The sequence below is a fragment of the Endozoicomonas acroporae genome, from assembly GCF_002864045.1.
Classification (GTDB): Bacteria; Pseudomonadota; Gammaproteobacteria; order Pseudomonadales; family Endozoicomonadaceae; genus Endozoicomonas; species Endozoicomonas acroporae.
This window is the reverse complement of sequence record NZ_PJPV01000003.1, coordinates 1-57,671: the sequence shown is the minus strand read 5'-3', so window position 1 is coordinate 57,671 and position 57,671 is coordinate 1. Positions and strand designations below refer to the sequence as shown.

The 57,671-nt window shown below is 48.4% G+C and carries 51 protein-coding genes, 1 tRNA gene and 1 pseudogene (1 of these 53 running past the window's edge); 34 read left to right on the top strand and 19 right to left on the bottom strand.

The window, feature by feature from the left end; translation table 11 throughout:
- Both CX664_RS00435 and trpR read right to left on the bottom strand, forming a co-directional pair.
- Window positions 1-438, bottom strand: partial view of an amino acid permease gene (locus CX664_RS00435; RefSeq protein ID WP_101744813.1) — the 5' portion only. Its footprint begins 825 nt before the window's first position; 438 of the gene's 1,263 nt are visible here — the first part of the coding sequence; its start codon is at window positions 436-438; its stop codon lies off the left edge, out of view.
- Between the two features lie 105 nt (window positions 439-543).
- Window positions 544-816, bottom strand: a complete 273-nt coding sequence (gene trpR / locus CX664_RS00430; RefSeq protein WP_101744812.1) for a trp operon repressor — start codon at window positions 814-816, stop codon at window positions 544-546.
- Between the two features lie 226 nt (window positions 817-1,042).
- Here trpR and CX664_RS00425 point away from each other — a divergent pair, with 226 nt between their 5' ends.
- Both CX664_RS00425 and CX664_RS00420 read left to right on the top strand, forming a co-directional pair.
- Window positions 1,043-2,320 (top strand): hypothetical protein, encoded by a 1,278-nt coding sequence (locus CX664_RS00425; RefSeq protein ID WP_101744811.1) that lies wholly within the window; start codon window positions 1,043-1,045, stop codon window positions 2,318-2,320.
- 70 nt (window positions 2,321-2,390) lie between these two features.
- Window positions 2,391-3,392: a D-alanine--D-alanine ligase family protein gene (locus CX664_RS00420; RefSeq protein WP_101744810.1), complete on the top strand. Its 1,002-nt coding sequence runs from the start codon at window positions 2,391-2,393 to the stop codon at window positions 3,390-3,392.
- Between the two features lie 20 nt (window positions 3,393-3,412).
- On the opposite strand, the gene pth is transcribed toward CX664_RS00420, so the two are convergent.
- The 5 genes from pth to ispE all read right to left on the bottom strand — a co-directional run bounded on the left by pth (window position 3,413) and on the right by ispE (window position 7,018).
- Complete coding sequence (gene pth / locus CX664_RS00415; protein ID WP_101744809.1) at window positions 3,413-4,027, bottom strand: aminoacyl-tRNA hydrolase; 615 nt, start codon at window positions 4,025-4,027, stop codon at window positions 3,413-3,415.
- Window positions 4,028-4,042: 15 nt separating this feature from the next.
- Window positions 4,043-4,657 (bottom strand): 50S ribosomal protein L25/general stress protein Ctc, encoded by a 615-nt coding sequence (locus CX664_RS00410; RefSeq protein WP_101744875.1) that lies wholly within the window; start codon window positions 4,655-4,657, stop codon window positions 4,043-4,045.
- A 146-nt stretch (window positions 4,658-4,803) separates the two neighbouring features.
- Window positions 4,804-5,745, bottom strand: a complete 942-nt coding sequence (locus CX664_RS00405; protein WP_101744808.1) for a ribose-phosphate pyrophosphokinase — start codon at window positions 5,743-5,745, stop codon at window positions 4,804-4,806.
- Window positions 5,746-5,889: 144 nt separating this feature from the next.
- A tRNA-Gln gene (locus CX664_RS00400) sits at window positions 5,890-5,964 on the bottom strand.
- 85 nt (window positions 5,965-6,049) lie between these two features.
- The gene (gene ispE, locus CX664_RS00395; RefSeq protein WP_101744807.1) at window positions 6,050-7,018 is read right to left on the bottom strand and encodes a 4-(cytidine 5'-diphospho)-2-C-methyl-D-erythritol kinase; all 969 of its coding nucleotides are present in this window, start codon (window positions 7,016-7,018) and stop codon (window positions 6,050-6,052) included.
- A 30-nt stretch (window positions 7,019-7,048) separates the two neighbouring features.
- Between ispE and CX664_RS00390 the strand changes: the two genes are divergently transcribed.
- Window positions 7,049-7,513 (top strand): hypothetical protein, encoded by a 465-nt coding sequence (locus tag CX664_RS00390; protein WP_101744806.1) that lies wholly within the window; start codon window positions 7,049-7,051, stop codon window positions 7,511-7,513.
- 58 nt (window positions 7,514-7,571) lie between these two features.
- Here the strand turns inward: CX664_RS00390 and lolB are convergent, their stop codons facing one another.
- Both lolB and CX664_RS00380 read right to left on the bottom strand, forming a co-directional pair.
- The gene (lolB, locus tag CX664_RS00385) at window positions 7,572-8,195 is read right to left on the bottom strand and encodes a lipoprotein insertase outer membrane protein LolB (protein ID WP_180966332.1); all 624 of its coding nucleotides are present in this window, start codon (window positions 8,193-8,195) and stop codon (window positions 7,572-7,574) included.
- A gap of 86 nt (window positions 8,196-8,281) precedes the next feature.
- Entirely contained in the window at window positions 8,282-10,111 is a 1,830-nt protein-coding gene (locus CX664_RS00380) for a tetratricopeptide repeat protein (protein WP_163369438.1), read from the bottom strand.
- Between the two features lie 414 nt (window positions 10,112-10,525).
- On the opposite strand from CX664_RS00380, the gene hemA reads away from it, so the two are divergent.
- From hemA to CX664_RS00315, 13 genes are all read left to right on the top strand, one after another.
- Window positions 10,526-11,830 (top strand): glutamyl-tRNA reductase, encoded by a 1,305-nt coding sequence (gene hemA / locus CX664_RS00375; protein ID WP_101744874.1) that lies wholly within the window; start codon window positions 10,526-10,528, stop codon window positions 11,828-11,830.
- Between the two features lie 45 nt (window positions 11,831-11,875).
- The gene (gene prfA / locus CX664_RS00370) at window positions 11,876-12,961 is read left to right on the top strand and encodes a peptide chain release factor 1 (RefSeq protein WP_101744803.1); all 1,086 of its coding nucleotides are present in this window, start codon (window positions 11,876-11,878) and stop codon (window positions 12,959-12,961) included.
- Window positions 12,962-12,964: 3 nt separating this feature from the next.
- On the top strand, window positions 12,965-13,828 hold the full coding sequence (gene prmC / locus CX664_RS00365) for a peptide chain release factor N(5)-glutamine methyltransferase (protein ID WP_101744802.1): 864 nt from the start codon (window positions 12,965-12,967) through the stop codon (window positions 13,826-13,828).
- Between the two features lie 209 nt (window positions 13,829-14,037).
- The gene (gene nhaA, locus CX664_RS00360; RefSeq protein ID WP_101744801.1) at window positions 14,038-15,213 is read left to right on the top strand and encodes a Na+/H+ antiporter NhaA; all 1,176 of its coding nucleotides are present in this window, start codon (window positions 14,038-14,040) and stop codon (window positions 15,211-15,213) included.
- Window positions 15,214-15,404: 191 nt separating this feature from the next.
- On the top strand, window positions 15,405-16,427 hold the full coding sequence (gene hemH / locus CX664_RS00355; protein WP_101744800.1) for a ferrochelatase: 1,023 nt from the start codon (window positions 15,405-15,407) through the stop codon (window positions 16,425-16,427).
- Window positions 16,428-16,858: 431 nt separating this feature from the next.
- Window positions 16,859-18,412: a 2-isopropylmalate synthase gene (locus CX664_RS00350; RefSeq protein ID WP_101744799.1), complete on the top strand. Its 1,554-nt coding sequence runs from the start codon at window positions 16,859-16,861 to the stop codon at window positions 18,410-18,412.
- A 122-nt stretch (window positions 18,413-18,534) separates the two neighbouring features.
- Entirely contained in the window at window positions 18,535-19,467 is a 933-nt protein-coding gene (locus tag CX664_RS00345; RefSeq protein WP_101744798.1) for a uracil-DNA glycosylase family protein, read from the top strand.
- A gap of 30 nt (window positions 19,468-19,497) precedes the next feature.
- Complete coding sequence (gene rimI, locus CX664_RS00340) at window positions 19,498-19,965, top strand: ribosomal protein S18-alanine N-acetyltransferase (RefSeq protein WP_101744797.1); 468 nt, start codon at window positions 19,498-19,500, stop codon at window positions 19,963-19,965.
- A 264-nt stretch (window positions 19,966-20,229) separates the two neighbouring features.
- On the top strand, window positions 20,230-21,201 hold the full coding sequence (locus CX664_RS00335; protein ID WP_101744796.1) for a GIY-YIG nuclease family protein: 972 nt from the start codon (window positions 20,230-20,232) through the stop codon (window positions 21,199-21,201).
- A 68-nt stretch (window positions 21,202-21,269) separates the two neighbouring features.
- Window positions 21,270-21,467, top strand: a complete 198-nt coding sequence (locus CX664_RS00330; RefSeq protein ID WP_101744795.1) for a hypothetical protein — start codon at window positions 21,270-21,272, stop codon at window positions 21,465-21,467.
- A gap of 66 nt (window positions 21,468-21,533) precedes the next feature.
- Window positions 21,534-22,631 carry a tRNA (uridine(54)-C5)-methyltransferase TrmA gene (gene trmA, locus CX664_RS00325; RefSeq protein WP_101744794.1) on the top strand — a complete coding sequence of 366 codons (1,098 nt, stop codon included), beginning with the start codon at window positions 21,534-21,536 and terminating at the stop codon, window positions 22,629-22,631.
- Window positions 22,632-22,714: 83 nt separating this feature from the next.
- On the top strand, window positions 22,715-23,893 hold the full coding sequence (locus CX664_RS00320) for a hypothetical protein (protein WP_101744793.1): 1,179 nt from the start codon (window positions 22,715-22,717) through the stop codon (window positions 23,891-23,893).
- 89 nt (window positions 23,894-23,982) lie between these two features.
- Entirely contained in the window at window positions 23,983-24,651 is a 669-nt protein-coding gene (locus CX664_RS00315) for a SanA/YdcF family protein (protein WP_101744792.1), read from the top strand.
- Window positions 24,652-24,760: 109 nt separating this feature from the next.
- Here CX664_RS00315 and CX664_RS00310 read toward each other — a convergent pair whose 3' ends face one another.
- From CX664_RS00310 to CX664_RS00300, 4 genes are all read right to left on the bottom strand, one after another.
- On the bottom strand, window positions 24,761-25,468 hold the full coding sequence (locus tag CX664_RS00310) for a CpsD/CapB family tyrosine-protein kinase (RefSeq protein WP_101744791.1): 708 nt from the start codon (window positions 25,466-25,468) through the stop codon (window positions 24,761-24,763).
- On the bottom strand, window positions 25,465-28,152 hold the full coding sequence (locus CX664_RS00305) for an SLBB domain-containing protein (RefSeq protein ID WP_180966331.1): 2,688 nt from the start codon (window positions 28,150-28,152) through the stop codon (window positions 25,465-25,467). The genes CX664_RS00310 and CX664_RS00305 overlap by 4 nt, the downstream gene beginning before the upstream one ends.
- 152 nt (window positions 28,153-28,304) lie before the next feature.
- Window positions 28,305-28,652 carry a hypothetical protein gene (locus tag CX664_RS26085; RefSeq protein ID WP_163369433.1) on the bottom strand — a complete coding sequence of 116 codons (348 nt, stop codon included), beginning with the start codon at window positions 28,650-28,652 and terminating at the stop codon, window positions 28,305-28,307.
- 190 nt (window positions 28,653-28,842) lie between these two features.
- Window positions 28,843-29,175: an STAS domain-containing protein gene (locus CX664_RS00300; protein WP_101744789.1), complete on the bottom strand. Its 333-nt coding sequence runs from the start codon at window positions 29,173-29,175 to the stop codon at window positions 28,843-28,845.
- Window positions 29,176-29,513: 338 nt separating this feature from the next.
- On the opposite strand from CX664_RS00300, the gene CX664_RS00295 reads away from it, so the two are divergent.
- The 11 genes from CX664_RS00295 (at window position 29,514) to CX664_RS00245 (ending at window position 42,656) form a co-directional block, all read left to right on the top strand.
- Complete coding sequence (locus tag CX664_RS00295; RefSeq protein ID WP_101744788.1) at window positions 29,514-31,610, top strand: putative bifunctional diguanylate cyclase/phosphodiesterase; 2,097 nt, start codon at window positions 29,514-29,516, stop codon at window positions 31,608-31,610.
- Window positions 31,603-32,706 carry a glycosyltransferase family 4 protein gene (locus CX664_RS00290; protein ID WP_163369431.1) on the top strand — a complete coding sequence of 368 codons (1,104 nt, stop codon included), beginning with the start codon at window positions 31,603-31,605 and terminating at the stop codon, window positions 32,704-32,706. The genes CX664_RS00295 and CX664_RS00290 overlap by 8 nt, the downstream gene beginning before the upstream one ends.
- 5 nt (window positions 32,707-32,711) lie before the next feature.
- Complete coding sequence (locus tag CX664_RS00285; RefSeq protein ID WP_101744786.1) at window positions 32,712-34,142, top strand: lipopolysaccharide biosynthesis protein; 1,431 nt, start codon at window positions 32,712-32,714, stop codon at window positions 34,140-34,142.
- Window positions 34,143-34,154: 12 nt separating this feature from the next.
- Window positions 34,155-35,651 (top strand): O-antigen ligase family protein, encoded by a 1,497-nt coding sequence (locus tag CX664_RS00280; RefSeq protein ID WP_101744785.1) that lies wholly within the window; start codon window positions 34,155-34,157, stop codon window positions 35,649-35,651.
- On the top strand, window positions 35,614-36,339 hold the full coding sequence (locus CX664_RS00275; protein ID WP_101744784.1) for an acyltransferase: 726 nt from the start codon (window positions 35,614-35,616) through the stop codon (window positions 36,337-36,339). Before CX664_RS00280 ends, CX664_RS00275 begins: the two co-directional genes overlap by 38 nt.
- Window positions 36,332-37,462, top strand: a complete 1,131-nt coding sequence (locus tag CX664_RS00270; RefSeq protein WP_101744783.1) for a glycosyltransferase — start codon at window positions 36,332-36,334, stop codon at window positions 37,460-37,462. Before CX664_RS00275 ends, CX664_RS00270 begins: the two co-directional genes overlap by 8 nt.
- 229 nt (window positions 37,463-37,691) lie before the next feature.
- Complete coding sequence (locus CX664_RS00265; RefSeq protein WP_101744782.1) at window positions 37,692-38,204, top strand: hypothetical protein; 513 nt, start codon at window positions 37,692-37,694, stop codon at window positions 38,202-38,204.
- Window positions 38,194-39,699 carry a GumC family protein gene (locus CX664_RS00260; RefSeq protein ID WP_163369429.1) on the top strand — a complete coding sequence of 502 codons (1,506 nt, stop codon included), beginning with the start codon at window positions 38,194-38,196 and terminating at the stop codon, window positions 39,697-39,699. The genes CX664_RS00265 and CX664_RS00260 overlap by 11 nt, the downstream gene beginning before the upstream one ends.
- Window positions 39,696-40,790, top strand: coding sequence for a glycosyltransferase (locus tag CX664_RS00255; protein WP_101744780.1), 1,095 nt, complete (start codon window positions 39,696-39,698; stop codon window positions 40,788-40,790). Before CX664_RS00260 ends, CX664_RS00255 begins: the two co-directional genes overlap by 4 nt.
- A complete protein-coding gene (locus CX664_RS00250; RefSeq protein ID WP_101744779.1) occupies window positions 40,787-41,983 on the top strand; it encodes a glycosyltransferase family 2 protein in 1,197 nt (398 codons plus the stop codon). The genes CX664_RS00255 and CX664_RS00250 overlap by 4 nt, the downstream gene beginning before the upstream one ends.
- 31 nt (window positions 41,984-42,014) lie before the next feature.
- The gene (locus CX664_RS00245) at window positions 42,015-42,656 is read left to right on the top strand and encodes a sugar transferase (RefSeq protein WP_101744778.1); all 642 of its coding nucleotides are present in this window, start codon (window positions 42,015-42,017) and stop codon (window positions 42,654-42,656) included.
- An 8-nt stretch (window positions 42,657-42,664) separates the two neighbouring features.
- On the opposite strand, the gene yvcK is transcribed toward CX664_RS00245, so the two are convergent.
- Together yvcK and sctC are read right to left on the bottom strand one after the other, a co-directional pair.
- A complete protein-coding gene (gene yvcK / locus CX664_RS00240; RefSeq protein ID WP_101744777.1) occupies window positions 42,665-43,579 on the bottom strand; it encodes a uridine diphosphate-N-acetylglucosamine-binding protein YvcK in 915 nt (304 codons plus the stop codon).
- A gap of 92 nt (window positions 43,580-43,671) precedes the next feature.
- On the bottom strand, window positions 43,672-45,870 hold the full coding sequence (gene sctC / locus CX664_RS00235) for a type III secretion system outer membrane ring subunit SctC (protein WP_101744776.1): 2,199 nt from the start codon (window positions 45,868-45,870) through the stop codon (window positions 43,672-43,674).
- A 235-nt stretch (window positions 45,871-46,105) separates the two neighbouring features.
- On the opposite strand from sctC, the gene CX664_RS00230 reads away from it, so the two are divergent.
- The 3 genes from CX664_RS00230 to sctV are packed head-to-tail and all read left to right on the top strand — an operon-like array spanning window position 46,106 to window position 48,935.
- Entirely contained in the window at window positions 46,106-46,504 is a 399-nt protein-coding gene (locus tag CX664_RS00230; RefSeq protein ID WP_101744775.1) for a hypothetical protein, read from the top strand.
- Window positions 46,505-46,516: 12 nt separating this feature from the next.
- Window positions 46,517-46,810, top strand: coding sequence for a tetratricopeptide repeat protein (locus CX664_RS00225; RefSeq protein WP_101744774.1), 294 nt, complete (start codon window positions 46,517-46,519; stop codon window positions 46,808-46,810).
- Window positions 46,811-46,853: 43 nt separating this feature from the next.
- Window positions 46,854-48,935 carry a type III secretion system export apparatus subunit SctV gene (sctV, locus tag CX664_RS00220; protein ID WP_101744773.1) on the top strand — a complete coding sequence of 694 codons (2,082 nt, stop codon included), beginning with the start codon at window positions 46,854-46,856 and terminating at the stop codon, window positions 48,933-48,935.
- A 398-nt stretch (window positions 48,936-49,333) separates the two neighbouring features.
- Here the strand turns inward: sctV and CX664_RS00215 are convergent, their stop codons facing one another.
- A complete protein-coding gene (locus CX664_RS00215; RefSeq protein WP_163369423.1) occupies window positions 49,334-49,849 on the bottom strand; it encodes a GNAT family N-acetyltransferase in 516 nt (171 codons plus the stop codon).
- Between the two features lie 850 nt (window positions 49,850-50,699).
- On the opposite strand from CX664_RS00215, the gene CX664_RS00210 reads away from it, so the two are divergent.
- The gene (locus CX664_RS00210) at window positions 50,700-52,409 is read left to right on the top strand and encodes a serpin family protein (RefSeq protein WP_101744771.1); all 1,710 of its coding nucleotides are present in this window, start codon (window positions 50,700-50,702) and stop codon (window positions 52,407-52,409) included.
- A 473-nt stretch (window positions 52,410-52,882) separates the two neighbouring features.
- Here CX664_RS00210 and mnmL read toward each other — a convergent pair whose 3' ends face one another.
- Window positions 52,883-53,788 (bottom strand): tRNA modification radical SAM protein MnmL/YtqA, encoded by a 906-nt coding sequence (gene mnmL, locus CX664_RS00205; protein ID WP_101744770.1) that lies wholly within the window; start codon window positions 53,786-53,788, stop codon window positions 52,883-52,885.
- A gap of 93 nt (window positions 53,789-53,881) precedes the next feature.
- Entirely contained in the window at window positions 53,882-54,187 is a 306-nt protein-coding gene (locus CX664_RS00200; RefSeq protein ID WP_101744769.1) for a hypothetical protein, read from the bottom strand.
- 260 nt (window positions 54,188-54,447) lie between these two features.
- Here CX664_RS00200 and CX664_RS00195 point away from each other — a divergent pair, with 260 nt between their 5' ends.
- The 3 genes from CX664_RS00195 (at window position 54,448) to CX664_RS00185 (ending at window position 57,475) form a co-directional block, all read left to right on the top strand.
- The gene (locus tag CX664_RS00195) at window positions 54,448-54,732 is read left to right on the top strand and encodes a hypothetical protein (RefSeq protein WP_101744768.1); all 285 of its coding nucleotides are present in this window, start codon (window positions 54,448-54,450) and stop codon (window positions 54,730-54,732) included.
- Window positions 54,733-55,069: 337 nt separating this feature from the next.
- Complete coding sequence (locus tag CX664_RS00190; protein ID WP_145999730.1) at window positions 55,070-56,989, top strand: DUF1631 family protein; 1,920 nt, start codon at window positions 55,070-55,072, stop codon at window positions 56,987-56,989.
- 162 nt (window positions 56,990-57,151) lie between these two features.
- The gene (locus CX664_RS00185; RefSeq protein ID WP_101744766.1) at window positions 57,152-57,475 is read left to right on the top strand and encodes an Hpt domain-containing protein; all 324 of its coding nucleotides are present in this window, start codon (window positions 57,152-57,154) and stop codon (window positions 57,473-57,475) included.
- 87 nt (window positions 57,476-57,562) lie between these two features.
- Here CX664_RS00185 and CX664_RS28020 read toward each other — a convergent pair.
- Window positions 57,563-57,671: pseudogene (locus CX664_RS28020) on the bottom strand (IS30 family transposase); the annotation flags it as partial.

Genomic DNA, 57,671 nt, shown 5'->3' with positions numbered 1-57,671 from the left:
AAGCACCAGGGCAAAAACAAAGCTGGCCATCGGTGGAGAAAGAGAAACACCATCCACGGCTTCCAGGAAATAAGTAATAATGGAACTGCCGCCCGAGATGTAAGCGTAAGTCAGGATGTAACAGAGAAAGGCAACAGAAGCACCGTTAACAATACGACCAAAAGAACCAATGGTGCCCTCGGCAATAGAGTCAAAACTCGCCCCCAAAGGAAAGCGCAGATTGGCTTCCAACAGGTAGAGTGATGCGCTGTACATGCAATACCAGGTAAAGACCATCAGCAGCATTGAGTAACCAAACCAGAGACCGCTGGTGGCTACTGGCAGTGAAAACATTCCGGCACCAATCGCGGTTCCAGCAACGATCACCATTCCTCCAAGAACCGAACCCTGCTTCCCGGCAGAGCCCGCAGAACTTTCCGTTATAACTGCTTCAGACATTCTTATTCCTACTGCTGTGGGTCTATTTGCTTATCCAGCTCATGGCTGTTTTCGGCTCAAGGCTGTTTTCGGCTCAAGGCTGTTTTCTAATAAGACACTAACTATTTAAATCTGTTCAATCATGGCTATTTCAGTAGCAGACAGCGTTTTCAGATAATTTGAACCGCGGGTTACTTTGGCGATACTCACCCCGATCCGCGCAGCGATCTCCCGTTGAGACTCTTTTCCCGAAATCAGGGCCCGCATAATGGCCAGCCTTGAGCCAATCGCTTCCCGTTCTTCACGAGTCAGTAACACCGCCATAATTTCATGGAGCGCTTCCACATCCTGCTGGCTCTTCAGCAGTTTGATTACCTGAAACCAGGACTCAGTTTTCATGCCTTGTTCAATTTATCTCAGCCGCCTGTACTGATGTAACAGTACAAAAGTACACTCATTGCCGATATTGCGGAAACCACTAAAAATCACAATCAAAATAATCAGAAATTCAGGCCCCGGCCAAACAAATTTATGGTCGTTCGCAAAAAATAGAATTATTCGCACAAAAAAATGTCCAAGCGCTCAACATTAAAACGAATTACCCAAAAGCGCTTGTGACCACCCCATGGAGGCAAGCCGTTTCAACTGTAACAAGGTGTATTACCTGAATAACCAAGGCGACAATCCTGTGAAACAATTGCTCAAAACCGTTATGTTTAAACTGATACTTGCACTGACAGCTTTGCCACTCACAGCCATTGCAGCAGAAAGCACTCAACCAATGGCAACCGGTGAGCCTGCTGATTCATATCTCACTGCCACCGGCTACACCCTTGAAAAGCATTCCAACGCCGCACCAGTCATTACCGCTCACTTTGACCACTGCAAGGGCAACCCCCTTGCCAGGGAAAAAAGAATCGCAAAAGGTATTCTCATTGGCAACGATCGAGTGCTTGCCCCGGCGGATTACTTTATCGACCCATGCTCCCCGCCCATTGTTTTGCCTGACAGCTCTCATCAACTTTCAAATAACTATTATTGCCACGACCAGCGAATCAAAAAAATCTCCCACCTTTCTCTTATTACACCAAGCCACACAGAAACCGAAAACGAAACCGATGAAACCTGGCAACCGACCAGAGCAGCCACACCAAAAATCATCAGAGTGTTAAATGAATTACATTTTGACGGAACTTCAACCGTCGACGCCCTTCTATGCCACAGGGTCGAAAATGGCACTATCAACGTGGTACCAGCGGTGGCCGTTCTTTCTCTAAGCAAACGAGGCGTTGGTGCAATACCAACAGAAATAGCAACGGCTCAGCTATACGATAGAAGTGGCAACACCGGGAGCGAGCTTACTGCAACCTACAGTTCTTTACTCCTCAGAAACCATATGCACTTCCTGAATAGTGAAACAACTGCAAGGCCAGAATCGCAAGAGATCACTCAGCTTATAGCAGCCGCCAGGCAATTACAGTTTGCCGAAGAGAGCAAAGGCAACACCCGTTTTGATGCTCAACCAGCCGCACTGATAACTTCCACTGATGACAGGCATTATCTGACTGCACTGGTTAATGACTGGGAAATAATCGAGGAATTTCCCTCCCTATACGATCTCCCCGATTATGCCCAAAGGCACCCCTATATCAGCAAACTCTGGAAAGGCTCCAGTCCAATGACAGGCACTATTAGCCATACTTTAGGCATGCAAAGCATTCCCAGCCTGACGGGTGCCGCAGGAGGCATTCTGGCTACCGTAGAAATCGCAAGTACAGCCATGCTTTTTTATATTATTGCCAGCTACCTCTCATCATCCCCTCACATCTATACCGTTATGAAAGCCGGGCTGGGCATCATTCTGGCCTCTGGATTTTATCGCTGGGCAACCTCGGAATATTAATTAACAACATGCAGGACAACAAAAACAACTACATTTGATGAACTGTACCCTTAATCTTGTGGATCACTAGATGCCAGACAGAAGTATTACCGTGGGAATCATTTGTGGCGGTCCTTCCCCTGAAGCCAGTGTTTCAAGACTCTCTGCGGGTCGCATCAGCCCGCCTCTGGAGAAAAACTATCAAAAAGTAGTCACTCTTGAACTGGACAAGATGCTGCCTGCCAACCTGGCCCTCCACCAGGTCGATGTGGTTTTTCCCGTCGCCCACGGGCCCATGGGAGAGGATGGCTGCCTGCAGGGGCTTCTTGAGATTATGGGCATCCCTTACGTTGGCTCAACGGTCCTGGGTAGTGCCTGCGCCCTGGACAAAGTCGCTACCAAGCGTATTTTACAGGCTGCGAGCATCCCCATGGCAAAAGACTGTATCGTTTCTCGTGGAGACCCGTTAAACCGGTCCGTCAGCCAATGCATTGAAGCCCTCGGGGAGAAGGTGATTATCAAGCCCTTCGCCCAGGGGTCCGGTATCGGCATCCAGTTTGCCAAGGGCGAGAAAGAGCTGGAAGAACGGCTCAGAAGCGGCTTTGAGAAAGATGAGCAACTATTGGTGGAGACATTTATTCATGGCAGAGAAGTCACCGCCGGGGTACTTGAGCTGGATAGCCCACAGGTGCTGCCAACCACAGAAATCATCACGCCTGATAATGCCTGGTACGACTATACCCATCGCTACACACCGGGCCTGAGTGAACATATTATTCCCGCCCGTATTTCGGATTATCAGAAAAAAAGAGTTCAGGAGATCGCCCTGCAGGCACACCAACTGCTTCGCTGCCGGGATATCAGCCGCTCCGACTTTATGGTTCCCGAAAACGGAGAGCCGATCTTTGCTGAAATCAATAATCTTCCCGGAATGACGCCCACCAGCCTGTTTCCCGATGGAGCAAGGCATGCCGGAATAGAGTTTGAGGAACTGATCTGCCGATTGATCGACAACGCCATGCTGAGAAAGGAGGAACCGTTTAATGGCAATGATTACTGGCCAATTCCCGAATTGAATGTTTCAAGTCAGTAAACAGGTAATAGTGGAAATTCTCAGACAGAAAACGTATGCAACTCCTGCACCGCTTTGGATCGTTTGCCATTCAAGGCTTCAGGTGTGACCCGGATCGATTCAACAATAACCGCATCAATCTTTTGCCGCTCTGCAACCGATGGTTTGGTCAACACATAGTTCACCACATCTTTGCTGTTGCCGGGATGGCCGATGCCAAGACGAAGCCGTAAAAACTCACGACTGTTACCAAGGGAAGAGATAATATCTCTGAGACCGTTATGACCACCATGGCCACCACCCTGCTTCAAGCGGCCAACGCCAGCGGGCAGATCAAGCTCATCGTGAACCACAAGGATCGATTCAGGAGGGATTTTAAAGAAAGTCGCCATGGCACCAACAGCCTGACCACTTCGATTCATAAAGGTTCCAGGATTGAGCAGGCGAACTTCCTGTCCGCCTATCAGCACCCTGGCAGTCATGCCAAAAAACTTCTTTTCTGGCTGCAAGATAGCACCGTGGCTTCTTGCTAACTGCTCAACGTACCAGAAGCCGGCATTATGGCGGGTATCTTCGTACTGTGCTCCGGGATTTCCCAGACCCACAACCAGTCGAATCGACTCATTTGAGGGTAAAAGCTCCGAAGATTTTGCCATAACGCCTCCTTCTGCTTACTCTTCGCCAGCTGCTTCTTCAGCAGATGCTTCTTCGTCAGAACCACCACGAGTAGCCTGAACACTGGCAATATCCAGATCCTGACCGTGAGCGATAACTTCAACGCCCGCTGGAATGGTCAGATCGCTCAGGTGAACGTGGCCGCCCACTTCAACCTTGGCCATGTCAACTTCGATGAACTCTGGCAGGTCACCTGGCAGACACTTGATTTCCAGATCCACACGGTTGTGTACGATCGCACCACCCGCCTTCACACCGACACACTCTTCTTCATTGATGAAGTGCAGAGGAGCGTTGGTAGTGATCTCATGGTCCGCATCAACACGCAGGAAGTCCATGTGCATGGCGAACTCTTTAGCCGGATGACGCTGCAGGTCCTTCAGGATAGCCTGCTGCCTGGTGCCATCGACCGTCAGAGTCAGAACCTGAGAGTAGAAAGCTTCAACTTCCAGAACCTTACGGATGGCTTTACCTTCCAGAGTGATCTGTACCGGCTCAGCTTCACCACCGTAGATGATACCAGGCACCAGGTCAGCACGACGGAGGCGGCGGCTCGCACCTTTCCCGATATCCTTACGCGCTGTTGCGTTTAAAACGATTGCTTCAGACATGATAATCTCCAATAGACCTGCCGCCACCTTGCGACCAGGCAGCGTCAGGCTGTTCAAACAGAATCCCCCAAAGGGATTCAAAGGTGCGATATCATACCGGCATGGCGTAAAAAAGCAAAATATGTTTCCCGCACCAGACTGGGTATTTACTGAAACATCGCACTAATGGATTCGGCATTACTGATACGACGAACAGACTCAGCCAGCAGAGTTGACATATCCAGCTGACGGATCTTATCCAGCGCCTGGGCTGCCGGACTCAGAGGAATGGTGTTGGTCACCACCAGCTCATCCAGCTGGGAGTTGGCAACATTTTCCAGGGCACGGCCAGAGAGGATCGGGTGAGTACAGTAGGCATAAACGGCTTTTGCTCCCTTCTCTTTCAGGGCGGCAGCGGCCTGACACAGGGTACCGGCAGTATCCACCATATCGTCAACAAGAATACAGGTGCGCCCGGACACATCACCGATGATATTCATGACTTCACTCTTGTTGGCCTCTGGGCGGCGCTTATCGATAATAGCCAGGTCAGAGTTCAATCGCTTGGCCACGGCACGGGCACGAACGACACCCCCATGGTCTGGTGAAACCACCATCACATCACTGTAATTACGACGCTCAATATCGTCCAGAAGAATGGGTGAACCGTAGACGTTATCCACAGGGATATCGAAGAAGCCCTGAATCTGGTCCGCATGCAGGTCAACCGTTAACACACGATCCACACCCACACCGGCAATCATATCCGCCACCACTTTGGCACTGATCGGTACACGGCTGGAACGGGGGCGACGATCCTGGCGGGCATAACCAAAATAAGGCAGAACGGCCGTTACACGAACCGCCGAAGAGCGACGCATGGCATCCGCCATTACCAGCAGCTCCATCAGGTTATCATTGGTCGGCGCACAGGTTGACTGGATGATGAATACATCCCGGCCACGGACATTTTCCTGGATTTCTACGGCGCACTCGCCATCACTGAAACGGCCAACGTAAGCCTTGCCAAGTGGGATATGCAGGTGATTGACAACTTTGTGAACCAAATCCGGATTTGAGCTGCCGGCAAACACCATCATTTTCGACACGGGAAATTACCTTGCTTGGGTACTGGGCGTAGGTGGAAAAATCGAGTAACGAGAGAGGGTTCAGGCAGGGCACTGCCTGAAAAATCAGCATCAATAGATGACAGGAGACGACTTTCGGTGTGACGGAGAACACGGACAGAATACTGGCTGGGGTGGAGGGATTCGAACCCCCGCATGTCAGGATCAAAACCTGATGCCTTACCGCTTGGCGACACCCCAGTAAATCTCTTTATCAATCCGCGCACAATCCAGGCCGATTTATCGTAGTTAACACCAAAACAGTCTTGAGCGATAAACAAACAGATTACGCAGTAAGCGTAAAACCTGCCTGCTGCAAAGCCGTATGCAGGGGCGAACGATTAATGCCGCGCGCCACGAAGCTGTGTAGCTTTGATGTATCCTCTGCAATCTCAGGACGAGTGACGCTGTGAGTCAGTTCAGCCTGTGCCGTTAACGCCTGTTCACGACTGGCAAACCGGGCAAATACCGATGCCCCGGAACCACTCATCATGGCCCGCCCGATGCTTGAATCTGCGAGATTATCCAACAGAGAGAGCGTTTTATCAACCTCGGGATACAGTGAACGAACCAGAGGTTCGAAATCGTTTCGCCGCTGATGCCTGTGATGCTGCCCCTGGTAGTTACCCGGAGCCTGATCAAGGGCCGCACCCTCTCGTTCAAGGACGTCGCGCACTGTAATCGGCAATGAATCTCTTGTCAATTCACTGTGGCCATACATCGCAGCGGTATTCACCTGGGCATTGGGAACCAGAACCAGAAACCACGCTTCCTGAAGCTCGACTGGAGTGAGAATTTCACCCACCCCTTCGGCAAAAGCGCTGTGCCCGCGCACAAACACCGGAACATCGGCCCCCAGTTTTAAACCAAGTGCCGCCAGATGATCAATTGTAAGGCTCAGCCCCCACAAGGCATTAAGTCCTAACAGAGTGGTCGCAGCATTGGAACTACCACCACCAAGCCCTCCCCCCATGGGCAGCTGTTTATCAAGATGAATCTTTGCACCAAGACGACAACCGGTCTCCTGTTGCAGAAGACGGGCGGCCTTAACAATCAGATTATCCTCATGCTCCACTCCTTCAAGGTCAGTAACCAGCTCAATACCCGAATCACTGCTGGTGATAGTCAGCTGATCACCAAAATCCAGACATTGAAAAAGTGTTTGCAGATTATGATAGCCATCAGGTCTGCGGCCAGTGATATGCAGAAACAGGTTCAACTTGGCAGGGGCTGGCAACACTAATTCTGTCAGCATCCAGAATACTCCAAAAAAAACACCGTCATAATGGCTCAAAATGCCCAAGAAAGCATTAAGACAAAAGTACTCGAAGAAAAACATCCGACCTTGAACTTAACACCGGAAAACAAGGTCTTATTGACCACTTTTGACCCATCACTTAATTGCAAATCATTCACCCTGACTCAAACGAGGATGGTAATTATGGGCTATGACTTTCAGATGAAAGGGTATGGTGACGATACTTTCGTCAATTGTTCCTATAACGTAACACCAATGTTTTGTGCTGCAAAACCAGGTGCAGGAATACATGTTATCGAAGGCATGACAGGAAGCCGTGCGGTAAAGCCATTATTGGAAATTCGCAACTACATGGTCGAAAACAGGGCTGCAATGGAGGCCCTGAACCCACCAAATGGCTATGGAAGCTACCACGATACCGTTTATAGAGTGTTAGACAGATTAATAACCATTTCTCAATACAACCCGGAAGGCATCTGGGAAATACTCTGACCCGGGAGTGACCTCCCCACTTGCCACCATTAACATAGGCAAAAACTGACTGGCAGTATTAAAGCTGCCAGCTACTCACTATCAGACTCAATCGAACATCACCACGGCTTACAACCAGGCGGACAGGTAATCGCTGACTGCCACTCAATCCGTATTGCTGGTAAGCAACCACCCAGCCCTGCTGTTCAATTTTGTCCGGATAGCCAAGGTTATTCAGCCGGATTCTGGCATCATTGCCAGGAGCTGGCAGCCCTCTGACCCAATACCTTAAATTACTGACTGGAAACTGCCACCCGGTCAGCGAATACAGCAGCATCTCCGGTGACGGACCATAACGGGTTTCATCCGAGGCAGTGACCGACACACCCTGACGCCCCCCTGAGATACGGGCAATGGATGCACCCAGGGGGCCATCCAGAGCCAACCTGTATTGATCACCTTGTTGTTGCCAGTCAAGCGACATCGTACCTGATTGCCCTGGAACCTTCATGTTAAGACGCCCGGTCATATCCCAGGCCTGAATCAACCCCAAACGTTCCTGGTGCCTCTGCCAGCGCTGCTCTCTCTCTTCGCCACTGACCTGCCTGCCCGAATCAACCGTTCGGGAAGCACAGCCGACAAGGATAAAAACACACAGAACCAGTAAAATTCTCAAACCAGAAAAGTACTTATCAACACTCATTCCCATATACACCAAGCTACTTTATGCGCACACACCGCAAAATCTTCTTCAGACCACTGAAGGCGTGGCATTTACTGTTAAAAAAATCACTGCGCAGTACTGACTGTTTCTGCCTGGCTCTTGGGATCACCCCCTGTGAGCCGCCCCATCGTATCCTTTAAAATCTGACTATCAGGGCTTTTCCGCAGCGCTTCTGCCCATAGAGACCGGGCAGCATCCTGCTCACCTTTCACCCAGAGCACCTCACCCAGGTGAGCAGCGATCTCCGCATCAGGAAACTGGCTGTATGCCATTCTCAAATACTTCTCTGCCTGATCCAGATTCCCGAGGCGAAACTGCACCCACCCCATGCTGTCCAGGATAGCCGGATCCTCGCTGTTCAAATCATAAGCCTGTAAAATCAGCGCTTCAGCTTCTTTAACCCGGTCGGTTCGATCAGCCAGGGTATAGCCCAGGGCATTCAATGCCGCAGCATTGTCAGGATCAAACGCCAGAATAGAACGCAAATCCTTCTCTAACCCCTCCAGATCATCCAGCTTTTCATAAACCATCGCTCTTGAATAGAGAAGATTGACCGATTCAGGGTTTGTTTTAAGCGCCCGTTCAAACAATATCAGCGCCTTGCCCAGCTGACGATCATTAACCAGAAGCTCTCCCTCCAACAGGAAAAGCGACTCCATCCGGGCAGGATGACGGCTTCTTGCTTCCCCCACATGGGTCAGCGCCTCCTCCAGTTTGTTCTGCCCAACCAACATCTGAGTCAGTGCCACCTGAGCCGCCATAAACTCCTTTCCGGGACCGACAGAAAGATAATGTTCTTTGGCAGCAGAATACTTTTGCTGCTTCTCACTCAAACGTCCAAGATAGTAATGGGCTGTATTGTTCCGCTCACCAAGGGCCAACAACTGTTCAAAGTACTGCACAGCTTCCTGCTCCAGACCATTTTCTGAGGTGATAAGTGCCAGAGACAAGACAATATCACTCTCTCCGGGAGCCCTCTCAAGCAGAATTTCAAACTGTTTCCTTGCCAGGTCGAGCTTACCGGCATGAACAAGAACTCTGCCATATAACAATCGCAGCCGGTTTTTATCCGGGTGACGCCGAATCGCGTCAGCAAGCATAATTTCGGCTTCAGCATCCCGCTTCAATTTGTGTAAGGCCCGCCCTTTCACCATCATGGCAGGGACAAACCCGCGATCCTGCCGCAGAAGCTCATTAGCCAGAGTCAGTGCTGATTCAAACGCACCGGTCTGCTGACGCAAAATGGCCCTACCCAACTTCAACACAGGATAATCCGGGTAAGCCTGAGACAATTGGTCAAACTGTTGGATAAGTTCAAGCTGGCTATCTTTAGCCTGCCGCCCCTGATCGTTGCCAGCGGCACTGGCAAGCACATCAAAGGCCGGGCTGCCCCCTAAAGAAAGTTGTTGACTCATCCGGGCAAAGGCCCGGTCATACTGACCGGCATACACTAGCTCAAGAGAAGACCCATGCAGTGCATCCGGGTTTTCCGGTTCCAGTTCAACCCAGAGTAATGAAGCATCCAGCGCGGCCTGTCTTGCCCCTACATAAACGGCAACCTGGTAGGCTCTCCTGGCTACGCCAATATCTCTGGTTTTGTGTGCCTGTTTCAAATAATTGCCCAGTGCCAGATCATAACGCTGACGCTGGCCACCAATCTCTGCCACCAGCAAATCATAAAGCGTCTCCGCGGCAAAAGGGGTAACAGGCTCATCAACCCCGACCTGTGATTGACCGTTCGTTGCAGTTACAGCGCTATGATCCACTTGCTGAACATTCTTACTGGCACAACCCGCCAGGAAAACAGCAAAAACAAGCATCAACTTTTTACAGTATTTTCTGAAAACCTCAGCCCCGTTGATGAATAATTCAGCCCCGGCAATCGTTCTAATCATGGATGGTATGCCCTTTCCCCTGATTTCCATTAAAAAACGTGAAGAGAGTTTGCAGTTACACGCTTTCCATTGCAGAATTGATCGGCCGAAACACCCATCAATCCAGCAGCCCCGCTCCTGAGTGTGAACCTGATAACTGCGATTGAAGTATCGGACAAGGTCATAAGCCAGAAAAAACATAAGCAGGATTTGCACAACACTCCAGCAATCAAGAGCTTTCCTGAAAGAAAGCCTTAAGCAGAAAATGTCAGGCCTTGCCCACTTCAACAGGGAATGCGCCTCTGAAAGCATTTTCAAATGAACAATTGAGCGACATAACTCCCTGCCCAGATGGCAATGAACGCCTCATAATCCGGGTACGGATATGTCAGCCAATCTATAGTAGCAGTGAACCTGGACAGCAACAGAGGTCTGATGGGGTATATTACCGCCGGTATCAATCACAGGACAGCACCAATCACATTGAGGGAACAGGTCGCCTTTTCTGCTGAGCAGCTGTCCGATGCGCTGCAAAGCGCCAGAATCCAAACTGGTATCGAAGAAATTGCCATCCTGTCTACCTGCAATCGTACCGAAATCTACTGTGCTATTCACAGCTCCGGAGCCGAAACAGTCAGACAGTGCTACGACAAACTGATTGACTGGCTGAGTGGTTACCATCAGACCAACGGCAAATTACTATCAGAACACAGCTACCTCTTTCATGATGAACAGGCGGTCCGCCACCTGATGCGGGTTGCCTGTGGGCTTGACTCCATGGTGCTTGGCGAACCCCAGATTCTGGGGCAACTAAAATCCGCATACGCCAGCGCACAGGAAGCCGAAACCACCGGCCCTGGCCTGAATCGATTATTTCAGCACAGCTTCACCACGGCCAAACAGATTCGTACAGAAACCGCTATCAACGCGCAGCCGGTATCCGTTGCCTATGCCGCTACCGGACTGGCCAAGCAGATTTTTTCTGACCTCAGCGAAAATACGGCATTACTGATCGGAGCCGGCGAGACCATTGAACTGACCGCACGACACCTGTGCCAGCAGGGCGTTGCCAATATCATCGTGGCCAACCGTACTTTGGAGCGAGCCCGGCGCTTGACCGACATGTTTGGCGGAAAAGCCGTCCTGCTGTCGGACCTGCCGCACATACTCCATGAAAGCGATATTGTTATCAGCTCCACCGCCAGCCCGGTACCGGTGCTCGGCAAAGGAACGGTTGAAAAGGCGCTGAAGCAGAGAAAACACAACCCCATGTTTATGGTGGATATTGCGGTTCCCCGGGACATTGAACCCGAGGTAAGTGATCTGGCTGATGTTTTTCTCTACACAGTAGATGACTTGCAGGATGCAATTGAAGACAATCTGCAACAGCGCAAAAATGCGGCCCAACAGGCTGAACGCATTATTGAGGCCGATACCTTTGAATTCATGACCCGCCTGCGTGCGCTGGATGCCGTCAGCCTGTTACGCAACTATCGCCAGAGCACCGAAGCGATCAGAGACCTGGAGCTTGAGAAAGCACTGCAATGGCTGGCCAGGGGCGTCAGTCCGGAAGAAGTACTGCAGCAATTTGCCCGCTCGCTGACCAACAAACTGATGCACCACCCCAGCGTACAGCTGAAAAATGCTGCCGCAAAAGGGCAGCATGAAAAGCTGGAGTGGGCCGAAAAACTTCTGGGCCTGAGCCCCAGTCGTCAATCCGATTCAACTCAGGATGCCTGATGGCATTCTGAATCTACCCTTATATAGACACCTTTTACAGACATCATGAAAGAGTCCATTCTCATCAAACTGGAAAACCTCGGTGAGCGCTTCGAAGAGCTTTCCGCACTGCTGAGTGACCCCGGGGTTATTGGTAACCAGGATCAGTTCCGCAAGCTCTCTCAGGAATACGCTGAGCTGGAACCGGTGGTTAAAGCCTACAAAGAGTATGACCAGTTACTCAGCGACAAAGCCGAAGCCGAAGCCATGATGGCAGAAGGCGACCCGGACATGACGGAACTGGCCCGCGAGGAACTGGCCAGTTGCGAACAACAGCTGCCAGCAATGGAACAGAATCTTGAAGTGCTACTGTTACCCAAAGACCCAAGGGACGGCCTGAACACCTTTCTGGAAATCCGTGCCGGAACAGGCGGTGATGAAGCGGCCATTTTCGCCGGCGACCTGTTCAGAATGTACTCAAGGTACGCGGAAAAACGCGGCTGGCGAATTGAGGTGATCAGTGCCAGCGACGGCGAACACGGCGGCTATAAAGAGATTATCACCCGCGTTATTGGCAGCGACGTCTACGGTCGAATGAAGTTTGAGTCGGGAGCCCATCGCGTACAGCGGGTTCCTGAGACTGAATCCCAGGGCAGAATCCATACCTCTGCCTGCACCGTTGCCGTGATGCCGGAGCCCGATGAACAACAGGCGATTGAGATCCGCAAGGAAGACCTGCGCATCGATACCTACCGTTCATCGGGTGCCGGTGGTCAGCACGTCAACACTACTGACTCAGCCATTCGTATCACCCACCTGCCAAGCGGCATTGTGGTTGAATGCCAAGATGAGCGCTCACAGCACAAAAACAAGGCCAAAGCCATGACCTGGCTGGCGGCCAAACTCCAAGATGCCCAGGATGCCGCTGCCGCGAAAGAGATCAGTGATACCCGGAAAAGCCTGGTGGGCAGCGGTGACCGCTCTGAGCGTATTCGTACCTATAACTATCCCCAGGGGCGGGTTACTGACCATCGCATCAACCTTACTCTCTATAAATTGCCGGAAATTGTGGAAGGTGAACTGGACCCGGTTATTGACCCCCTGCTGCAGGAGCATCAGGCGGAGCTATTGGCCAGTCTGGCTGGCGAATAAGTCATGAGCAGCGCCCGAATTGACACCGCCCTGGCAAAAGCATCCCGTATGCTTGCTGCCAGCCCTACTCCCCGGCTTGATGCAGAACTGCTGCTGGCACATGTTCTCCACAAGCCACGCAGTTATTTTTTTACCTGGCCTGAAGCGCTTCTGACCAGTGAACAGATGGCTCAGTTTGTAAAGCTCATCGATCAACGAAAAGCAGGGCACCCCATAGCCTATCTGATCGGGCAACGGGAGTTTTGGAACTTGCAGTTAAAAGTTACCGAAGCCACCCTGATCCCAAGGCCAGACACCGAACTACTGGTTGAGCTGGCACTTGGCTTAGATAGCACGCCGGATCAAAACACCGAATCAACAATGAAAGTGGCCGACCTGGGAACCGGTACCGGCGCAATAGCCCTTGCCCTGGCAAAGGAACGGCCGAACTGGGAAGTTACCGCTATCGACAAAAGCCCGGATGCCCTGGCTGTTGCGGCAGAAAATGCGGTGATCAATGATATCCGGAATACGGTATTTATTGAGGGCTCATGGTGTTCACCACTGGCTGAAGGCTCAATGGATATGATCGTCAGCAACCCCCCCTACATTTGCAGCAATGACCCGCACCTGAAAGAGGGAGACGTTCGCTATGAACCCCTGTCAGCGCTGGTCTCAGGAGTGGATGGACTGGACGATATGCGTGTTATTGCCGAACACTCACTGCAAAGCCTGAAGCCCGGGGGATGGCTCCTGTTAGAACACGGCTATGACCAGGGCAGCCCCGTCCAGACAATCCTTTCCCGGGCAGGCTTCACACAAATTCGCACAGAAACCGATCTGGCCGGTCATGACCGCGTAACCCTTGCCCGCAAACCTGCAGCCTGAAATACCAAAAACCCTACAGGCTTACTCCGTACTGCCGCCATAAGTAATAGCCCTTAATACCAAGCGGCATTCAGTACAGATAAACTGAGTGCCATTTTTTGCCCGCTACGCCAATGTGAAGTTTTCAGACAAAAGCAGGCACGAAATTCTTGCGGACAGACTGGTATAATAGATGGGCCACAGGCGATTAGCGGGCTCCTGGAGAAAACATGTTTGCCAGACGATTTCATAGCTTCTTGCAGCAGGATTACGCCATTGGCGTACTGCTTTTTATCGCCTCAGCACTGGCGATGCTCGCTGCCAATACATTTTTTGCAGAGTATTATGACTTACTGCTATCAACCCCCATCCGTTTTACCGCAGGCCCCCTGGACATCCACAAACCACTGCTGCTATGGATTAATGATGGTCTGATGGCGGTTTTCTTCCTTTTGATCGGCCTCGAAGTCAAACAGGAAGTGCTTGCAGGGGAACTCAGTACTCCGGCCCAGGTTATGCTACCAGGCATTGGTGCCATAGGCGGAATGCTGGTACCGGCACTCTTCTATGTTGCTTTTAACTACTCAGACCCTATTGCCATTAAAGGCTGGGCAATCCCCGCCGCCACTGACATTGCCTTTGCCGTAGGCATTCTTGCCTTACTCGGTAAACGTGCACCCGCATCACTGATGACATTCCTTCTGGCCCTGGCCATCATTGACGATCTTGGTGCCATCATTATCATTGCCATTTTCTACACGGAAGAGCTATCCCTGATGTCCATGGGCATTGCCTCTGCCTTACTGGCAATCCTGGCTTTCTTCAACCATAGGGATGTTACCAGGATCGGACCTTACATGGTTGTAGGCGTATTGCTCTGGATCTGCGTGCTAAAGTCAGGCGTTCACGCTACGCTGGCTGGCGTACTTCTGGCATTTACCATTCCATTGAAAACCGTTGACCGCAGCGGTCGATCACCACTGAAAGCCCTGCAACACAACCTGCACAGCAGTGTTCATTATGTCATTTTGCCTATTTTTGCCTTTGCCAACGCCGGACTTGAACTGAATGCCGAACAGATCAAAAGCCTGTTCACCCCAATTCCCCTGGGGATTGTGGCCGGCCTCTTCCTGGGCAAACAGATTGGTGTATTCAGCTTCTGCTGGCTGGCGGTTAAATCCGGACTGGCCAAACTGCCCACCGGAACCAGCTGGCTCCAGATGTACGGCCTCTCTATACTCTGCGGTATTGGTTTTACCATGAGTCTGTTTATTGGCTCACTGGCCTTTGAAAACGTGAATACCAACTACCTGGTATCAGATCGCATCGGCGTACTGGCTGGCTCCATACTCTCCGCTGTCTTTGGCTTTATCACTCTTTACTGGGCCGGACGCAAACAGGCCTGAGCCTGTTTCCGGCCTCTAGCCCGGATATTTCAACCAACAAGAAATGACACCATTCTCACCAAAGTCTCTGCAAAGCTGTTAAACTCGCTGTCAATTAATCAATCCGGAAGTACTCCACCCATACGATCCAACCTGAACAATGAAAAGGAATTGGCGGTACTTCTGACAAATCATAGAGAGCTCTTTAGCCCATGGAAAACAGAGGCGTTTTGCTGGTTAATCTGGGGTCACCGGACAGCACATCTGTTGAAGATGTTCGAAACTATCTCAATGAGTTTTTGATGGACAAACATGTGATTGACCTGCCATGGGTGATTCGCAGGCTTATCCTCAGCCTTTTTATCTTACCTTCCCGTCCGGCAAGATCCGCTGAAGCTTACAGCGCAATCTGGACTGAGCAGGGTTCACCACTCATTGTCAACAGCGAAAAGTGCGCGGAACAGCTCAGAGAGCGTACCAGCATCCCGATTGAGCTGGCCATGCGCTACGGCAAACCGGATATGGCAGAGGGTCTGAGCAATCTGGCAAAGCAACCGGGCATTGAAGAGATCCTGCTGTTCCCACTCTACCCACACTACGCCATGTCATCGGTAAAAACCGTGATTGAACGGGCCAAAAGCCTGATGCAGGAAATGGGCATCACCCTGCCACTTCGCGTCCACCCGGTGTTCTATGATCACGATGGCTACATTGAAGCGCTGGTCGAAAGTGCAAAGCCCTGGCTGGAAAAAGAGTTTGATCACCTGGTGTTCAGCTACCATGGCGTACCAGAGCGCCACATTACAAAAGATGACCCAACCGGCAATCACTGCCTGAAAGATAAAAGCTGCTGCCAGAAAACCTCCATTGCCCACAAAACCTGCTACCGACATCAGGTATATCAGACAACAGAGGCTTTTGTTGAAAAAGCAGGCATCCCGATTGATAAATACAGTGTTGGCTTCCAGTCCCGGCTGGGAAAAGCCAAGTGGCTGGAGCCAAATACTCTGGATGTTCTCAAGCAACTGGCGGATCAAGGAGCCAGAAAAGTACTGGTTATCTGCCCTTCTTTTGTTTCTGACTGCCTGGAAACGCTGGAAGAAATCGGCATTGGGGCCAAAGAGGAGTTTATTAAAGCCGGGGGTGAATCACTGGAACTCATTCCCTGCCTGAATGATCATCCAGCCTGGATAGACCTGTTGAAGCAATGGTCAGAACACCCTCTGACTCATTGATGATAAAAATGAGTGGGCATGAAACATGCCCACCACCCCATACCCATCTTGTATCCTGCAAACTCTGCCTATATAGTACAACTACTCGGCCGATCTACGTATTTCCCTCAAGAGAAGGGCACAATGAGTAGCGTGATAAACTGGCAAAGACAGTACGTTGATATAAAAAGTAATAATAAGACTTCTTACCAAAAGGGAGTTCTTCTCCTGCCTGAAACTTTCTTCGCTCCTGCTCGCCTGCTACTTCTACTACTGCCTTAGGGCATATTAATTACTATCTCCCCCAATACCCGGCCTTGATGGCCAAACCGCAAGACCACTGATAAAGCGGACTTGCCAGACAAGATTGCTGCGCACACAAAACAAGTAACAGCAGCATAGCCAATAAGAAATTGACCAGCCTTTCGGACAGCAAAGGCAAGGGATACACCATGAACAACAATCAAGTTGTGATTTTTGATACCACCCTGCGCGATGGGGAGCAAAGCCCCGGCGCAGCCATGACCCGTGATGAAAAATTACGCATAGCCAGAACCCTGGAAAAACTTCGGGTAGATGTTATTGAAGCCGGTTTCGCCATGGCCAGCCCCGGTGACTTTGAAGCTGTCAAAGCCATTGCCACCAATATCACAGAAAGCACGGTATGCAGCCTCTCCAGGGCACTGGAAAAAGATATTGACCGGGCCGCCGAAGCCCTGAAACCAGCCAGACGGGGGCGGATTCATACCTTTATTGCCACCTCTCCCATCCATATGCAGCACAAATTGTGCATGAACCCGGACGATGTGATCAAACAGGCTGTATTTGCCGTCAAACGGGCCAGAAACCACATTGACGATGTTGAGTTTTCCTGTGAAGACGCAGGCCGTTCAGAAATAGATTTTTTGTGCCGTATTATTGAAGCAGCCATTGATGCCGGTGCCAGAACCATCAATATTCCGGATACCGTTGGCTACGCCCTGCCACACCAGTTTGGAGAAACCATCAAAACCCTGATGGAACGTATCCCAAACGCTGATAAAGCCATCTTCTCCGTTCACTGCCACAATGACCTTGGCCTGGCTGTAGCCAACTCACTGTCTGCCGTTGTGAACGGGGCACGTCAGGTTGAATGCACCATCAATGGATTAGGGGAAAGAGCGGGCAATGCCTCGCTTGAAGAGATTGTCATGGCCCTGAAAACCCGGTCGGATTGTCTGGGAGTAACCACCGGCATTAACACCACTCAGATTGTACCGGCCTCACGACTGGTTTCCTCCATCACCGGCTTCCCGGTTCAACCCAACAAAGCCATCGTGGGAGCCAACGCCTTTGCCCACGAGTCTGGCATCCATCAGGATGGTGTACTGAAGCACCGGGAAACCTATGAAATTATGTCTGCCGAAGATGTCGGCTGGAATACCAACCGGCTGGTGCTTGGTAAACTGTCCGGTCGCAATGCCTTCAAAACCCGAATGGAGGAACTGGGCATATCGTTCAGCAGCCAGGACGACCTGAATGATGCCTTCCAGCGTTTTAAGGTTCTGGCGGACAAAAAATCGGAAATCTACGACGATGACCTTCAGGCACTGGTGAGTGATGCCCGCAGCAGCAGCGAGCTGGTGGAGAAATATAAACTGATCGATCTGAATGCCAGCTCAAAAATTGGCAAAACACCGGAAGCAACACTCACCCTGGCAATCAACGGAGAACAACAGACGGTTTCCAGCAGCGGCGATGGTCCTGTTGACGCCATATTCAAAGCCATTGAAAAGCTGGCCAACTCCCAGGCCAGGCTGGCACTGTATAACGTCAGCGCCATTACAACGGGCACTGACTCCCAGGGTAAAGTCTCTGTCCGGCTTGAGAAAAACGGGCAGATTGTCAATGGCTCCGGGGCTGACACCGATATCGTCATTGCTTCCGCCAAAGCCTACATCCATGCCCTCAACCTGCTGGAAGCCGATATCACCAAAGCCAATCCACAAACCGGGGGAACGGTTTAATCAATTTGTTTGATTAAAATGCCAACAGGATCTTTCAATGATATTATTGGCGTTTTAATCTTCCTTCTGCTCTTACCCTTGAGAGCAGCAACCGTAAATAGCGGCAACCATTGAGAACCAACATGCAGGGCGAAACCGTTGACCACCCTTCACCATCCAACAGTGATCAGGCTGTCGACAGTTCTGCAGCAAAAATTCAGATTGCCCACCGGGAAAAACTCAGACAGAACTATTTGGGAGCCATGGGCATACAGACCTGGTTTCCCAGATATCAACTGACCAATGCTCAACCAGCCAGACCTTTTGACTGGATAGCAGAGGACGCCCGGGCACTTGCCGAAGCAGAGTCAGCTCAGGCTGTTTCTGGCACTGAAATCAGCTCAGCGTTTAACCAGCAGAATGCCAGAGAGCAGCCCCAGACAGGATACTCGCCGACCAAGCCAGCAGATATCCTTGGGCAATTTATTACCCCATCCAAACCTGTTGAGGACATCAAACAGGAAGTTCAACCTTCACCAGAGCCCGTAAAACAGCTGTCAGGCTCCACCAGCAAATTCCGTCTGGTGATAAAACCCGTCAGCGATGACTGCCTTGTGGTGGCCGAAATGCCACACTCCGGACTCAATCAATTCAGCCGCTACCATCAACGCTTATTAGATGACATTCTCAGAGCTCTCAAGCTCAACCCGGAAGGTGCACAGACTGTTCGTGAATTTGTCTGGCCCATGAGCGAAAGCCGGGGCCTGCTGAGCCAACTAAGCCAGGATGACTACGCCGCTGCCGATGCCGTCTGTGCTTATCTGAGCAACCAATACGGCTTATCCCGCAGAAAGGTGATTCTATTGTTTGGCCAGTCAGCGGCCAGGTTTGTTATGGACCCGGAAAAAGATTTTGAGCAACTACGGGGCATCCAGCCGGGCACTCATACAGACCAGTGGTTTGCTGTAACCCATGGGCTGAATGAACTGATGAAACAGTCCATACTCAAAAGGGAAGCATGGCAGGATCTGGCTCCGCTACTCACCAAAACACCAGACACACAGGGCAATGCCTGAAGATCAAACGATGCAGATAAATCATCAACCATGACACAACCCTCACTCACGTTTCGCCCAATGCTGGAAAGTGACCTGGAACAGGTCAATGCCGTGGAGCAACAGTCAGCAGAACACCCTTGGCGAAAGGCACACTTTTCCGACAGCCTGACCTCCGGCTATACCTGCGAACTGGCAGTGCTTGATGGCAGAATTGTAGGACACTGCGTCATGATGACGGTAGCCGACGAAGCCAGCATTCTGATTCTGACGGTGGACAAATCTTTTCAACGGCGAGGTATCGGTCGGCAGCTATTGCAACACATGCTCCAGAAAGCAGGACAGTCTGGCTGCAACACCATTCTGCTTGAAGTCCGTCGCTCCAATATCAAAGCTTTCAACCTTTATCTCCATGAAGGCTTCAGCGAGATCGGCATCAGGAAAAACTATTACCCCATGGGCAGGGGTTGGGAAGATGCCATCGTTATGGCAATGGAGCCTGATACTTTCCTCAGCTGACAACAACTGAAAACAACTGAAAACAACAGCTGCTCTGGAAGCGACTTATTCCTAACAAACTCGTCAAGCTACGACATTAAACGACAAATGCATCGTATTAGCGCAATGGGTCTTCGTGCGAACGATAAAGTCATCGACCAGGCTTCAAAATCAAACCGGACATCGTAAAAAAAAACTACAAAATACGAGCTTTCCACCCCTGCACACGGATAAATTGACAGGTATAATCGCGCCCCTGTTTCAGTCACAGCAAGGTCTTAAGCGTTGATTATCTTCACCGTCACCAACAAAACCACCTCTCAAGTCTATGTTGGGTCAACCCGCAATGGCCTGGTTGACCAATGGGAAAAAATGGTGGCTGCAGCCGAGCAGAATCTTGACTACCCGCTATACCAGGAGATCCGTGTACACGGCAGGGATGGCTTTGTCGTTGAAGAGTGGGATTTCGTAGAAGACCGCAATGAGCTGAACGCGCTTGAACAGGAAGCCATTGAAACGCTGGGTGCTCGCAGTCTCCGTGGCTATAAAACCAGCACCGTCAAGATCCAGCCTAAAAAGAAAACACGAACCCGCAAGTCCAGCCTGGAAAAAGAGCTTGCCAGCATCTTTGACGGGTTCGACGGCGACATGGATGACTTTGATGAGATTTCTCCTGAGCCGAAAAAGCAGACGGAAGAGAAAACCGCAACACCACAACAGCCCGGCATTGCACAACCAGTGACGCCTGTTTCTGTTGAACGCGTCAGATCACCGGACATCAAACTGGATGTTTCTACCGCACAGGAAAACGCAGCAGAAGCCCGGAAAGAAAAGCTGGTGGCAAAACCGGAAAACGGCTCTCAGGTGAATGCCGTTGTGCAAATGAACAACATCTGTCTCAGCGACGACATTTCGGCCCAGCTTGAAGCCATTCAGGCAGCCGCCAACGCCGTCCTGTCAGGAGACAGCAATGCGGTTGAACTCCTCAACAGCAAACCAGCCGCTCCCGTAACGGTTGAGATCGAAGTGGTTGAACCGCAGCCTGAGCCAGTGACAGCGGCTGAACCAGAGATCATTATTGAGCTTGACCCAAGGGAACAACGCATCCGCGAAGCCATTGAGCGGCACCGCAAAGCCAGGGCCCAGAAGACGTCGGATAGCCAGGCATCCGATCGCCAGCAAATTGAACAACTGCTGGCAGAACTCACCACAAGAGCCATGGGCATGAATAGCCAGAGCGTGGCTGTCGCTGCCTGATTCCTTATACCGGCATTTTCTTCCCCTGAACGTGCCGGCCACCCCTAACTCACATCTATACTTGGGCTATGAAGCCCAACGATCGCTCACTTGAACATCGTCAACAAGCACTTCCTGACAAACTCCGGGAAGCCTGCCATGTTCTGCAACGATTTGAGCAGAGAATGATCCTGATCAGCCATCGCAGTGATCAAATCGCCTTTAAAATGCAGCAGATCCGGAAAGACATCCAGCAGTCAATGCATGGCCACTCAAATCAACCATAAACCACGCTTCACGCCCATGCTATTACGGCCCATAATATGGGCCGTTTTTATTTGATCACTAGCGCTATGTCCCTACCAACAGTCCAACCCGAAAGGTATGAAGAGCAACTGGCAGAAAAGGCCAGCAGCATTTGCAGCGAGTTTGCCGAATTTGATATGCCTGAACTGGAACTTTTCCGCTCCAGGCCGGACCATTACCGGATGAGAGCAGAGTTTCATGTCTGGCATGAGGGCGATCACTGCTACTACCGGATGTTCGATCCACAAACCAGGCAGCCCTTTGAAGTCACCTCTTTTCCCAGTGGCTCCGAAACCATTAACCGGTTAATGATGCCTTTGATGGAGGCTATCATCGCCAGCAGCCATCTGAAGAAACGGCTTTTTCAGGTTGAGTTTCTCACCACCCAGACAAAAGAAGCCCTGGTGTCACTGATCTACCACCGCCAGCTGGATGATCATTGGCAACAGGAAGCAACAGCACTGCAGGAACAGTTTGGCATTGCCATTATTGGACGTGCCCGCAAGCAGAAACTGGTGCTGGATAAAGACTATGTCACTGAAACATTGACCGTGGATGGCAAACCATTCCATTACACTCAGGTAGAAAACAGTTTTACCCAGCCTAATGCCAGTGTTAATGAGCACATGCTTGCCTGGGCCTGTGGTGCCGCACAAGCGATTACGTCCGACAGTAGCAGTGATCTGTTAGAGCTCTATTGCGGAAATGGGAATTTCACCTGCGTGCTTGCCAGGCATTTTACCAGGGTACTGGCCACTGAAATTGCCAAAACCTCAGTCCATTCGGCCCGGGAAAACTTTAAGCTGAATAATGTAGAGAACGTAGAAATCGCCCGTCTATCCAGTGAGGAGTTGACCCAGGCCATGAACAGGGAACGGGCATTTCGCCGCCTGAGCGAGATCGACCTGGACGGCTATGACTTCTCAACCATTCTGGTGGACCCTCCCAGGGCAGGTCTCGATGAAGGAACGGAAAAGCTGGTGCAGAATTTCGACAATATCCTGTACATTTCCTGCAACCCTGAAACGCTCAGGCAAAATCTGTCAACCATTTGCCAGACCCATAGAATCGAAAAAATCGCCCTTTTTGACCAGTTCCCATACACTCATCACGCTGAAATGGGCGTTCATCTGATTCGGAAATAGTCAGATTTACACACCCCGGCGGGACTCCTACTTTGATTCTTAGGAAGAAAAAGTTTTAAAGAAGTTCTCCGGGGTAGCCTCACGTGAAAAATAACAAGCTGAAATATCTGCCAGCATCCATCATTTTCTCTGTTTTCTGGCTTTTCTTTGCACCGACTTCTTATAGCAGCGATGCGGACTATATCAAAACTGCGGTATTGTTCGTGGCCTATGACCAGGGTGAAAGCAACGCTTTCCTGCGTATTCAGGAAAAACTGAAAAATGCCAACATTCCCTACCGGATATTGGCGATGGGTCGCGCTGCTGAAATCTTCAAAAATGACCCGGCTCTGATTCCATTCGATAGATTGACCCACAACGAAGCGCTGTATGAAAATCGCGACCATCTGCTGAACCAGAAGCTGGTTTACCAACTCGCTGAAAGCATCTCGACCAAAATTGTCTATACCGGTATGGCAAGTCGGGCACAGGCTCAGATTGCCAATATCTGGGAGAGAAGAGGTGCCAGGGTCATCGCATTTTATGATAATTTTGAGCCAGTTGACTCCATCAGCTATGTACAGCCTTTTTTAGAAGAGCTGAGCTATCTGGACGAGTTCCATGTCCCCAGTAAAACCACCGCGCTTAGCTTTCAGAGCATCGCTGCCTCCCTGGGAGCAGCAGTGACCGTTACCGGACAGCCCGCACTGGAAGACTGGGACAAAGTCTATGATGAAACCGATATTTTCCTATTACGCGACACCCTCAATATACACCCGGCGCAGCCTGTAGTGTTGTTTGCCGGTGATTACAGCAGCAGCTATCCCAAGGCTTTTCAAACCTTTATTGCAGCAACAAGGAAGCTGCCCAACATTCTTTTTCTGGTTTCATATCACCCCAAGTTTGATGGTGAGCTTGAGCGCAGGATCATTGAGGCTCAATCGGACGGCAATGTCCATCTGTTACACCACGGCACTTATTCCACCGCATCACTGAGCACCATTGCCTCTGCGGTTATTGTCCATAAATCATCTGTCGCCCAGCAGGCCATCTACCGGGGCAAGCCAGTCATCTATGTGGCTGATGAAGACTATCAGAACCTGATGCTGACTGAACAGCTGGCCATTCGCGCATCAAGTGCAGATCCTTTGGCCGTCATGATTTATACTCACATCAGAGGTTTCAGACCACCGGCGGTTGCCGAAAGCCTGGGCATACCGGATGCCCCCAGCAAAACCATAACAAAGTGGATGATTGATGAGCTAAGACAAATGTCTGATTAAAAATAGAGAGTTTTTTGATTCACTGGCTTTATAGAATGTACGCAATGTGATCTACTCAGGAATGATGTGACTCGCATTGAAGGTATACGATGGGCGTCCGAATACCCCATGTACTGATTTTTGTCAGGCTGGCCATTCTCTCTACCATTGTCTTGCTGGCATTGACTGTACTTTGCAATTTGATGGTGGCCAGGGCCACCAATGATGCCCTGTACTCTAACCTGAGCAAGCTCCCCTATAATCAGGTTGGTGTTTTGCTGGGTACCAGCAAATACTCTCGCCTGGGCGGGTTTAATGACCACTACCGGCTCCGGCTGGAAGCAGCCTTCCAACTCTACAAAGCGGGTAAGATTGATTACATTCTCATCAGCGGCGATAACAGCACCCGTTTTTACGATGAACCGAGCACCATAAGGCGTGACCTGCTAAACAAAGGCGTCCCTGCAGAACGAATATATCGGGATTATGCCGGTTTCAGAACGCTTGATTCCGTTCTCAGGGCACATCATGTTTTTGATTTGGATAGCTTTACTATTATTTCCCAGGCTCCACACAATAAGCGGGCTCTGTATATCGCCATGAATCATGATATTGATGCCATTGCCTTTAATGCGGGCGAGGGCTATGACATTGATATCAGCAATAGAGCCAGAGAGATGCTTGCCAGGGTACTGGCTGTCCTGGAGGTACATTTTCTCAATACTGGCCCTAAATTCCTTGGCCCGACCATTGAGATTGGTGTTACGCCCCCTACCTGATCAAACAATACCATTTTCATCTATTTACGGGACAAAACACTACCTGCAGAGCCCCTTTGATATTTCACTGTGTGCTCCGCCAATCTGTTTGATGAAGATACCCAAAAGGCTAAAGGTCAATATTAAAGAACGAAGATTTTTTAACGTAATTTCTGACTTTCTGCATGGCATTAGGAAACCAGTTGTCCAAGCGACGGGTTTCCCGGCAAATTTCATCCGCCAGGCGAGGATTTAGAAAATCATTATAAACAACACCAACTAATGACACATCATGCTGGGTCAGCCTGTCCAGTGCTGTTTTGAATTGTGTTTGTCGAGTCACTCCAGCCATGACGATCATGATTGTTCCATCAACCATGGCACAAATGGACTCTGCGGGAATATTATTACGATTCCTGGCATTTACCGGGGAGGTATCAAAAATCACTGCGTCATAGTTTTCCAGCCAATGCTCCATAAGCTTGCTCATGTTGGTAATACTGCGGAATCCAAGCACATCCGTATCACAAGGGGCCGGCAGTATATCCAGGTTCACATCGTCCGAACGCATAATACAGCCATCAGCAGACTGAGGGTTTGGCAACCAGTCGGTATGAATATGCCCGGAAATATCACCCAGTTCAGGGTGCAGCATGTTCACTTCCACCAGCAATGTTCGCTTGCCATCGATTTCACTGCGCTGACTTAACGCATAAGCCAGGGTACTGCAGCCCTCTTCCGCATTGGCGGAAGTAATAGCGACCGAACGCAACCCTTTACCAATACTGTTGCCATATACCTCTTCAATCTCCAGATAGTTAATGGGTAGCTTGATCATGGCGTAAACCATCCCAGATTGGTGAGGAATTGAATTACCGTCAAAACAGCGGCCGCATCAGCAACCAGCCCCATGAGAACATTCCAGTTTGATTGTGATAATTCTGGCACAAAGACCGTATCACCAGCCCTTAACACCGGTAACCGTGAAGCATCCGGGTCTTTCATAAATTCCACCAGATCAAATGTCGCCGTCCGGTTCTCACAACAGGAACTGTTGACTATGAGTATTTTCTCAACATAAGCGGTCTCCTTTGGTCCTTTCGCCTCTGCCAGTAGATCCAGAATGGTCATGTTATTGGTAAATTCATAACGGCCTGACACAAAAACAGCACCCATAATCCTGACCGTATCTTCAGGTTTTTTCTCAACCCATTTACGTGCTCTGGATGGGAAAAAGATAGAGTCACCGGGTTTCACTTTTGGTAGCAAACTGTCATCACCCGTTTCAAAATATCTCACAAGGTCAAACTTGGTGACTCTGGGAGCTCCCTCATTCCGATGAACTATTCGAATCTGGCTCAGGTCTGCTTCTTCTGAAGGTCCCGAAGTAGCACCAACTATATCCAGAAAACCCATTTCATTGTTAAAAGCGTAGCGCCCCGGTGTTTTAACAGCACCCATAACGTAGATGGCATTTTCCTTTGGTAACTTAACCCAGCTGGAAGTATTGGCTGATGGGTTCTCCGGCAACTCGGGAATAACGATCGTTGTACCACCCGTCAGTTGAGGCATATCTGACCATGACCCACCAACTTCAATAAACTCCTGCATATTGAACTCAATGATATTCCGCTGATCATTGGGGCCTGGCTTAATAACTTTCACATGGGCGAGGTCTGCTTTATCAGTCGGGCCTCCAGCGTTACTGATATAATCCATAAAATCTACCGAAGGTGCCCACTCATAGCGGCCGGGCTTTTTAATAGCCCCGAGTATCTTCAGTGAGTCATCAGTTTCAAGCTTGAGCCAGGACTTATCATCCTCAGGACCTTTTTCGGGGAAAAACACCGCATCGCCCGAGTCAATCGAAGGTATGCTGCTGGTTCGTCCTTCAGTAAAATCCTGAAAGTTAAATGGTATGACTGTGCCATTATTTTTCAAAATCCTGACCGAACGAATATCGGCATATTGGGTAGGGCCCCCTGAGCTGGCGAGAATATCCAGAAAACCAACGCCTTCAGATGTTTCGAATGCACCGGGCTTCTGAACCTGTCCCATCACATACACTTTACGCGCCCCACCAGAAACAGAATCAACCTGCTGAGCAACATAGATGGTTGATCCTGGCTCCAACATTGGCAAATCTTCATCTTTGCCACTGTCAAGAAACTTCTTAAGGTCAAACAGCTTGGGCTCTGTACCAGAAAGCAACCGAATCTGTTCAACATTGGCATAGCGGGTAACCCCCCCGCCTTTCAAAATGGCATCCACAACATTAATGCCTTCCTGGTAAGGAAAGCTAACGGGCTTAAGCACTTCACCAAATACCTTGATCACGGTCCTGTCAGAAACAGAATCCAGCGCCTTATCATCTACGGCTCTGGGCTCTCCGTGCACACTGCTCAGGCCAGGTGAGGTAGGCACAAAAATCTCATCCAGAGACTTTATCTCCGGAAGAACAGAGGGGTCCCCGGTATCCAGGTAGCGTTTAAAGTTAAAGACGTTTTTCTTACCATCCCTTCTCAACTGAAGCCTATCCAGCTGGGCACCATCAACGAAGCCCCCTGCCTCGGTAATCGCCATTTGGATATTACCGGTACTGGGCAGTTCGACCTCACCCGGATTGTTGACAAAACCCAATACAGTGATCAGTAGCCGTTTTTCCTTCAAATGAATGGTCAGTTTATCAAGCCCGAGAAACACATCGGACAACGCCGTATAAATGGCTTTATCTGCAGCCCTTAACGTAAGGTCGGCTACTTTCAACTGCCCTACTTCAGGCAGGTGGATAGTCCCATCTCTGCCAATAAGGAAGTTTGTATTAAACCCCTCTTCCCCCGGCAGCCCAATAACCAGAATATCCCCTGACTGCAACTGATAATGTACAGGGTCTCTCGTCCGCACTGATGATTTATCAATCTCAACGTCTGATGCGTCAGCTACTGCCGGGGCAGCTACCTCCGCAGTCGCCAATTCTGGATTCGTCAGAACAGTCTCTTCTTCGTTTACCGGTGCAACCAACGTGCGAGCTTCTATGCCAGCACTTTGATTGTTTTTCAAACCAGCTTGAGGTGAAACTACTTTTTTACTGCCCGTCTGCTTCTGCGGATCAGCTGCTTTTTCAGGAGTTTTCTCCCGTAAAGAAATCAGCACAGCATCATCGGCTTCCAGCTGCCATTCCGCTGACTGTGCGGCTGGCACTTTAATATGCTGGCTGTTCCTGATCAGGGTAAAATCTGCGTCAACGTCGGAATCGTCAAAAAAAGTGTGGTGTGAATTAAGACTGGTTAACAATGAGTCAATGGGAAAAGGATACTTCCCGGGATTTTGGATATCACCGAGGATGGCAATATTGATCAAACGTTCCGGAGCAATATAGTTTATGCTCTCTACATTGTAAGATTCACCAGTTTTACTGAGTATTTCAGCGGAAGCAGCCTCTTGATCCATTCCCATCAAATTGAGAACCATTCCATCAGGAAAAGTGACTGCCACCGCCTCATCAACTCGAAGAAGTGGCACAGATTCTCCACCATCGCTCAGCTTTATGAGGAACACCCCACCTTTTTCGATGGGTGCATTGGCAAATACTCCGCAAGAACAGACGGCGAGTAACAAGAGAACTGCCAGAGTCTGCAATAGCCTGCTGCAAATACCTGTGCAATGGAGAGTCTTCATTGAGGCACCCGCATAAACAGCCATAAATTTACAGGTCTTGGCCAGTCTGAAAGCCCAAGAACAGAGTCTTTCGACTGTAATGGTTTGTGGCCCTCTTGAATCAGCCCTGAAGCATACTGTAAAGGGCATCCGCCATCTTCAGCCATCGCTTCCATGATCAAACGAACCTTTTCCAGGGCTGCAAATGATTCACTGAGTTGATGACTGGCATCGCCCAGAAGGTCACCATCAATCTCATGCCTGATAAGCCGATGCTTATCATTGATTAAGCTCATCTGCCCGGGAAGGCAATATTCACCACCAGCGTCTTTGAGCTCAATATATCTGGATTGGCTGATATTCAATAATTTAATCACATGAGACCGGTTAATATCCCTGATATTGCGTTTTTCATCAACTGTAAGGCTAAAATCACGGTCAGCATGAAGTGGCCATAGAAATGAGCATGAGGAGAGTAAAGGAAATAAAAAACAAACAAACAGATACCCGGCAGATTTACCACCCGATATCAAAAAAGAAAAAAATAAAAATAATTTATTTTTTCGACAGATACTCTTCAATACTCTCATATTGCTTGATCGTCTGGTTAATCCTGAGCATTGTCAATAACTCGTCAGGCTTTCCATTAACACCAAGCAATCCAAGATTTCTACTCTCTGTCTTTAGACGCTTATAAAGAAAAACCAGCGCACCGATGCCTGAAGAATCAAGTTCATTAACAGAGCTCATATCAACAAGGACATCTCCTGCACACTCTTTAATTAAATGATCAAAGTGACCTCTAACCTCATTCACTGTCTCTGCATTGAATTTTTTATGCAATTCAATAATATCACAGCTGCTGGCTTGATAAGTCGCGTAATCCATTACCTGTTACTCCCAACTTCAATACTTCTTATTATTTACCTGATAAAAGTAAAACATAATTTCACACAACACACATTTAATTAGATTAGACAAAAGAACAGAGATGCATTCTGTAAAAGTCATATTTTAAAGAAAAGAGCAAAAGATCATGAAATAGTCTCGGGAATTAAAAAATAATTAAAATTTCTTTTTTTTATAAAACACAAATCTGAGCAAACCCTATAGTTATTTCGTAAGGCTGTAAAAAATACCAACCAGACAACACGCCTTAATGCATTCAGACATGAAGCTGTATCCAAATAACTCTGAATCGATGGCTAATAATTAAAGTTATTTTTATGGATACCCAGAAGGGCGTACATTCTGCAGAACACTTGTCCATCAAACTGCTTAAGGCGGTCCTTCTCTGTGCCTGCACATTAGGCATTTTACTAAGCCTTGTGCAGGTGTTTCTGGATGCTCACCTGTCCAGCGCTGATATTGATCGAAAAGCCAGGGAATTGCTGGCAATGATTCATGATCCCGCCAGCAAGGCGGCTGACCGTCTTGATACCGATATGGGACAAGAAGTGCTCAATGGTCTGTTGGAAATGAAGTCTGTGCAGGTGGCAGCAATACGACTGGATGATGCGTCAAATCTGGCCAAGGTAGAGAGACCCATTTTTGCTTCCCGGTACCGGCTCCTTTCTGACTATATTTTTGACTCCATCCGTATCTACCGCCAGCCACTTGAACCAGGGAAAGAACACTTTGGGGAATTGATTCTCTCTATTGATACGGCCTATGAAGGTAAGGCGTTTATTCAAAGATCCGTCGTTGTGGTATTCGCCGGGATAATCAGGGCCATAGCAATGGCTCTGTTGATGTACCTGATCTGCTCAACTTTGCTGACTCGTCCCATGAATCGTTTGATTCGCCATTTATCAAGCATTGACCCTGAAGCACCGGGACAGCAGCAACTGCCGGTGCCTGAAGGTAATGAAAATAATGAGTTAGGTCTCTGGGTCAGAACTGCCAATAAACTGTTAACGTCCATTAACTACCATCAAAGTCTGCGTCAAAAAGCAGAAGCCCGTATCATGCGGCTGTCCCAGTATGACTACCTGACCAGACTGCCAAATCGCCGCACCCTGCAGAACCAGATCAATACCTTTATCCAAAAGGCTACCAACAAGCATGAGAACATCGCCATTCTCTGCCTCGGACTGGATGACTTTAAATCACTGAATGCCCAGGTCAACTTCAATGCCGCCGAACATATTCTGGTAAAAGTCTCGGATCGCCTTAGAAACTGCATCGGCAATAAAGCCTATATTGGTCGATTAGGTGAAGATCAGTTTGCCATTATCCAATCAAAGATCGAACAGCCCTATGAGGCCGCGGAAATGGCCCAGTCTCTGATCAGGCAGCTTGACAGACCCTTCGAGATTAACAATGAGCAGCTGACCATCAGTGCTACCGTCGGAATAACGCTCTTTCCCGACGATGGTGAGGATGTCGACACCCTCCTGCAGCAGGCTGAATTTGCCATGATCATGGCCAAGTCCAGAAGCCACAATCGCTACCAGTTCTATGTAGCCACTATTGATACCGAAATCCGCCAGCGCAAACGGTTGGAAATGGACCTCCACCAGGCCCTTGAAAACCGCGAACTCAGCCTGGCCTTTCAGCCACAGTTTAACTATCAAAAAGGCGAGCTGGTGGGTGCCGAGGCCTTGTTGCGCTGGAATCACCCAGAGAAAGGGGTGATCTCACCGGATATGTTCATTCCCATGGCAGAACACAGTCTTGATATTATTCCTATTGGTAACTGGGTTCTGGAGAATGCCTGCCAACAGTTAAACAAGTGGCACCTTGACGGTCATCAAAACCTGCGTCTGGCCGTCAACCTCTCGGCCATTCAGCTGCAGGATCAGAATATTGCTGATCGAATCGCTTTCTTACTGAATAAATACCAGATTCCCCCTGAAACCCTGGAGCTTGAGGTGACCGAAACTTCCATTATTGATGATCTGGAAGCATCGAAAGTCCAGCTCCAGAATATGAAAGACATTGGGGTGACACTGGCACTTGATGACTTTGGAACAGGTTACTCCTCGCTGGGTTACCTTAAACAGTTTCCCTTCGACAAAATCAAAATTGATAAATCCTTTGTCGAAGATCTTCCTGATAACCGCGAAAACTGTGGCATCGTTGAAGCGATTGTTCAGATTGGCAAGAGCTTCGGCCTGAAAGTTCTGGCTGAGGGTGTAGAGACTGTTGAACAGGAAACCTACCTGGCTAAAAAAGGCTGTCAGGAAGGACAGGGCTACTACTACGGAAAGCCACTATCCGCCCACGACTTTATCGGCCTTATATCAAGTCAGGGTGCTTTGCCGGGAAATACGCAGGTAGAGGGTGGCGATTATGAAACGCTGGGAGACAATAATGACTGATCATCCCATTGTCATACTCCTGGACTCCCGACAGGCAGGTGGTATCGAGACCCATGTTTACCAACTTGGCAAAGCGCTGAAAAACAGTGGCTGGCCTGCAGAAATCTGGTTTTACCAGCAATATCAGGCTGAACACCCTCTTGAACAGGCCTTAACAGACTCGGCCATCCGTTTTCGCTATCTCAGCGGCAAGTTGCCCGGGCTAATCTCAGCGCTCAAAGACACACAGCCTCTGTTACTTCACACCCATGGGTACAAAGCCGGTATTGTTGGTCGCCTGGCTGCGGTAGTCACAAGAACGCCTGTTGTTTCCACCTTTCATAATGGTGATCCGGGTGAAGGTATGGTTCGGTTATATTCACTGCTTGATCAGCTGAGCAGCCCCATATCTGAAAATATTGCCGTCAGTGATGAGATTGCCAGAAGATGGATCAGTGCTCCCCATCGAATTGATAACTTTGTGGATGTTCCAGAACATTATCCATCTTCGGGAACAGCCATCGCCTTTGTTGGCCGGTTGAGTCACGAGAAAGGTCCTGACCTGTTTCTGCAACTGGCCAAGCATCAGCCACATCTCCCCTTCCGGCTCTACGGCAGTGGCCCAATGGAAAAAATGCTGCAAAAGCAGCAGGTCAATAACGTCATGTTCATGGGGCAGGTTCAGTCCATGGAAGCCCATTGGCGCGATATTGGCCTGTTGTGTATCACCTCCCGCTTTGAAGGGTTGCCCTTGGTGGCGCTTGAAGCCATGGCTCATGGTGTGCCTGTCCTCAGCTTTCCATTGGGCGGACTTCCGGACCTTATTGTCCAGGGCTTCAATGGCTGGACGTCTCCGGTTGGCGACCTTAATGCAATGAGCAATTTACTGCTGTTCTGGGACTCACTGCCAGAGGCCGTGAAGTGGCAAATCAGAGAAGCCTGTATTGCGACAGTGATCAATAACTATTCAAGTCAGGCGATCCTGCCAAAGATTCTTGATGTCTACCAGCAAGCCGTGCAGGCAAAAGGGTACGATTGGCCCAATACTCTCATCAAAGAGTCCCCTGCCAATGGCCTGGCTAATAAGAAACAGGATCGCTCTCAAACGGTTGGATAAACTCAATGGAACTTGGACAGAATGTTATCAGAGGATTGAAAGTTGGCGCGATCCTGCGTCTTGTGGCCCAGATTTTCACCTGGCTCAATACACTGATTCTGATTCGCCTCCTGACACCTGATGATTACGGTCTTATGGCCATGACCATGGCTTTTATCGGTATCTTTGCACTGATGGGAGACTTTGGTATTGGCAAAGCGATCATTCAGGCAGAAGAACTCACCACAGACCGGCTCCGGCAGGCATGCACGATTAACATTGTTTCCTGCCTGGTCTTTTTCAGCTTTTTCTTTTCCATCGCCCCGGTTATTGCCAGCTTCTTTGATGAACCAAGAGTGACCATTCTGGTCCGGGCTGTCGCCTGCCAGCACCTTATTATGATCTTTCATACCCTCCCTTATGCCATGGCAAGCCGCAGGATGCTGTTCAAAGAGCGGGAAAAAGTCCAGTTTTATACGGCCCTGATGACCAGCCTTGTCACCATCGCCATGGCTGCCTCCGGTTGCGGTGTATGGTCACTGATTCTGGGGCATCTGTTCATGCGTCTGGCTCTGACCATTGGCTATAACGTTATTGCCCCCTGCTGGGTCCGGCCAGCATTGAGCTTCAGGGGTTTTGCCAAAATGGCAGGATTCAGTGGCATAGCCACCGTTAATGATGTGTTGCGTTATTTCGTCAATGTCTTTGGCAACATCAGCATTGGCCGCCTGCTTAGCAAAGCTGATCTGGGGGTATTCTCTGTTGCCAGAAATCTGGCCAATCTTCCCAGCGACAAGATCGGCGAGCTTCTCAACCACCTTGGGCTTTCATCATTTGCCAAACTTCAGAATGAACGTAATATTGCCGGGCAATATCTGCATAAATCCGTTCAGCTTGCCAGTCTGGTACTTTTCCCCATGTATCTCGGTATGTGCGCCATATCGCCTGAATTAATCACTCTGGTCCTCTCTGATAAATGGGCTGCGGCGATTGTGCCGTTTCAAATTCTCTGCCTGACCAGCCCATTCCGGATGCTGTCGGAAATGATGGCTACCGGTATAACCGCCATTGGTGAACCGAAAAAAAATAGCCATACCCTGCTGTTAACTATTTTGACCCTGCCAATTTTTTTCGTTGGTATCCAATATGGTGTTGAAGGAGCATGTTGGGCCTGGTTAAGCATTAACCTGATCAGTTTCGCTGTTCACCTGAAACTCATGCTGCCAGCATTCGAGCTGAAATCATCGTCTTTCCTGAGCGCTCTTCTACCCAGCTTTTGCAGCGCCATGATTATGCTGGGGGGGTTACTGCTGCTTCGGGATCATTTGACCGGCCAGATACATGAGGCTGCTCAACTATTTCTGATGATTCTGGCTGGAGTGCTCCTGTTTTCAGCCACTCAGCTGCTGCTCTTTCGTCGCCAGCTCTTTACCACCCTCAAGTACTTAAGGCACTAGGCTGTTTTAAAGATGCGGCTACCCAACCTTGAACGGCTGTTTGTTAATCGCTACCAGACAGTGACCGTCACCGTTTACTGTGCACTTGCAGCACTGCCAAGCCTGATCTTTCCACACCCTATAGCCCTGCTCCCGCTGGCAGTGATCCCGCTGGGGTTGATATTTATTCTTAAAAAACCCTTTGTGGTCTGTTTGATTTTTATCATGTTCTCATTTTTCCGGCTGCATGAGGTTTTTCCTCAGCTGGATCCCATCAAGATCCCGCTGTTAACCGCGCTGGGATCCTATTTTGTGCTGGCCTGGCACATTATCCTGACCAAGAAAGTTCAGGTTTACTGGCGTCATGAACACACCATTTTTGCCCGCTTTTTTGGCTGGGTGGTAATTGGTATAGCATTCTCCAGCTATCCCCCCACCGCTTTCGGCAGCTTCACCAGTGTTTATATGAAAATCGGCATCATGGTATTGGCCATCTCGTGGCTGATGACCGAGCACTGGCACTTCAAGCTGGCGCACTTTCTGATCATTTGTTCTGGTCTGGCTGTGGGCGGTGTCACACTGTATAACAATGCCAACGGTATCGGTATGGTCGAGGAAACCCGTGTCACCATTCCGGGCACCAGTCTGGGTGACCCCAACGACCTCTCACTGGTTCTCAGCTTTCCCATGAGCTATGCAGTGGCCCTCGCAACCACCAAAGGCACCGGCAAGATCAGAACGCTGCTTGGCCTGATTGGTATTGTCATCTTTGTGTCATCTATCATTGCCACTCAAAGTCGCGGCGGCTTACTGGCGACGGTTGCCGTGTTTGGTATCTTTGGTCTTCGCATCATCAAATCAAAATTGCTGCTCATCAGTATTGGCAGCTTTAGCCTGATGATTCTGGTGGCCGCTGCTGGCATCAGCGACCGTAAATCCGGAGGTGCCGCAGAGGAGGGCGTTGATGCATCAGCGATGGGCCGTATCCATGCCTGGGAAGCGGCTTTTAACATGGCCCTCAGAAACCCGATGACCGGCGTTGGTCTATCTCTCTTCCTGGATAATTACTGGGATTACGCAACCCACAGCCGGGCGGAGGGTCAGGCCCACGTTACCCACAGCACCTGGTTTCAGGTCATGTCAGAATCCGGCTTTGTTGGCTTTGGCCTGTTCGGTTTTATGATTTTCACCATTTTCATGTCGATACGCAGCTCCCTGACACGTCTGGATAGAAATAAAGGGTCACCGGAGTACGATCCCCATATGACCGCTATCGCCGTAGGAACCTATGCAGGACTGGTTGGTTTCTGTGTTTCCGGATCTTTTCTGAGTCAGGGCTTTCTCTGGCCAGTCTACATCATTACATCGATCAGTATTGCCATTGCCAACTTTATGGACAATCACTATCCGGCCGAAGAAGAAAACTCAGAGACAGAAAAAGCGTCTATAGTTAGTGGATTAGCGGACACCATACACGGCAAGGGTTTGCCACATGCTAAACAGCCTGAAAGCCCGAATAAAAAACAGTGACTCTGTCGCAGGAAGGGCTCTATTCTCTTTTTTGAAATCCATTCGCAGCATTGAAATGCCAGTAATCAGACCTGCTCATGGCTTAATGTATCAATTACATAAAATGATTACCGGGGCTTTCAGTAGTCTGATTCGTATTTTCTACTGGACACCGCTGTTCAAATCTCAACTTGCCAATGCCCCAGGGAAGCTCTATCTCTACTCAGGCATGCCACTGCTACTGGGGCCATTAACCATCACCATGGGTGACCATTGTCGGCTGTCCGGCCACACCACCATCAGTGGCAGAGCTTCAGGCAATAAAAAGCCGGAACTGAGAATAGGCAACAATGTCGGTATCAGTTGGCAAAATGAAATTTTTGTCGGTGACCAGATTGAAATTGGTGATAACGTTCGGTTGGCAGTTAAAGTCAGGCTGGTTGGGTATCCCGGCCATCCTGTTGACCCGGCCGCCAGGGCACAGGGAAAACCGGATACGGATGATCAGGTTGGCAGTATTATTATTCAGGATGATGTATGGCTGGCGGCTGGCGTTACAGTTATGGGGGGCGTAACCATCGGAGCGGGAACCATTGTTGCCACTGGCAGCGTTGTCACCAGGGATTTACCTCCCGGTGTTCTTGCCGGGGGGATTCCAGCCAGGGTCATCAAATCACTGAACTTGCCATCGGAGCGTGACAATGGCTGATCTCATTGTATTTGGCGAAGACTGGGGAGGCTTACCTTCCAGTACCCAGCACCTGATCAGCCATTTAATGAAAAGGCACCGGGTCATCTGGGTAAACTCCATTGGGATGAGGTCGCCGCAGTTTTCGTTAAGGGATATAAAAAGAGTCTGGCAAAAGATGCTGGCCATGCTTAAGCGTAATAGCGAACCTGCGCAAACGCCCTCAGAGCAAATCCCCCCCATTATCATCAATCCCAGGGTTCTTCCTTTTCACCGCTCCAAACGGGTTCGTCTACTGAACAAACGACTTTTACTGAAAGACATTAACAGAGCAATAGAGCAGGAAGGATTTGATCAGGTTATTCTCTGGCTCTCACTGCCCACTGCCGTCGATATGGTGGGTAGCCTGAATGAACGGGCTTCTATCTACTACTGTGGTGATGATTTTGAAGGCCTTGATGGCGTTGATCATACCATGGTCAAACCATTAGAACAGGAGCTGGCTGAAAAGGTTGACCTGATTCTCGTCGTCAGCAAAACACTGGCCAGGAAGTTTACTCATCCCAACACCATTATTCTGCCACACGGTGTTGATTACCCGCTGTTTTCATCACCGGCAGCCAGGCCCCATGATCTTCCGGGAAACGGGCCTATTGCCGGTTTCTACGGCAGTATTTCTGCCTGGCTGGAGACAGATATACTGGCCCAATCCGCCATTGCCCTGCCCAGCTGGCAATTTGTTTTTATTGGCGATATCAAAACTGATGTTTCATCTCTTCAGGCTCTGCCAAATGTACACTTTCTGGGAGCCCGGCCACATCATCAGCTGCCCTCCTATATTCAGCACTGGAATGTCGCCATGCTGCCCTTTCGCAACAACAAACAGATAGCGGCCTGTAATCCCCTGAAGTTGAGAGAATATCTTGCCTCGGGTACTCCCATCGCTGCCACTTCTTTTCCTGCTGTTCGAGAGTATGAGAATCTTCTGGCCATTCAGTCACCTAAAGAACCCTTTTCCAGAGTCATTTTGAGGGCCAATGAACTGCGGGAAGAGAAAGCCAGCAGGCAGAACAGGGTCGCAACCGAATCATGGCAGCACAGAGCCACACAGTTGGAAGCACTGATCAACCACTTATCACGTTAAAAACACACTGCTCATTAAATTAATTCCCTGTTAAAACAGCAGCTACAATTAATAATAATGAAGCATAAATACTTGTATTTATTATTAGAAAGTGTCATGGAAGCTAACACTATTACCAATCAGGAAAATCAACTACTCGCTGAAGGACAAAAAACTGTCAATCAATGACAATTTGCCACTGAGCCAGTTGACTGAAGAGTAATATTAGGTCGATAACAGGGAAGTCACTGTGATTAAGCGATATAAATCCCGCATCCTTGCGGTACTGATGTTTTTCAGTATGTCACTCCTTTATGGATGCAAATCACAACTGAATGTTCAGACCCTGATGGAAAATGAGCAAACAAGATCAACACAGCAGATTGCCGATGTTATCGCGCGAATGAATGAAACAGAAAACGCATTGCCTATTTCCAAAAATATGTATCGTCGTCAATTGTCTATTAATTTCACTCAAAAGGAATTGGAGGTTAATAATCAACATAAACAGGTAATTGATCTCTTTTTTAACTCATTACCCGAAAGCCAGCATCTCAACATCATTATTTCCGTAGCCCCCTCTTCTGCCGGGCAACCCTTCCAAACACTGAATGACTCCTGGGCAAGGCTACAGAGTCTGAAAGATATACTGGAGCAATACAGCGAAAAAATAGAGCTGGTTTACCAACCTGAACTGGATCTTGATTCAGCCACCATTCATGCGGTGGGCAATGATATTTCCGGAGGTAAGGGTGTCCAGTGAAATCCTGAGAAACCTCTTCCGACTTCTCAGCGCAGCCTGGCGGCGCCGTTACACTATTTGTGTGCCTATTTTGATCATGCCGGTGATTGGTTTTTTTGCCAGCTTCATGGCCCCCAAATTTTATGAAGCACACACCACCATACTGCTTCAGAATACCACTGAGCTAAATCCCATTCTGGAAGACTTCACCATATCCACAAACCTGGAAGAACGGCAATTAGCACTGAAAATACTCCTTAAGAGTCGCAAGGTATTAAAGGGTGTTGCCAGAGCTGTTGGGTTTATCGACTATAAATCTTCTGAAGAGCAAATAGATGAGGCCATTGATGAACTATCACGTTCACTGTCCATCGTCTTCGGCGGTGACCTGGTCAAAATCTATTATCGAAGTCAAAACAAAACCGATATTAAAGAACTGCTGACCAAAGTGACTGAACACTTCCTTACTCTGGTTCAGGCACCACAAAAATCGTGGCAAGTGGCCTCAACCCAGTTTCTAAAGGATCAGGTAGATCGTCGACACAAGGAGCTTTCTGACGCTGAGCTGGAACTATCTGATTACAAGGCAAGGTTCGCATTGGAACTTCCAGAGCTCCATAAAGCGAACGTAACCAGACTGGCCGAACTCCGCCAGCTGTTAATGGAAAAAGAGACTGAACTGGTCGGTGCCAAAGCGGCAATGGAAGAGTTCAATGGTAACCTGGCTCAAACCAACCCCGTTATCGGTAAACTTGAAGAACGAATTATTAACACCCGCACCACACTGAGTATGCTTCGCTCACGTTATACAGAGAGGCACAGCAAGGTTCAGACCCTGGTCAGAGAACTCGATAGATTGCAGGCTGAACGCCAGAGAATGATTGCGGAAAGCAGTCAGTTAAAAACGGAAGATGTTCAACGTCTCTGGAACCTGGCGTCATCAACCCCCTCCGTTTCAATGGATAACACCCAGGGAGGACAAACCACCATACTGGCCTCTCAGCTGCAAGCGGTTCAAGAAGCCAAGGCCAAAGTGAACAGCCTGCAGAATGAAGTGAAAAATATTAAAGATCAAACCGACCAGCTCCAGAGTAAAGTGCAGCAGTTTGCTGATGTAGAGCGGACTCTCGTTGAACTGCAACGTGATTTTAGTATTAAACAGAGACTTTATGATGATTTTCTGAACCGTTATGTCATGGCAAAAGTGACGGAAGACCTGAGCTCTTACCAGGAATCAGAACAGGTTAAGATCATCGACGAGCCTTTCACACCCAGCAGTCCCAATGCGCTGCCGGCGTCATTATTTATTGTGGCAGGCATCTTTGCCGGTCTGGGTATCGGTACTGGTCTGGCGGCGATTTCAGAAATATCGGACACCACCTTACGACTTCAGGACAGTATTGAACGCATTGCAGGTGTTCCTGTTCTGGCCAGGATACCATCAATGCCCACAGCACCAACGCTGGTTTACGATCCGGAAAAAGACTGGTTCGACGAGGGGGAGGTATCATCATGACAGCGCCTCTCGTTATAGCACAGATAGTCCAGCACCTTGCCCCGGGCGGTATCGAGACAATGGCTTTGGACATACAGCGAAAAGCCAGAAACCCGGAACATGTTCATATTATCAGTCTTGAAGGAACGCAATCTGAAGCCGTTGAGCATTGGCCAAGACTTCAGGGCATGGAAAGGGTTCACTTTCTGACCAAGCCTCCCGGATTGAGTCTCGCGACGGTGACCAGGCTCGCACAACTTTTACGACAACTTAACATTGATGTGGTTCATACCCACCATGTAGGCCCGCTTATCTATGGTGGCATCGCCGCTAAACTGGCCGGATGTGGCCATGTGCATACTGAGCACGATGCCTGGCATCTTAACCAGCAAAAACGACGCTGGCTGATAGCGGCCTGCTTCCACCTGCTTAAACCTGCCGTTGCCGCAGATGCAGAACTGGTTGCCGCCAGCATTCGACAGCATATTCCGCTCTTTACGCCAGCCGTGGTTCTTAATGGAATTGATACAGATAAATTCCAGCCAGCAGACCAAACCGCAGCCAGAAATAAACTGAATCTCCCCCAGGATGCCGCCATTATTGGTTGTGCGGCACGCTTTACCGAGGTTAAAAGTCATGACCTTTTAATTCATGCCTTTTCCAGACTACCCGACAGTGCACACCTTGCCCTTGCCGGAGGGGGTGAACTTGAACATGAACTCAGAGATCTGACCAGGCGGCTTAACCTGGAGCAACGGGTACACTTTCTGGGGGTCATTGATGATATGCCCGGCTTCTACCACGCTATAGATATTTTCTGTCTTGCCTCAAAAAAAGAAGGCCTGCCACTCTCGCCGCTGGAAGCCCAAGCTTGCCAGAGAGTGGTTGTCATGACCGATGTGGGTGGCTGTCGTGAAGCGGTTGATCCACAGAGCGGTATCCTGATCAAGGCTGAAAGTGAACAGGCATTGGAAAACGCTCTCAAAACACAGCTCAGTTCAGGCATCAATAAAGAAAAACAGGCGTCGGCACGCAACTTTGTGGTTAACCATTGCAACCTGGAGAGAATGATCAGTCAATACGATGACCTGTATTGCGGGAGGCCACTATGATCGAGTGGCTGGCCTTGATTATCTTCTTCATGGCAGGCGTGGTGATTGTATATCACCATGTTGGTTATCCCGTCGCTCTGAAATGGCTGGCACAGGGACTGGAAAACACACGGCCCAACTTTTATCAACGACACCACAACATCACGCCTCTTGATCACATGCTGCCAAGCATCAGTCTGATCATGCCCGCCTATAATGAAGCAGGCACTATTCAGGAAAAACTCAGAAACCTTGCTGCCCTTGATTACCCGGACTATAAGTTGCAAGTGATTCTGGTTTGCGATGGCTGTACGGATGGTACAGCCCAGCTGGCAAAGGAGACACTGGCCGAGCCTGAATGCAACCATCTGAACTTATCCGTAGTAGAGAAGCCTGAAAACGGTGGAAAAGTCGCTGTTTTGAATGAAACCATTAGCCTCTCCCGTTGCAGCGTAGTTGCCCTCTCCGATGTGTCATCACTGTTATCAAACGATAGTCTTTTAATCGTTGCGGCTCACTTAAGCAATGAAAACACCGGGGTAATTTGCGGTAGCTACCACTTTTTACAATCACTCAGTGTTGGCGAGCAGGCTTACTGGCAGTACCAGCGAAGCATTAAAACAAGAGAAAGCTCTCTGGGTGCAACCCTGGGGGTGCATGGTGCATTTTATGCCTTTCGCCGTGAGCTGTTCGACCTGATCCCCGCAGACACGATCAATGATGATTTCACCCTTCCGGTACAAATAACCATGAAGGGCTACCAATGTCTTTATGACCCGAGAATCATCGCCATGGAGCTCGAGCAGGCATGCAATGAAATGGATTTCCAGCGAAGAAAGCGAATTGCTGCCGGCAATATTCAACAGGCCATTCGTCACGCTGGCTTATTACATCCCAAGTTTGGAAAGATCGCCTTCAACTTTTTTTCCGGTAAATTTCTGCGCCCATTCATGCCGCTGTTCCTGTTTATGGTACTGGCATCTTCAGCATTACTGTCTCTGTCCTACCCTGTTTTTCAGCTTATTCTGGCCATTCAGATGGGTATTTACAGTATCACTGTCTTTTATATTTTCCGTCGCTCACAACCAGATCATAAGAAATTGAGAGTGCTTTTTTACCTGGTATCCGGGCACCTGGCCATGGCTATCGGTTTGATTAACTATCTTTCAGGCCAAACCAAAGGCCAATGGAAAAGAGTATCGACTGAAACATAAGGATTTAAACACGTACTTAAGGAGTGTACCCATGAAAGAGTCTACCTACGTCCATCCTCTCGCCTCAATGTGCAAACGATTAATGGATATTCTTATCGCCCTGGTCGGGCTGGCAATCACCCTGCCACTGTTTCCCTTTATCGCACTGGCCATTCGCCTTGATAGCCCCGGACCCATTATTTATCAGCAGATGCGTATTGGCTATCAGAAGGAAAACTATATTCGCTTATTTATGATGAAAAAATTCAGGACCATGCGCAATGATGCCGAGTCAGGAACAGGCCCTGTCTGGGCTCAAAAAAATGACCCGAGAATTACCAAAGTGGGTAACTTCCTGAGAAAAACCCGTCTTGATGAACTACCACAACTCTGGAATGTGCTGGTCGGTGATATGGCCATTGTTGGTCCAAGACCTGAACGACCAGGGATGTACAATAAGCTGGAAACGAACATTCCATTTTACAGCGAACGAACGTTTGATGTTGTTCCCGGTATTACCGGTCTTGCCCAGGTCAACATGGGTTATGATGAAACATTGAATGATGTGAGAAATAAAGTTGCCTATGACCATGCCTACGCCCTGGCTCTGAGCAGCCCATGGGAATGGCTGAAAATGGATATTTATGTCATGTTCAAAACCATTTTTGTCATGGTAACCGGCAGGGGGCAGTAGAGCGGTAATCAGCTCTGCTGAAACAAAACACCGGCAATCTCATCCAGGCCTTGCCTTAAGGCCTCCCGGCTATGCACGCCCGGCTGGTGGGTATCAGCCAATGGCATGGTGTGTATATCGCATCGAAGGTTTTCCGGTGGTTCATTCTCCGCAGGCCACAACAGCACGTCTGGATATACACCCGTCATGTCACTCATCCATGACAGTTTATCGCTGATGGACATTTTTCCGACAGCCGATACTTCCTGATTAATGTTACCCACAAAGACTTTCAGGGCCTTGCTGTTACCAATACTTTCTGCAACCTCTGGCATCAAGATCGCCGGTAAGATACTGGTCATAAAACTACCGGGCCCTAAAATAATCATATCGGACTCTTTTATCCTGGTGACTGCTTCATCCGTCGGCTGAATCGCAGGCAGAATCATCAACTTCTCCGGGCATTTCTCCAGAGCATCAATGGTCGTTTCACCGACCACTTCCTGACCATCCACAATAGCACCAAGGCGGGCAGGCTCTTCTGACATGGGTATCAACTCTGCACCGACCTGTAACATCTGACGAATCAGGTTTATGGCATCGAGTGGGCGAACACACATTTGATCCATTGCCAGTAAAATCAGGTTACCCAGGTTGTGTCCACTGATATCACCGCTATTTTTAAAGCGGTACTCAAACAGAATTCGAGCAAGGTTTGGGGTATCCGAACACAGCTGGTTCAGGCAATTCCTGAGATCTCCCCAGGCAATACAGCCACTGCCATCCCTGAGCCGTCCCGTTGACCCGCCATCATCCGTAGTTGCAACAACGCCTGACAGGTGCCCACCGAGAAATCCCAGGCTAGCCATGACCCGACCAAGGCCATGCCCGCCACCGATAGCAACAATCCGGCGACACTGATAAAGCGTTTTTACAGAATACATGGCAAGTTCTTTTATGCGTATAAAATACGGTATAGAAGATCATTATCTACTAACTGCTCAGCCATTACGAAAATGATCTCCCTTAACCGGTATCAGGTTTGTGTTGAGCCTATGATGCGTGGTGTTATCAGGAATAAACGTACCTGCTTGATCTTTGACTTTGACTCTGCACGGAACAAATGGCCAAGAACCGGAATATCACCCAGCAACGGAACTTTGGTAAGCTTTGCTTCATCCTGTTCTTTATAGAAGCCACCAATTAACAGGCTCTCCTGCTCACTGATGATAGCCTGAGTATTAATTGAGCTGTTAGTCACTGCCGGTAGTTTACTCCCGATGTCTTCTGTGCCCTGGCTTCCTGAACCATCCTGAATATTGACGGTCATATGGATACGTCGGCCCTGCTCCTCACGAACAATTCTTGGGGTAACCTGAACAACTGTCCCTGATGTCACCGGGAATAGTTCAGAGTCTTCATTACTGGCAACTGACACATAGAAAGTACTGCTGTTATCGAGAATGGCTTCTATGTTATCGAGTGTCAGAATAGACGGCCTTGATACAATCTTGACTCTCCCTTCGTCAGCCAGTAGCTGTAAATTTGCATTAAAGGAGCCAAGTGCACTGGAGACAATGGTTGTATAGTTTGGCGTCGGGGCATTTGGGTAGGGCGTAAAAGATATCTTGGTACCATTTGAGCTGGCGGAATTATTCCAGTCAACGCCAAGCGCTCTCAGATCCTGTGTATTGATATCAATAATTGAAACACTGATCTCTATCTGCGATGTCGGTTTATCAAGCGAAGCCACCAGTTCTTCATACATTGGCATCTTGGATTCAAGATCATGCACAATGATCGCATTCAGTCGCGGATCAGCATTGATATAGACTTCATCGGCTTCCGCACCGGCATTCAGCGAGTCTCCTGCTGATTCAGAGCCATCTTTCATGCCGGGTTCACCGGATCTGCTGACACTCTCTGCCGGAGTCACGGATGGGTTAGGCAGTCCCTGTTTGGTCACCTGGGCTACACCGCCACCTTTAATAATTCTGGTCAGAATCGTGGCGACTCCGGGGACTGTCAGTTGCTGACCTCTGAAACTGAATGATTTATCGGTTGCCCAGGCATATTTGAGCGGAAAAGTGCGAACCGTCAGTTTACTCTTCTGACGCTCCCCCTCTTTCGCATCAAGCAGCAGCGCTGTCTGAGACACCAGCTCGATATAACGGGGAGGCCCGGAAATAAAGACAAGCCCCTCGTTCGGCTGTTCCTTCCAGAAAAAGCGACCGTCCCAGATACCAATCTTTTTCAGGGTTTTCTTCAGTTGCTTTATTGGTAAATAGTTTAAGCTGATAATCTGCTGGCTGGAGGAGCTGCCATCATAAACAAACAGGGTATGCCCATCAAAATACCAGATAAAACCATAGATATTGGCCAGATGATCCAGGAAATCAACAGGGGTCATAGGACCAATCTTGCCATTAACCTCCCCAACCACCGTATCCGCTATGATGGATGGCATATAATAACTACCCGCAAAATTCTGCAATACTTCCTTCAAGCTGTCGCCATTGCCAAAATACGCATACGGGCGCGCACCAAACGCTGCCAGGGCAGGTGATTCGTCATCACCAATGGTACCTTCAAAATCATCAATCGCATCCTGGATGGCATCCTCTGCCGAAAGAACCATACCATTTCCGGATGACGTATTGTTTCGCATCATGTAGAGGTTGTTTGAAGCTTGATTTACCTGTTGACGGTCGTCTTTTTGGGCAAAGTTATAATCAAAGTCAGATGTGGCTGCATAATGAGTTTGACTACCATACTGGGAAAAACTCGCCCCTTTCCCGGACAGTTGCCCATCATTTATATATGGCGTTAGTCGTGCTCTTTCGGCATCAACAGATGAGCCATCTGGCCTGGGAAACGCCCTGGCATCCAATGGTCTCCCCCAGGAAACAGGGTCCCCGGCGGAATCGGGAAAAACTCTGGCGTCCAGGGCTCTCCCCGGCTCAGCTGAAGGACGGTCAGGCTGTTCCGACACGATGTCGGATGGAAAATAGATAATCTGTCCTACCCGTAAGGCCTGGGTAGTATCCAGTTTGTTATAGCGGGCCAGCTCATTTACCTCAAACCCGTAGCTTCCGGCAATCACTTCCAGAGTCTCGTTGGGACGCACTAAATGTTTTCTGGTTTGCGGCTCTTCAGATGACCAGTTCGCCAGCGCCTGGAAGGTAATCGCCAGTAAAAGGGACAGGATTATCAGGGTATTTCTTATAAAGCCCATCAGACGCGTGCCTCCATGCTCATGTCTGCTCCAGCTTATTCAACAGCCCTTAATGAATAGATGCCTTGTAAAATCGAGAGTGTCAATAAACGTTCGTTACACACCAGTTTATCGGAAAACAAACTGGATTCACCAGTATTTCGTCAAAAAAATAATTAACATGAGAAAAATCCATTTATCACTTTGTACACCCGCCGATAGAACGAAAGGATTAAATTATCAGGCGGACTTTATCATGACAGCACCCATTTCTTTCGGTAACGGTATTTCAGGCATTTCACGGATCGACAGTGCTTTAGCGCACTCAGACTATCCTAAATCAAAATCAAATTTCAGAACCTCCGGTAAAAATGTTGTTGATTACACATGGAAGACTCTGGAAATGGACCAAAATTATGAGCACCGTGAATTTGAGTTTGCGACTAAGGTTTCCGGTCAGAATATCTCTTCAAGCCCGGAGGAGCATTACCGCTTCACACAGGATGCCATGGACTCTTTTTCCGACTTTTTAAAGCAACTGCCTGAAAACAGCGGTCACGCCAAAAGAATGAAAGAAGCTTTGTCAGTCATCGAAAAAGCCAAAGCAGACAGTGAATATTTAATGATGTGCCGTAATGTATTGATTGCCAGCTAAAGGTTGAATGAAATGGATAAGTCATTAAAAACCTGGATGCTGTCACAGGCGTCCTACTATCTTGAATACCAGCAGCCCAGAAAATCCATTGCTCTGTTAGAAGCACTGATGTCAATAGACAAGAAAAACCCCGATATTTATCGCATGCTCAGCTACGCCTACTTAAAGGTAGAACGACCTGAAGAATCCATTCGCGCAGCCGATAATTTTCTAAAATACGCAAGGCCCGGTGGTGATATTCGGGCTATTAAATGGATCAAGGGGCGAGCCCTGCTCAAGAAGAGAAAAGCTGCACTGAGCCGCTGATCTTCAAGACCATAGCCAGCCCCATAGCAGCGGCGCACCTCTCATGGCACAACTGTTACCCGGGCTGAATTTTGGCGGCAGAAATGATCTGGTACTGGCAGGCCTGCTGGTATCCATTATCGGGCTTATTATTCTGCCCATGCCAACCCCCCTGGTGGACTTCCTTATTGCATTGAACATGGGGATTTCCACCATACTTCTGATGACCTCCATCTACCTGAAGTCGCCCCTGGAGTTCTCATCCTTTCCGGGGGTGCTGCTGATAACGACCCTCTTCCGTCTGGCTCTGTCCATTACCACTACCCGGCTGATCCTTCTTCAGGCAGATGCCGGTGAGATTGTCTATACCTTCGGTAACTTTGTGGTAGGGGGTAACCTGGTCGTTGGTGTCGTTATCTTCCTTATCATCACCATTGTCCAATTCCTGGTCATCACCAAGGGTTCGGAACGTGTAGCAGAAGTCAGCGCGCGTTTCTCTCTGGATGGTATGCCTGGCAAGCAGATGAGTATCGATGCTGACCTTCGGGCCGGGGCCATCGAAATGGAAGAAGCCCAGCGCCGTCGTGAACTTGTTACCAAAGAAAGCCAGCTGTTTGGTTCGATGGATGGAGCCATGAAGTTCGTAAAAGGTGATGCCATTGCCGGTTTGATCATCATCTTTGTCAACATTACGGCTGGTGTCGCTATCGGTACCGGTAATGGTATGAGTGGCGGTGAAGCTCTCCAGCTCTACGCCATCTTAACCGTAGGGGATGGACTTATCTCCCAGATACCGGCCCTGCTGATATCCATTACCGCCGGTATTATTGTCACCCGAGTATCCAATGAAGATGCCAAGGACCTTGGTAATGAGATAGGCACTCAGCTTACCGATAAACCAAAGGCCCTTATGGTTGGTGGAGCACTGTTACTCGGCTTTGCCCTGATCCCCGGCTTCCCGACACTGACTTTCATGGCTCTTGCTGCTGCCATTGGTGGCGGTGGCTACTTTTTGATGAGGAAAGTGGAAAAAGCCCGGACAGCTGAGGAAGATGGCGGCATTCCGGCCATGGCCGCAGCAACAGAATCACCCAGTGAGGCCAAGTCAAGATTGGATCAGCAGGAAGAGTTCACCCAGACGCTGCCCTTGATTATTGATGTCCCTACTTCTGTACAGAAAAGCCTGAACACAACCTCCCTGAATGAGGAGCTGCTTAAAGTTCGGAAATCACTGTACATGGATCTCGGGGTTCCTTTTCCCGGTATACATCTGCGGTTTAATGACGCCATGGATGAGAATACCTACAGCATACTGCTGCAGGAAGTTCCCGTCGCATCGGGCTATTTCAAACCAGGCTCTCTGTTCGTGAGAGAGAGTAATGAACATCTGGATATGCTGAAGATCCCTTATGAAGTTGGCGATCCGTTTCTGCCCAGCCTCGACTCTCTCTGGGTCATTGAAGGTCAGCAGGACAAACTTGAGCGTAACAATGTCAACTTTATGGACTCCTCAAAAATCCTGACGTACCACCTGGCGCATGTCCTGAAAAAATATGCTGAAGATTTTGTGGGCATTCAGGAGACACGCTACCTGCTGGAAAAAATGGAAAGCAGTTTTGGTGAACTGATTAAGGAAGTCCAGAGGCTGTTACCTGTTAACAAGATCACCGAGATATTCCAGCGTCTGGTATCCGAAGATATTTCCATCAGGAATCTCCGCTCCATTCTGCAATCCCTGGTTGTCTGGGGACACAAGGAGAAAGAGGTTGTTCAGTTAACCGAGTATGTCCGCTCATCATTAAAGCGCTACATCAGCTACAAATACTCTAACGGCAAAAATATGCTGCCAGTATACCTGCTTGACCAGGATGTCGAAGATACCATCCGCTCCGGTATCCGTCAGACTTCAGCAGGCAGCTACCTGGCGCTTGATCCATCGACTTCTGCCCAGTTTGTGGAAAATGTTAAGCACTCTGTTGGCAAAATCGGTCATCTTGAACATAAGCCCGTCCTGATTACTTCGATGGATATACGCCGCTATGTCCGAAAACTTCTGGAGCTGGAAGTGTATGACCTGGCAGTACTTTCACACCAGGAGTTAACGGAAGAGATTACCGTTCAACCACTGGGCCGTATCTCCCTGTAAGCAAGGTCATACCCGCACCGGATGTGCTTCTCAATCTGCTGGCAGATCGTATCAGCCAGTAGATGAGGACGGATGTTTCTGGCAATCGCACCTTTAATCAACATCCCCATTAAAATGAATCAGCGGCTTATCACCACAGCAAAAGTTAATTAGCCAATAATTACTTTGAATTTCATTGATTAAATCACTGCTGCGAGGTAGAAAACAGGCGTTATGGACGGATGATGAGTGGAGTGCTCAGTAAGAATTGGCAGGTAGGCTTTCTGCGAAAAATCTCCGAGACCAATCAAACCAGCTCTTATTATTTTCTCTCCTACTTTCGTACAGCATAACTTCTACCCCATTCTGGGTTAGAAGTTATGCTGTACGAAAGTAGGAGAAGCAGAGAAAAAGAACGATTAACGAACTAACGCAAAAACCAGTTGGTCAATAAACTGCTCTTCTTTATAAACATGCTTTTTCATCACACCTTCAAGCTCAAAGCCACACTTCTCCAGCACACGGCGAGAGCCATCATTCCCGGCCTGCACATCAGCAAAAATACGAACCAGCCCCATCTCATCAAATGCATACTGGCACACATAAGAGAGTGCTTCGGTCATAATGCCTTTACCCCAATGATCCTCTGACACCCAAAAGCCAATCTCTGCGCCAAAACGATGAACATCCAGCTGAACAACAAACCCGATCTCACCAATAGCCTCACCACCACAGTCAATAGCAAAGCGGGTTCTGGTCTCATGCTCCTTGACATGCTGAACCCAGGCTCTCGCATGCTCTATGGTATAAGGGTGTGGAAAAGTATCCCGAAGGTTTCTGGCTATCTTGGCGTTGTTACCATGTTTGGCCAGAGAGATCGCATCGCCATAAAGGAACCTTCTGAGGCAGTAACCATTACCCAAGTCTATATGCATATCATTATCCTGATAGTCAGCTATCAGGTAAAACATCGGCAAAAGTACCATGGGCTTTATTGATATACCTGTAACCCATTGATAGGACTTGATGTGCCGAGGATTATCCAACCAAGCTGAAGTTTAAGTTTATCTAATCCATTTAGCAGGCTTGATTTTGTAAAGGGGACTTCAAAATGAAAGCCCCAAACATCTTTGCAGGTGAATTATAATATCAAATATAACTTTTCCTTCAAAACCCGGAAGATTTTATTATTCTTATTTCTTATTAAAGACATTTATATGATTTCATAACAAGAAAAATCCAAACCATCCTTAAAACTCAATGACTCTTACTAACCCAGCACAAACTATTCTAAAGCAGTGATGAAAACAGGGGAATTAATAGCCCTGTAATCCAGAATTTTTAGAGGATATCACTCAGCAAGAAATAGAGAATATACTGATTTTTCAGACAACCTATCCATTCAAGAGTAAATTCATTGCCTATTAAATTGTATCAAGCATACAATTGTGACTGGTTTTTTTTAAATGCTCAACCTGCCAATCATCAAGAAATTAAAACAATCGTATGAATATCTTACTACCAAAAGAGATTCAGACTCATTCATAGATTTACTGTTTGCTTTTTCTCACACACAGGTGCAAGAAATATTAAATGAACAATAGTATCAATTAATCCAAATCAACAGAACATCAACAATTATTACCAGCAAAATCAAGGTTAGCACCATCAACAAACCTGTTAGTGACTTACATGAAAGCAAATGATTAACTGTGGTCAGTTTTCGGAAACTTAAACCCCGGAAAGCTGTCCAAAATAATAAATTTTAAACAAGGAAATTTTAAAATGATCAATTCAGCCTCATCCGGTGCTTCCCCCGTTAATCCTTATCGAGTCCCGGAAGTTAACATCAACGAGACTCAACCTGACGACCTCAGTGATTGTGCTAAAACTATTGTTCAGAATCGCATCCGGCAATTATCCTTTGCTCTAATAAATCCTGCTGGCAAAGGCAGCACTGCGTTATCCACCGCAAGCCTGGCTTCAGCACTGGGCATGTTGTTAGCCGCCATTGATGATGCTGGTTTGAAGGAAAAAATTCTGGGCATGACAAACCAATCCCTTCGATTAACAACCGCACTGGAAAAAGAAATCCACAAACAACTAGGTCAATTCTGCTTGAATTACACTGTCGAAAAGAACTCACAGAGTTTTATTGTGAACTATTTTGCTTCAGATGATCATTGTCAGGATAGTAACTTGATTGACCTTTTGTCCAAATACTACAACACAATAAAACTGGAAATCACGGCAAATGACAAAGTAGCCGATGTGACTGATACATTCATCAAATCTATAACCAACGGTCGCTTATCCAGCTTGTTCACCCCTGACGAACGGGATGATGTCAACGTCTCTATGGGTAATGTTGTTTGTTTAAAAGCGATTTGGGCTGATGCTTTTGATAAATTTAAAACTGCACGCTCCGGCTTTCAGTGTTCAGATGGCAAGATAGCCGAAGTCGAAATGATGGAATCTGAACCCATGAATTTAAAATGTGCCTTTACAAAGGATTATGCGGCGATCGCAAAACCATTTCAACACGACACTGAAAAGCTTTATTTTGTTGCGATTACACCTATCAATAGTTCATCAATTGGTATTAATCATCTTGATACTGAAACACTTCATCAACTGATTGACCAATCACTGGAAGCGAAAAAGCAAAAAATCACCTTGAAACTGCCTAAAATGAAGATAGATAGTACTGACACATCATTACTTAAAGAAATTGGCAAGCTCAGTGATATTAAAATAACGGCAGACATGTTACCGAAACTAGGTAAAACAAGGCACGATCATCTGGACATGCGTCAGAAAATTCATGCCATCATTGATGAAGAGGGTGCCGAGGTTGTTTCAACCACAACCGTTAACAGGATATCCCGGGGGTTTAATTCCGAGTCACCGCAACCATTCAATTTTGACTGCCCCGGCTATATTGCGATTATTGTTAAGGACGATAATGGTAAACATCTGTTGCTTGAATCGATAATCAAGGATGCAAGCTATCTTGTCCCTGCAGAAAGTAAAGAAGTTCAGCCTCCCTCCCTGAGTGCCAGATCTGTGCAAACTCATCAGGGGAGTACTGTGGATACTGATTCACTTTTCAGACCTGCAAAAAATGACAATGGAGCTAAATCTTTAAAAAATCCTGATACATTACTTCAGGACAATGCGACACATCTCTATCAGAACCTTTTAATATTTTCAGTAATACAAATAATACTGAACAACGATAAAAACTTGACAATTTTTGGAGTCAATTACAACCAACATAATCAAGAGCTGCTCATTAAGGTCAAAGATTTTACTCAAGCCCAAATACTCTGCAAAAAAATAATTGAGTTCACCAAAACAAGTAGTCTAGGTGATCTTGCCAGTGCTGTAGATTTTAATGCTATTGGAAAAAATAATTCTGGAATCTGCACAGTGGTAAATAAGCCGCTCACTGACATACTGTTAGAGAAATTATTTAACTATAAACTCCCATAGCATTAAGAGCATTAAAATGATCAATCACATCCTCATCGATGCGAATGGTCATCTGCTTTCTCAGCTGCTTGTCGTAAGGTTTTTTTCACCCTGACTAAAATCATACTCTACTCTCATGGCGTCAATCTCACTGTGCTTACGTTCTGAGCTTGGAAGAAAGCAAAGCAGGTAGATGGGCTGCGCGGTCAGGAGCTGACGATGAAACCACTTACTCGAGGCAAAGAACTGGCAAGCGCTGCAGTCAACTCGGTAGCACAGTGTATTCAGGGAGCCAGAGAACGAATGAACGGGCAGACTCCTCCTTAGCGGGAGCCAACCCATGAAATAAGACAAGTAAAGGCTGGCGGAGTAACTAAGCTGGACAAATGTTTTAATCAATTATCACAACCAGAACAATTCTGCTAATTACTTATCAGGTGGCGTAGTTGATGATTTTGCCGCCGTTTACCAACTAACTGCCCTGATTCTCCGACTCAATTGGATGTCAGACAATTTGCTTCTAACTTTTTATACAGCATGGCAAGTACGTCCCACTTATACATTACCCATTCTGGTGAAAGCAGGTATTGCCTTTCCCCGGAACCGGTCAGTCGATGGAACAGTAATCCCTCTGGAGCCCGAAGGATCATCTTTGTCAGCACATCCGTGTAGGATTCCATGGATAATTCCCGGACCAGCTCTTTACGCCATTGTCGGGCCAGTTGAGTGCCTTTAACGATGTGAAGTGGATGAATCTTGATGGCATCAACACCTAAAGCAATAACCCGGTCAAAACTTACCAGACTGTCTTCAGGTTCTTCCCCCGGAAGGCCAACTATCAGATGAGTGCACAACTTTAGACCATAGCGTTTGGCTCGGATCACTGCATCTTCATAATCGCTAAAGTTATGGCCACGGTTAATGGCTTCAAGCGTAGGATCAAAGCTGGATTGAAGGCCCAGTTCCAGCCAGACCTCATAACCCTGCGCCTGATAATCCAACAACAGTTGTAAAACCGGATCGGGTACACAGTCAGGCCGGGTTCCCACGGCAAGCCCTATCACACCGGGCTGAGCCAGGGCCTCATCATAATAGCGTCTGAGATCTTCCGGAGCACCGTAGGTATTACTGTAGGACTGAAAATAAGCGATAAACTTTCTGGCACCCGTTCGGGCACTCACCTTTTCCTGAGCCTGTCGGATCTGCTCAGAAATTTCTCCCGCCTCAGTGCTGCCAGGGCTGAAGGACGCGTTATTACAAAACGTACAACCACCAATACCTTTAGTACCATCACGGTTTGGGCAGGTAAACGACGCATTCACCGAAACTTTGTGTACTTTTTCTCGGTACTTCTCCCGAAGGTAACGGCCAAAAGTATTCACGAAGCGGGTCATGTCCATAGCGAATTATTTCGTTATCAAAAACGCTACAAAATACCGACAGCCCCCTGTTTAGCCTATAGGGAGTTTAACGCATGACTTAATGGCCAATGCTTAGCCTGAATTTTTTTTCATTTTTTCCAAGGCTTGCTGAACGACGGCACGAGCCTCATTTTGACAGGCATCCATTGCATCAGGGTCATCGGGAGCTACACGCCATTCAATTATTCTTTTTGCCAGCTTCCTTGCCATCACACCGACAAGATCATCCAGATAAGCCTCATCGAACATAGCCAATGGCATAAATCTTAAATGGACTAACAACTGCTCAGGTTTATCAGGTTCTTTCATATGTATGGCAAAATCGCCGGCGTCAGACGTGCTTTGACTGATCGTTAACGTAAAATGCTCACCGCTCATAGTATTCTCCCGGCTGTACTAGTTTCAGTTGTCGGCGGTGATAGAGGTGGCTTTACGATCTTCAGACCAGCTGTCAGCTCATTAAGTCAGGAGGCATTATCAAACAAAAAACCGGGCCTTCTGCCTTTTTATAATCTCTGTTCATAATCTAAACTGAGCTTTATAAGGATTAAAGCATTAGCGGACAATGCCGCCAGATATGGCGATATTCTCATCAATTATCATCAGCCAGCTTGCACTGGGCAACGGAGAGCCAGACCATGTCACTTATTACCAATAAGGATGTCGAAAACCTACCCTCTGATAACTCAGGCCAGGTAGGTAATGTCAAACCGGTAGATCGTATTGATCCGATGCAGTCACAGGAGTTTTCAAACCTGGTAAAAAACAAGGAGGACAATAAGCTTGCTGAAACAGCTGTGGAAGATGGAGAGATTACGCCGGAAGAACTTCAGCGACAGATTCGTGAAAACCTGTTTAAAAACGGCTTCAACAAAGCCCTTGATAAAGCCAGGGAAATAGCCAAAGAACTCAGACAGGGATAGCACTCTGACCCGATGTCATTTTTTGGGCCGAAGGTAGTTAAGTAGTTAACCAAATGAAGTCGTATTTTCTGACTAAGTGGGCAGTCACTCTGCGGCGTTACAACTACGGTCACATAGCTACGGCTATGCTCCCTGCGTTGTGCCTTGCATAGTAACTGCCCACTTAGCCAGAAATATACGATTCCATTTGGCCAACTACTTAAAACGCCCCATTAATAGCTACTTAATATAATTAAAAGCTCTCAATATAATTATAATTAGTAAAGTGATATAGGTGGTCTCTGCGGGTATTCCATACCCTGCAGATGACGTTTTGCAGTACAAGGATGTGGCCAGCATGTCAATTCAGCCTTCCAGCATTTTTCCGCTCAGCCCAGGAGGTGATAACAAGCCACTGCAAAGTGTTTTTTTTTCTGAATTAAATCAGCTGGTTCAAGAAATTATTTACCCCGAGTCCGACACGCTGTTTCCTGTTCTACTTACCAAATTAAATACCAATCTGGAGGACATCAAAAACGATCAGGATATGATGCGCTGGATCGATATCAAGAACCGTTTGACGAAGTCTGAATCTTTCATTAAAAAAAGCTTCCTCGATCATTTGACCAGCGCAGACAGTGAACAGCCCGCACAACAACAAGAAGGTGCCTTAACCCTTGAATTACTCGACAATTCTGAACTTGACCACCAACTCCTCTGGCTTTCTGCAACCAATAATTTTGAGAGCAGTAACAACTCTGAACGTATTTGCCGAATCAAAAGCTGTCTTGAGAGCACCTATCCCCGGCATGACGGTACTTATCCTGCCACCCCGGAGCGCATCTGTGAAAGTTTTGCCATGGCTCTGGAAAGTCTCCATCCAGACCGTGATATTGAGCAGCAATTATTTTGCTGGTTTGCCAGTCATCTTACTAATGCGGCTGATGAGCTCTGGCTTAAAGTCGACCAGTTAATGATCCATAAAGGGCTGGGACCCAAGCATTCATCTCCGGTTGAGCGATTGAAAGCAAACCCAGCCTCCGACCCAACCCATCATCCACTCACTACATCCCGCCCCACAGATCAAACACAACCAGCCCCTCAGCAGAGTTACTATTCAGATATGGGAAACCCTCAGTTTCTGGATAGTTTTGCTGAGAAGCTGGTATCCCGGCTGGAAGACATGCTTGCGGAAGGTGAACTCATCCCTGAGGCCAAAGCTAACCGGGTCAAGGCTATTGATCTGGCCAGTGTCCTCAGCTCACTGCAACTGGACGTTCTTGAGCAGCACGTGTCAATAAGAAGCCTGCACACCTCGGTCGTAGATGCCCTGGAAATACAAGGCGTTAATTCAAAACTCTCACGCCATCATGAAGACCTTATCAATATGGTCGGCTGGTTGTTTGAGTACATTCTGGATGACCACAACCTGCCTGATGACGTAAAAAAAACCATAGCCCTATTGCAAATCCCGATTTTAAAACAGGCGATTCTGAACGATGCTTTTTTAACCGATAAGAAGCACCCGGCCCGTCTCTTATTAAATGACTTAACGTCTGCCGGCATGCTGTATTGCCGGGATTCTCAATTGAGCAAGCATGTTTTGCTTCTGATTGAGCATACTGTGCGTACCATCATCTCTGACCACAGTGAAAACCCGGATGTATTTCAGGATTGTCTTGATGGATTTCAAACCAATCTGGATATCATTCTGGAACCAGAGCCTGAGAGTTCAAAAAGTCATCCTGCTGCACTCAACGAACCACCAGAAGAGGTTCAGGCAACAGACTCCGACGATGACCATGCCATTGACTTTAAGACAGAAAGTCCCACGGAAGAAGACTCAGAGGAGATAATTCTTTCCTGCGAGCAGTCCGGGCTCGGTCTGAAAGTTTCGCTCCAGTCTGAACCCGCCCCAGAGGTAACCGAACCACCTCAGGAGCTTGAGCTGCTTCCGGATCAACAGACCGAAGTGGCTGATGCTAAGGAGCATTTACCCGCATTTACCCCGGTCATTATTGATGGACTTTACCCTGGCCAGTGGGTTGAGTTTATTGGCGAAGGTGACTCACACCGCCTCAGCTGCAAACTTGCCCGACTCAGTAAAGACCGTCATCGCTATATTTTTGTCAACAGCTCGGGGATGCGTGTTGCGGAGCGCTCCGGAAGCGAACTCAAAAAAGAAATTAAAGACGGTTCTGTCCGTATTATGGAAGAGAACCCCGTGTTCGACCGGGCTATCCAGGCTGTTCTTGAGCGATTCAAAAGACATTTGTAACGCTGCCACGGATGACTAAAGCAAGTAGTGATAAAGGTGAGAACTTTGGCCTGTTTATCGCAACACCGGTAAAGACATCCGTTATGGAACAGGCTGCTGACTAAAGCACTGGCGTTTAATGGCGAAAAACTAATTTATCTTTAATTTGTACAGGAAGTTTTTATGATCAATCTGGAAAATTTACATCAAATCACCGACGGTGATGAGGTCCTGCTGGAAGAGTTGTTATCAACATTTTTTCAGAGCACCCGGGAAGACATCCTGAATTTGAAAGCAGCGGTCAACAATCAGCAAACGCCCCTTATTGTCAACTTTGCCCACCGGATTAAAGGTGGTGCTGCAATCGTCGGGGCGGAGCAACTGGCAATACTTGCCGGAGACCTTGAGCAGTCAGGGCAACAAGTGGAACCGGAACGTTATGACCCTCTTTTTCTTGAACTGCAGAATACGTTTAACAGCATCGAAGCCCTGTATCCCAAACTATAAAGGCCGCTGACTGGTCAAGCTGAACAGCCGAAAGCCAACCACAACGGCAAACGCCATAAAGGGCGCTTCCAGAACACCACGCTGGAGTCAAGCAATAAGTGCAACAGACCTCCCAGTGTAGACCTCAAGCGGGGTTAGACCGCCAAGTACCTTGCGAGGCATGCTGTTTATTTGAAACTCCATAGCCTCAATTTCC

What these genes read in the sequence shown, in the direction of transcription:
- sctV (WP_101744773.1), top strand. Translation starts at nt 46,854, where the DNA reads ATGGCACAACTGTTACCCGGGCTGAATTTTGGCGGCAGAAATGATCTG.
- hemA (WP_101744874.1), top strand. Translation starts at nt 10,526, where the DNA reads ATGGGGTATATTACCGCCGGTATCAATCACAGGACAGCACCAATCACA.
- sctC (WP_101744776.1), bottom strand. Translation starts at nt 45,870, where the DNA reads ATGGGCTTTATAAGAAATACCCTGATAATCCTGTCCCTTTTACTGGCG.
- CX664_RS00280 (WP_101744785.1), top strand. Translation starts at nt 34,155, where the DNA reads ATGCGGCTACCCAACCTTGAACGGCTGTTTGTTAATCGCTACCAGACA.
- CX664_RS00300 (WP_101744789.1), bottom strand. Translation starts at nt 29,175, where the DNA reads ATGGATTACGCGACTTATCAAGCCAGCAGCTGTGATATTATTGAATTG.
- CX664_RS00225 (WP_101744774.1), top strand. Translation starts at nt 46,517, where the DNA reads ATGGATAAGTCATTAAAAACCTGGATGCTGTCACAGGCGTCCTACTAT.
- CX664_RS00290 (WP_163369431.1), top strand. Translation starts at nt 31,603, where the DNA reads ATGACTGATCATCCCATTGTCATACTCCTGGACTCCCGACAGGCAGGT.
- CX664_RS00210 (WP_101744771.1), top strand. Translation starts at nt 50,700, where the DNA reads ATGATCAATTCAGCCTCATCCGGTGCTTCCCCCGTTAATCCTTATCGA.
- trmA (WP_101744794.1), top strand. Translation starts at nt 21,534, where the DNA reads ATGTCCCTACCAACAGTCCAACCCGAAAGGTATGAAGAGCAACTGGCA.
- CX664_RS00390 (WP_101744806.1), top strand. Translation starts at nt 7,049, where the DNA reads ATGGCTCAAAATGCCCAAGAAAGCATTAAGACAAAAGTACTCGAAGAA.
- CX664_RS00250 (WP_101744779.1), top strand. Translation starts at nt 40,787, where the DNA reads ATGATCGAGTGGCTGGCCTTGATTATCTTCTTCATGGCAGGCGTGGTG.
- CX664_RS00295 (WP_101744788.1), top strand. Translation starts at nt 29,514, where the DNA reads ATGGATACCCAGAAGGGCGTACATTCTGCAGAACACTTGTCCATCAAA.
- CX664_RS00255 (WP_101744780.1), top strand. Translation starts at nt 39,696, where the DNA reads ATGACAGCGCCTCTCGTTATAGCACAGATAGTCCAGCACCTTGCCCCG.
- trpR (WP_101744812.1), bottom strand. Translation starts at nt 816, where the DNA reads ATGAAAACTGAGTCCTGGTTTCAGGTAATCAAACTGCTGAAGAGCCAG.
- CX664_RS00190 (WP_145999730.1), top strand. Translation starts at nt 55,070, where the DNA reads ATGTCAATTCAGCCTTCCAGCATTTTTCCGCTCAGCCCAGGAGGTGAT.
- yvcK (WP_101744777.1), bottom strand. Translation starts at nt 43,579, where the DNA reads ATGTATTCTGTAAAAACGCTTTATCAGTGTCGCCGGATTGTTGCTATC.
- hemH (WP_101744800.1), top strand. Translation starts at nt 15,405, where the DNA reads ATGGAAAACAGAGGCGTTTTGCTGGTTAATCTGGGGTCACCGGACAGC.
- CX664_RS00410 (WP_101744875.1), bottom strand. Translation starts at nt 4,657, where the DNA reads ATGTCTGAAGCAATCGTTTTAAACGCAACAGCGCGTAAGGATATCGGG.
- CX664_RS00230 (WP_101744775.1), top strand. Translation starts at nt 46,106, where the DNA reads ATGACAGCACCCATTTCTTTCGGTAACGGTATTTCAGGCATTTCACGG.
- CX664_RS00425 (WP_101744811.1), top strand. Translation starts at nt 1,043, where the DNA reads ATGGAGGCAAGCCGTTTCAACTGTAACAAGGTGTATTACCTGAATAAC.
- rimI (WP_101744797.1), top strand. Translation starts at nt 19,498, where the DNA reads ATGACACAACCCTCACTCACGTTTCGCCCAATGCTGGAAAGTGACCTG.
- CX664_RS00245 (WP_101744778.1), top strand. Translation starts at nt 42,015, where the DNA reads ATGAAAGAGTCTACCTACGTCCATCCTCTCGCCTCAATGTGCAAACGA.
- CX664_RS00195 (WP_101744768.1), top strand. Translation starts at nt 54,448, where the DNA reads ATGTCACTTATTACCAATAAGGATGTCGAAAACCTACCCTCTGATAAC.
- CX664_RS00310 (WP_101744791.1), bottom strand. Translation starts at nt 25,468, where the DNA reads ATGATCAAGCTACCCATTAACTATCTGGAGATTGAAGAGGTATATGGC.
- CX664_RS00330 (WP_101744795.1), top strand. Translation starts at nt 21,270, where the DNA reads ATGAAGCCCAACGATCGCTCACTTGAACATCGTCAACAAGCACTTCCT.
- mnmL (WP_101744770.1), bottom strand. Translation starts at nt 53,788, where the DNA reads ATGGACATGACCCGCTTCGTGAATACTTTTGGCCGTTACCTTCGGGAG.
- prfA (WP_101744803.1), top strand. Translation starts at nt 11,876, where the DNA reads ATGAAAGAGTCCATTCTCATCAAACTGGAAAACCTCGGTGAGCGCTTC.
- CX664_RS00200 (WP_101744769.1), bottom strand. Translation starts at nt 54,187, where the DNA reads ATGAGCGGTGAGCATTTTACGTTAACGATCAGTCAAAGCACGTCTGAC.
- CX664_RS00315 (WP_101744792.1), top strand. Translation starts at nt 23,983, where the DNA reads ATGGGCGTCCGAATACCCCATGTACTGATTTTTGTCAGGCTGGCCATT.
- CX664_RS00380 (WP_163369438.1), bottom strand. Translation starts at nt 10,111, where the DNA reads ATGATTAGAACGATTGCCGGGGCTGAATTATTCATCAACGGGGCTGAG.
- nhaA (WP_101744801.1), top strand. Translation starts at nt 14,038, where the DNA reads ATGTTTGCCAGACGATTTCATAGCTTCTTGCAGCAGGATTACGCCATT.
- CX664_RS00345 (WP_101744798.1), top strand. Translation starts at nt 18,535, where the DNA reads ATGCAGGGCGAAACCGTTGACCACCCTTCACCATCCAACAGTGATCAG.
- prmC (WP_101744802.1), top strand. Translation starts at nt 12,965, where the DNA reads ATGAGCAGCGCCCGAATTGACACCGCCCTGGCAAAAGCATCCCGTATG.
- CX664_RS00350 (WP_101744799.1), top strand. Translation starts at nt 16,859, where the DNA reads ATGAACAACAATCAAGTTGTGATTTTTGATACCACCCTGCGCGATGGG.
- pth (WP_101744809.1), bottom strand. Translation starts at nt 4,027, where the DNA reads ATGGCAAAATCTTCGGAGCTTTTACCCTCAAATGAGTCGATTCGACTG.
- CX664_RS00275 (WP_101744784.1), top strand. Translation starts at nt 35,614, where the DNA reads ATGCTAAACAGCCTGAAAGCCCGAATAAAAAACAGTGACTCTGTCGCA.
- CX664_RS00420 (WP_101744810.1), top strand. Translation starts at nt 2,391, where the DNA reads ATGCCAGACAGAAGTATTACCGTGGGAATCATTTGTGGCGGTCCTTCC.
- CX664_RS00270 (WP_101744783.1), top strand. Translation starts at nt 36,332, where the DNA reads ATGGCTGATCTCATTGTATTTGGCGAAGACTGGGGAGGCTTACCTTCC.
- CX664_RS00285 (WP_101744786.1), top strand. Translation starts at nt 32,712, where the DNA reads ATGGAACTTGGACAGAATGTTATCAGAGGATTGAAAGTTGGCGCGATC.
- lolB (WP_180966332.1), bottom strand. Translation starts at nt 8,195, where the DNA reads ATGAGTGTTGATAAGTACTTTTCTGGTTTGAGAATTTTACTGGTTCTG.
- CX664_RS00215 (WP_163369423.1), bottom strand. Translation starts at nt 49,849, where the DNA reads ATGCATATAGACTTGGGTAATGGTTACTGCCTCAGAAGGTTCCTTTAT.
- CX664_RS00185 (WP_101744766.1), top strand. Translation starts at nt 57,152, where the DNA reads ATGATCAATCTGGAAAATTTACATCAAATCACCGACGGTGATGAGGTC.
- ispE (WP_101744807.1), bottom strand. Translation starts at nt 7,018, where the DNA reads ATGCTGACAGAATTAGTGTTGCCAGCCCCTGCCAAGTTGAACCTGTTT.